This is a genomic window from Pseudoclavibacter sp. RFBG4 (genome assembly GCF_002931515.1).
GTDB lineage: Bacteria > Actinomycetota > Actinomycetes > Actinomycetales > Microbacteriaceae > Pseudoclavibacter.
Genome location: NZ_PSYC01000022.1, coordinates 57,672 through 113,679 on the forward strand (window position 1 = coordinate 57,672; position 56,008 = coordinate 113,679).

At 69.3% G+C, this 56,008-nt stretch carries 52 protein-coding genes, 3 tRNA genes and 1 riboswitch (2 of these 56 only partly in view); of the genes, 33 read left to right on the forward strand and 22 right to left on the reverse strand.

Annotated elements, in window-relative coordinates:
• Positions 1-85, reverse strand: the 5' portion of a protein-coding gene (locus C5E10_RS06600; RefSeq protein ID WP_104330957.1) for a long-chain-fatty-acid--CoA ligase. Its footprint begins 1,694 nt before the window's first position; 85 of the gene's 1,779 nt are visible here — the first part of the coding sequence; its start codon is at positions 83-85; the stop codon falls past the left edge of the window.
• A gap of 62 nt (positions 86-147) precedes the next feature.
• Here C5E10_RS06600 and C5E10_RS06605 point away from each other — a divergent pair, with 62 nt between their 5' ends.
• On the forward strand, positions 148-1,443 hold the full coding sequence (locus C5E10_RS06605; RefSeq protein WP_104330958.1) for a DNA polymerase IV: 1,296 nt from the start codon (positions 148-150) through the stop codon (positions 1,441-1,443).
• A 28-nt stretch (positions 1,444-1,471) separates the two neighbouring features.
• On the opposite strand, the gene C5E10_RS06610 is transcribed toward C5E10_RS06605, so the two are convergent.
• The 4 genes from C5E10_RS06610 to glgX form a co-directional block, all read right to left on the reverse strand.
• Positions 1,472-1,780, reverse strand: coding sequence for a DUF2277 domain-containing protein (locus C5E10_RS06610; RefSeq protein WP_104330959.1), 309 nt, complete (start codon positions 1,778-1,780; stop codon positions 1,472-1,474).
• Between the two features lie 462 nt (positions 1,781-2,242).
• The gene (gene treZ / locus C5E10_RS06615) at positions 2,243-4,033 is read right to left on the reverse strand and encodes a malto-oligosyltrehalose trehalohydrolase (RefSeq protein WP_104330960.1); all 1,791 of its coding nucleotides are present in this window, start codon (positions 4,031-4,033) and stop codon (positions 2,243-2,245) included.
• A 49-nt stretch (positions 4,034-4,082) separates the two neighbouring features.
• A complete protein-coding gene (gene treY, locus C5E10_RS06620) occupies positions 4,083-6,410 on the reverse strand; it encodes a malto-oligosyltrehalose synthase (protein WP_308471707.1) in 2,328 nt (775 codons plus the stop codon).
• Positions 6,411-6,453: 43 nt separating this feature from the next.
• Positions 6,454-8,649, reverse strand: coding sequence for a glycogen debranching protein GlgX (gene glgX / locus C5E10_RS06625; protein ID WP_104330961.1), 2,196 nt, complete (start codon positions 8,647-8,649; stop codon positions 6,454-6,456).
• 139 nt (positions 8,650-8,788) lie between these two features.
• Between glgX and C5E10_RS06630 the strand changes: the two genes are divergently transcribed.
• The 5 genes from C5E10_RS06630 to C5E10_RS06650 all read left to right on the forward strand — a co-directional run bounded on the left by C5E10_RS06630 (position 8,789) and on the right by C5E10_RS06650 (position 12,933).
• Positions 8,789-9,121, forward strand: a complete 333-nt coding sequence (locus C5E10_RS06630) for a hypothetical protein (RefSeq protein WP_104331015.1) — start codon at positions 8,789-8,791, stop codon at positions 9,119-9,121.
• A gap of 24 nt (positions 9,122-9,145) precedes the next feature.
• Positions 9,146-9,255, forward strand: a riboswitch (TPP riboswitch).
• 51 nt (positions 9,256-9,306) lie between these two features.
• Positions 9,307-9,960 (forward strand): ECF transporter S component, encoded by a 654-nt coding sequence (locus tag C5E10_RS06635; RefSeq protein ID WP_104330962.1) that lies wholly within the window; start codon positions 9,307-9,309, stop codon positions 9,958-9,960.
• Between the two features lie 5 nt (positions 9,961-9,965).
• Positions 9,966-11,492 (forward strand): ABC transporter ATP-binding protein, encoded by a 1,527-nt coding sequence (locus C5E10_RS06640; RefSeq protein WP_104330963.1) that lies wholly within the window; start codon positions 9,966-9,968, stop codon positions 11,490-11,492.
• On the forward strand, positions 11,489-12,364 hold the full coding sequence (locus C5E10_RS06645; protein ID WP_104330964.1) for an energy-coupling factor transporter transmembrane protein EcfT: 876 nt from the start codon (positions 11,489-11,491) through the stop codon (positions 12,362-12,364). Before C5E10_RS06640 ends, C5E10_RS06645 begins: the two co-directional genes overlap by 4 nt.
• A complete protein-coding gene (locus C5E10_RS06650; protein ID WP_104330965.1) occupies positions 12,361-12,933 on the forward strand; it encodes a cobalt ABC transporter in 573 nt (190 codons plus the stop codon). The genes C5E10_RS06645 and C5E10_RS06650 overlap by 4 nt, the downstream gene beginning before the upstream one ends.
• A 28-nt stretch (positions 12,934-12,961) precedes the next feature.
• Here C5E10_RS06650 and C5E10_RS06655 read toward each other — a convergent pair whose 3' ends face one another.
• From C5E10_RS06655 to C5E10_RS06665, 3 genes are read right to left on the reverse strand one after another with little or no spacing between them, the layout of a single operon-like run.
• Entirely contained in the window at positions 12,962-13,573 is a 612-nt protein-coding gene (locus C5E10_RS06655) for a hypothetical protein (protein ID WP_104330966.1), read from the reverse strand.
• Positions 13,574-13,610: 37 nt separating this feature from the next.
• A complete protein-coding gene (locus C5E10_RS06660; RefSeq protein WP_104330967.1) occupies positions 13,611-13,958 on the reverse strand; it encodes a metallopeptidase family protein in 348 nt (115 codons plus the stop codon).
• A gap of 44 nt (positions 13,959-14,002) precedes the next feature.
• A complete protein-coding gene (locus C5E10_RS06665; RefSeq protein ID WP_104330968.1) occupies positions 14,003-14,443 on the reverse strand; it encodes a cytidine deaminase in 441 nt (146 codons plus the stop codon).
• 72 nt (positions 14,444-14,515) lie between these two features.
• Here C5E10_RS06665 and C5E10_RS06670 point away from each other — a divergent pair, with 72 nt between their 5' ends.
• The 3 genes from C5E10_RS06670 to C5E10_RS06680 all read left to right on the forward strand — a co-directional run bounded on the left by C5E10_RS06670 (position 14,516) and on the right by C5E10_RS06680 (position 16,374).
• Entirely contained in the window at positions 14,516-15,283 is a 768-nt protein-coding gene (locus C5E10_RS06670) for a class I SAM-dependent methyltransferase (RefSeq protein ID WP_258071023.1), read from the forward strand.
• 67 nt (positions 15,284-15,350) lie between these two features.
• The gene (locus C5E10_RS06675) at positions 15,351-15,713 is read left to right on the forward strand and encodes a hypothetical protein (protein WP_104330969.1); all 363 of its coding nucleotides are present in this window, start codon (positions 15,351-15,353) and stop codon (positions 15,711-15,713) included.
• 55 nt (positions 15,714-15,768) lie between these two features.
• The gene (locus C5E10_RS06680; protein WP_104330970.1) at positions 15,769-16,374 is read left to right on the forward strand and encodes a phosphoribosylanthranilate isomerase; all 606 of its coding nucleotides are present in this window, start codon (positions 15,769-15,771) and stop codon (positions 16,372-16,374) included.
• Between the two features lie 96 nt (positions 16,375-16,470).
• Here C5E10_RS06680 and C5E10_RS06685 read toward each other — a convergent pair whose 3' ends face one another.
• The gene (locus C5E10_RS06685; protein ID WP_104330971.1) at positions 16,471-17,397 is read right to left on the reverse strand and encodes a LysR family transcriptional regulator; all 927 of its coding nucleotides are present in this window, start codon (positions 17,395-17,397) and stop codon (positions 16,471-16,473) included.
• A 72-nt stretch (positions 17,398-17,469) separates the two neighbouring features.
• On the opposite strand from C5E10_RS06685, the gene C5E10_RS06690 reads away from it, so the two are divergent.
• Entirely contained in the window at positions 17,470-18,450 is a 981-nt protein-coding gene (locus tag C5E10_RS06690; RefSeq protein WP_104330972.1) for an EamA family transporter, read from the forward strand.
• A gap of 151 nt (positions 18,451-18,601) precedes the next feature.
• On the opposite strand, the gene C5E10_RS06695 is transcribed toward C5E10_RS06690, so the two are convergent.
• Both C5E10_RS06695 and orn read right to left on the reverse strand, forming a co-directional pair.
• Positions 18,602-18,677 (reverse strand) — tRNA-His (locus tag C5E10_RS06695).
• A 49-nt stretch (positions 18,678-18,726) separates the two neighbouring features.
• Positions 18,727-19,347, reverse strand: a complete 621-nt coding sequence (gene orn / locus C5E10_RS06700) for an oligoribonuclease (protein ID WP_104240789.1) — start codon at positions 19,345-19,347, stop codon at positions 18,727-18,729.
• A gap of 79 nt (positions 19,348-19,426) precedes the next feature.
• Here orn and C5E10_RS06705 point away from each other — a divergent pair.
• Positions 19,427-19,499, forward strand: a tRNA-Arg gene (locus tag C5E10_RS06705).
• Between the two features lie 189 nt (positions 19,500-19,688).
• On the opposite strand, the gene C5E10_RS06710 is transcribed toward C5E10_RS06705, so the two are convergent.
• Positions 19,689-19,922, reverse strand: coding sequence for a hypothetical protein (locus tag C5E10_RS06710; RefSeq protein WP_104330973.1), 234 nt, complete (start codon positions 19,920-19,922; stop codon positions 19,689-19,691).
• A 489-nt stretch (positions 19,923-20,411) separates the two neighbouring features.
• Between C5E10_RS06710 and C5E10_RS06715 the strand changes: the two genes are divergently transcribed.
• On the forward strand, positions 20,412-21,569 hold the full coding sequence (locus C5E10_RS06715) for a GDSL-type esterase/lipase family protein (protein WP_104330974.1): 1,158 nt from the start codon (positions 20,412-20,414) through the stop codon (positions 21,567-21,569).
• A gap of 43 nt (positions 21,570-21,612) precedes the next feature.
• Positions 21,613-22,779, forward strand: a complete 1,167-nt coding sequence (locus tag C5E10_RS06720; RefSeq protein WP_146080183.1) for a hypothetical protein — start codon at positions 21,613-21,615, stop codon at positions 22,777-22,779.
• Between the two features lie 24 nt (positions 22,780-22,803).
• Here C5E10_RS06720 and C5E10_RS06725 read toward each other — a convergent pair whose 3' ends face one another.
• Positions 22,804-23,526 carry a CPBP family intramembrane glutamic endopeptidase gene (locus C5E10_RS06725; RefSeq protein WP_104330976.1) on the reverse strand — a complete coding sequence of 241 codons (723 nt, stop codon included), beginning with the start codon at positions 23,524-23,526 and terminating at the stop codon, positions 22,804-22,806.
• A 67-nt stretch (positions 23,527-23,593) separates the two neighbouring features.
• Here C5E10_RS06725 and C5E10_RS06730 point away from each other — a divergent pair, with 67 nt between their 5' ends.
• The 7 genes from C5E10_RS06730 to nadE all read left to right on the forward strand — a co-directional run bounded on the left by C5E10_RS06730 (position 23,594) and on the right by nadE (position 31,035).
• Positions 23,594-24,178, forward strand: coding sequence for a TetR/AcrR family transcriptional regulator (locus C5E10_RS06730; RefSeq protein ID WP_104330977.1), 585 nt, complete (start codon positions 23,594-23,596; stop codon positions 24,176-24,178).
• A gap of 164 nt (positions 24,179-24,342) precedes the next feature.
• A complete protein-coding gene (locus C5E10_RS06735; RefSeq protein ID WP_258071025.1) occupies positions 24,343-27,003 on the forward strand; it encodes an aminotransferase class I/II-fold pyridoxal phosphate-dependent enzyme in 2,661 nt (886 codons plus the stop codon).
• Between the two features lie 136 nt (positions 27,004-27,139).
• On the forward strand, positions 27,140-27,349 hold the full coding sequence (locus C5E10_RS06740) for a heavy-metal-associated domain-containing protein (protein WP_104330979.1): 210 nt from the start codon (positions 27,140-27,142) through the stop codon (positions 27,347-27,349).
• Between the two features lies 1 nt (position 27,350).
• Positions 27,351-27,530: a hypothetical protein gene (locus C5E10_RS06745; protein ID WP_104330980.1), complete on the forward strand. Its 180-nt coding sequence runs from the start codon at positions 27,351-27,353 to the stop codon at positions 27,528-27,530.
• Positions 27,527-29,806, forward strand: coding sequence for a cation-translocating P-type ATPase (locus C5E10_RS06750; protein WP_104330981.1), 2,280 nt, complete (start codon positions 27,527-27,529; stop codon positions 29,804-29,806). The genes C5E10_RS06745 and C5E10_RS06750 overlap by 4 nt, the downstream gene beginning before the upstream one ends.
• Entirely contained in the window at positions 29,803-30,117 is a 315-nt protein-coding gene (locus C5E10_RS06755; RefSeq protein ID WP_104330982.1) for a metal-sensitive transcriptional regulator, read from the forward strand. Before C5E10_RS06750 ends, C5E10_RS06755 begins: the two co-directional genes overlap by 4 nt.
• A gap of 96 nt (positions 30,118-30,213) precedes the next feature.
• Complete coding sequence (gene nadE, locus C5E10_RS06760; RefSeq protein WP_104330983.1) at positions 30,214-31,035, forward strand: ammonia-dependent NAD(+) synthetase; 822 nt, start codon at positions 30,214-30,216, stop codon at positions 31,033-31,035.
• Positions 31,036-31,079: 44 nt separating this feature from the next.
• On the opposite strand, the gene C5E10_RS06765 is transcribed toward nadE, so the two are convergent.
• Positions 31,080-31,364, reverse strand: a complete 285-nt coding sequence (locus C5E10_RS06765) for a hypothetical protein (RefSeq protein WP_104330984.1) — start codon at positions 31,362-31,364, stop codon at positions 31,080-31,082.
• Positions 31,365-31,460: 96 nt separating this feature from the next.
• On the opposite strand from C5E10_RS06765, the gene msrA reads away from it, so the two are divergent.
• The 5 genes from msrA to C5E10_RS06790 all read left to right on the forward strand — a co-directional run bounded on the left by msrA (position 31,461) and on the right by C5E10_RS06790 (position 35,554).
• Positions 31,461-31,982, forward strand: coding sequence for a peptide-methionine (S)-S-oxide reductase MsrA (gene msrA / locus C5E10_RS06770; protein WP_104330985.1), 522 nt, complete (start codon positions 31,461-31,463; stop codon positions 31,980-31,982).
• Positions 31,983-32,155: 173 nt separating this feature from the next.
• Positions 32,156-32,707, forward strand: a complete 552-nt coding sequence (locus tag C5E10_RS06775; protein ID WP_104330986.1) for a single-stranded DNA-binding protein — start codon at positions 32,156-32,158, stop codon at positions 32,705-32,707.
• 49 nt (positions 32,708-32,756) lie between these two features.
• Positions 32,757-33,212 (forward strand): DUF6993 domain-containing protein, encoded by a 456-nt coding sequence (locus C5E10_RS06780; RefSeq protein ID WP_146080184.1) that lies wholly within the window; start codon positions 32,757-32,759, stop codon positions 33,210-33,212.
• Positions 33,213-33,258: 46 nt separating this feature from the next.
• Positions 33,259-34,941, forward strand: a complete 1,683-nt coding sequence (ettA, locus tag C5E10_RS06785) for an energy-dependent translational throttle protein EttA (RefSeq protein ID WP_104330988.1) — start codon at positions 33,259-33,261, stop codon at positions 34,939-34,941.
• 115 nt (positions 34,942-35,056) lie between these two features.
• On the forward strand, positions 35,057-35,554 hold the full coding sequence (locus C5E10_RS06790) for a thioesterase family protein (protein ID WP_104240743.1): 498 nt from the start codon (positions 35,057-35,059) through the stop codon (positions 35,552-35,554).
• A 52-nt stretch (positions 35,555-35,606) separates the two neighbouring features.
• Here C5E10_RS06790 and C5E10_RS06795 read toward each other — a convergent pair whose 3' ends face one another.
• Positions 35,607-36,581, reverse strand: a complete 975-nt coding sequence (locus C5E10_RS06795) for an acyl-CoA thioesterase II (RefSeq protein WP_104298875.1) — start codon at positions 36,579-36,581, stop codon at positions 35,607-35,609.
• A 53-nt stretch (positions 36,582-36,634) separates the two neighbouring features.
• Here C5E10_RS06795 and C5E10_RS06800 point away from each other — a divergent pair, with 53 nt between their 5' ends.
• Together C5E10_RS06800 and gdhA are read left to right on the forward strand one after the other, a co-directional pair.
• Positions 36,635-37,351: a hypothetical protein gene (locus C5E10_RS06800; protein WP_104330989.1), complete on the forward strand. Its 717-nt coding sequence runs from the start codon at positions 36,635-36,637 to the stop codon at positions 37,349-37,351.
• Between the two features lie 77 nt (positions 37,352-37,428).
• The gene (gdhA, locus tag C5E10_RS06805; RefSeq protein WP_104330990.1) at positions 37,429-38,775 is read left to right on the forward strand and encodes an NADP-specific glutamate dehydrogenase; all 1,347 of its coding nucleotides are present in this window, start codon (positions 37,429-37,431) and stop codon (positions 38,773-38,775) included.
• Between the two features lie 40 nt (positions 38,776-38,815).
• On the opposite strand, the gene C5E10_RS06810 is transcribed toward gdhA, so the two are convergent.
• Positions 38,816-39,268, reverse strand: a complete 453-nt coding sequence (locus C5E10_RS06810) for a globin (protein ID WP_104330991.1) — start codon at positions 39,266-39,268, stop codon at positions 38,816-38,818.
• Entirely contained in the window at positions 39,268-40,194 is a 927-nt protein-coding gene (locus tag C5E10_RS06815; protein ID WP_104330992.1) for a mechanosensitive ion channel family protein, read from the reverse strand. Before C5E10_RS06815 ends, C5E10_RS06810 begins: the two co-directional genes overlap by 1 nt.
• Before the next feature lie 102 nt (positions 40,195-40,296).
• On the opposite strand from C5E10_RS06815, the gene C5E10_RS06820 reads away from it, so the two are divergent.
• On the forward strand, positions 40,297-40,782 hold the full coding sequence (locus C5E10_RS06820) for a glutathione peroxidase (RefSeq protein WP_104330993.1): 486 nt from the start codon (positions 40,297-40,299) through the stop codon (positions 40,780-40,782).
• A gap of 81 nt (positions 40,783-40,863) precedes the next feature.
• Here the strand turns inward: C5E10_RS06820 and pepN are convergent, their stop codons facing one another.
• Positions 40,864-43,419 carry an aminopeptidase N gene (gene pepN, locus C5E10_RS06825; RefSeq protein WP_104330994.1) on the reverse strand — a complete coding sequence of 852 codons (2,556 nt, stop codon included), beginning with the start codon at positions 43,417-43,419 and terminating at the stop codon, positions 40,864-40,866.
• Between the two features lie 83 nt (positions 43,420-43,502).
• On the opposite strand from pepN, the gene C5E10_RS06830 reads away from it, so the two are divergent.
• Genes C5E10_RS06830 through C5E10_RS06840 form a run of 3 tightly spaced genes read left to right on the forward strand, consistent with a single transcriptional unit; the run spans position 43,503 to position 45,611 of the window.
• A complete protein-coding gene (locus tag C5E10_RS06830) occupies positions 43,503-44,111 on the forward strand; it encodes a DsbA family protein (protein WP_146080185.1) in 609 nt (202 codons plus the stop codon).
• Complete coding sequence (locus C5E10_RS06835) at positions 44,111-44,656, forward strand: ribose-5-phosphate isomerase (protein ID WP_104240752.1); 546 nt, start codon at positions 44,111-44,113, stop codon at positions 44,654-44,656. The genes C5E10_RS06830 and C5E10_RS06835 overlap by 1 nt, the downstream gene beginning before the upstream one ends.
• Entirely contained in the window at positions 44,649-45,611 is a 963-nt protein-coding gene (locus tag C5E10_RS06840; RefSeq protein WP_104330996.1) for an Fpg/Nei family DNA glycosylase, read from the forward strand. Before C5E10_RS06835 ends, C5E10_RS06840 begins: the two co-directional genes overlap by 8 nt.
• Before the next feature lie 29 nt (positions 45,612-45,640).
• On the opposite strand, the gene C5E10_RS06845 is transcribed toward C5E10_RS06840, so the two are convergent.
• Both C5E10_RS06845 and C5E10_RS06850 read right to left on the reverse strand, forming a co-directional pair.
• Positions 45,641-51,166 (reverse strand): SCO7613 C-terminal domain-containing membrane protein, encoded by a 5,526-nt coding sequence (locus C5E10_RS06845; RefSeq protein WP_104330997.1) that lies wholly within the window; start codon positions 51,164-51,166, stop codon positions 45,641-45,643.
• A 148-nt stretch (positions 51,167-51,314) separates the two neighbouring features.
• Entirely contained in the window at positions 51,315-51,977 is a 663-nt protein-coding gene (locus tag C5E10_RS06850; RefSeq protein WP_104330998.1) for a DUF6891 domain-containing protein, read from the reverse strand.
• 111 nt (positions 51,978-52,088) lie between these two features.
• Between C5E10_RS06850 and C5E10_RS06855 the strand changes: the two genes are divergently transcribed.
• Together C5E10_RS06855 and C5E10_RS06860 are read left to right on the forward strand one after the other, a co-directional pair.
• Complete coding sequence (locus tag C5E10_RS06855; protein WP_104330999.1) at positions 52,089-52,538, forward strand: GNAT family N-acetyltransferase; 450 nt, start codon at positions 52,089-52,091, stop codon at positions 52,536-52,538.
• A gap of 104 nt (positions 52,539-52,642) precedes the next feature.
• Positions 52,643-54,067: a DUF2252 domain-containing protein gene (locus C5E10_RS06860; protein ID WP_104331000.1), complete on the forward strand. Its 1,425-nt coding sequence runs from the start codon at positions 52,643-52,645 to the stop codon at positions 54,065-54,067.
• Positions 54,068-54,115: 48 nt separating this feature from the next.
• On the opposite strand, the gene C5E10_RS06865 is transcribed toward C5E10_RS06860, so the two are convergent.
• Both C5E10_RS06865 and C5E10_RS06870 read right to left on the reverse strand, forming a co-directional pair.
• The gene (locus C5E10_RS06865) at positions 54,116-55,747 is read right to left on the reverse strand and encodes a Mur ligase family protein (RefSeq protein WP_104331001.1); all 1,632 of its coding nucleotides are present in this window, start codon (positions 55,745-55,747) and stop codon (positions 54,116-54,118) included.
• A gap of 235 nt (positions 55,748-55,982) precedes the next feature.
• Positions 55,983-56,008 (reverse strand) — tRNA-Pro (locus C5E10_RS06870); it runs 51 nt beyond the window's last position.

A 56,008-nucleotide genomic window follows, 5' to 3' on the forward strand; every position in this document is an offset into this window, starting at 1 on the left:
GGAGTGATCCTGTGGGGACTTCGATGTCCTTCGGGGTTCCGGGTGCGTAGAAGGCGGTCCAGGCGCGAGACTCGTTCAGCTGCATGCGCAGAGTCTATTCGCGCAGAGCGTCCAGCAGATGTCGGTGGGGCGACGCACAATGGATGCATGACCAGGAAAGACATGGGGGCGCGGCAGACGGGTGCGGCGTCCGACCGCGACGCGTCCGCGAGCATCCTCCATGTCGACATGGACGCGTTCTTCGTGGCCGTCGAGCTGCTCGAGCGGCCCGATCTTGTCGGCAAGCCGGTGATCGTCGGCGGCACCCGGGAGCGAGGCGTGGTGTCGAGCGCCAGCTACGAGGCGAGGGCCAGGGGCGTACGGAGCGCCATGCCGATGCATCAGGCGATCGCCCGCTGCCCGGAGGCGGTGGTGCTGCAGGGCAACATGGGGAAGTACCGTGACGCCTCGCAGCAGGTCATGGAGATCTTCCGCGAGTTCACGCCGCTCGTCGAGCCGCTCTCGATCGACGAGGCTTTCCTCGACGTGTCCGGCGCGAGCCTGCTGTTCGGCTCGCCGGGTGAGATCGCGGCGAGCCTTCGCGCGCGGGTCAAGGCGCAGACGGGGCTGACCTGCTCCGTGGGCGCCGCATCCACCAAGTTCGTGGCGAAGCTCGCCTCCGGCAAGTGCAAACCGGACGGCATGCTCGTGATCCCGCACGAGGAGACGATCCCGTTCCTGCACCATCTGCCGGTCGGCGCGCTCTGGGGTGTGGGCGAGAAGAGCGAGGCGAAGCTGCGCGGAATCGGCATCCACACGGTCTTCGATCTCGCGCACACGCCGGCGCCCGTGCTGGAGCGGGCAGTCGGCAAGGCTGGGGCGGGCAAGCTGCACGCGCTCGCGTGGGGGAGGGACGAGCGGGGAGTGGAGGAGGCGAGCCGTGAGAAGTCGATCAGCCACGAGCAGACGTTCCTGGAGGACGTGACCGACTTCGTCTTCCTGGAGCGCGAGGTGCGGGCTCAGGCGGATGCGGTGGCGACGCGCCTGCGTCGCGCGGGGTTGCAGGCGCGCCAGGTCGGCATCAAGCTGCGCTGGTCCGATTTCTCGACGATCACGCGCTCGCACACGCTCGCCGAGCCCAGCGATGTTGGCCACTCGCTCTACCTCGCCGCGCGGGAGATGCTGCGCGCGGCTCTCGTGCCGCCCAGGCCGGTGCGCCTCATCGGCGTGCGTGCTGAGCGGCTCGTGGAGGCGGGGAGCTCGGGGCAGCTGTCGCTCTTCGGGGCGGAGGAGGACGACGACTGGGAGGCGGCGGAGCGCGCCGTCGACCAGGCGGTCGCCCGCTTCGGGAAGTTCGCGCTTCGACCGGCCTCGCTGCTCGGCCGCGGGGAACGCAGCGACGGCACGGTCGGCATCAGCGAACGTGCGAACCGCAAGCAGGACGAGGCCCCGAACCAGCACTGAGACAGCGGGCTCTGCCGGGTGTGCGTGCCTAGGACGCCGCCTTTGCGCCGCTTGTCGTGGTGGCGCCCGCCTCTCGTGCAGCGATGCGGGCCTGCACCTCGGGGCGACGCAACGGGGGCACGGTCTTCGGCGGCTGGCGCCGTTCCGGGAGGTCTTCAAGGAGGTGCTCGGTGATGTGCGCGATCTCGCGGACCGCCTTCTCGAAGGCCTCGCGAGTGCGCGCGGTCCGGTGCGTGATGCCGGAGACCTTGCGCACGTACTGGCGGGCGGCGGCTTCGATCTCGTTGTCGTTCGCGGCTGGTTCGAGCCCGCGCAGCTCTGTGATGTTTCTGCACATGCGCGTCAGGGTACGCCGAGGCGCTGCGATCACCAGGCGAACAGCGCCCCGCTCCGGTCTTCCCCGCCCCGGTTCGGGCTCGGTTCGCGGTGCGCGTGTCCAACTTCAGTGCAAATTCCGGCGGTTGTGCCGGTTTCTGGTCGGCTGCGTCCGAATCCGCACTGATGTTGGTCAGCGCGGGCCGCCGCCGACTCTGCGGCGCCCCGGGCTCGCGGAGCGGCGTCCCGGTCCCGGTCTCGGCGGTGCGCCGGTCCGCCCCGCCCGGCCGCGCGCTCCGATTTCGGGCTCGGTTCGCGGTGACCGTGTCCAACTTCAGTGCAAATTCCGGCGGTTGTGCCGGTTTCTGGTCGGCTGCGTCCGAATCCGCACTGATGTTGGTCAGCGCGGGCCGCCGCCGACTCTGCGGCGCCCCGGGCGGGCTATCGGAGTTCCCGCCGGCACCTCCGGGTAGCCGGTCAGAAGCTAGCTGACGCGAAGAACGGCGGCGCTCTCACCTGGAAGGCGGAGCGGGACGGCGGACGCGCCCACCGGTGCGCCCGTGACGGTGCCGGTGGTCTGGCCGAGCGTGGCCCGTGCATCCGTGGAGAAGAGCACCTCGGTGGCTCGGTCGACTCGCAGCTCCCGCTCGTCTGCCGAGAAGTTCACGGCGATGACGAGACCGCCTCGCGTGATGACCAGCGTGCCGTCTTCCTGCGACGCCTCGACGCTGCTCGCATCGATCCAGGGCGTCGTGATGTCCGCCTCCCGCCTGCGGAGTGCGATGAGCTCGCGGTAGGTCTCGAGGAGCTGGGCGTGCTCCGGCTTCTCGAGCTCGCTCCAGTCGAGCTTCGACCGCTCGAACGTCGCGACGTCCTGCGGGTTCGGAACGACGGCGGCGTCCCAGCCCATGCGCGCGAACTCGCCGATGCGGCCCTCGGTGGTCGCCTTTGCCAGCTCCGGCTCCGGGTGGGAGGAGAAGAACTGGAAGGGGGTCGTGGCGCCCCACTCCTCGCCCATGAAGAGCATGGGGGTGAAGGGCGAGGTCAGCTCGAGCGTGGCCGCGATGGCCAGCTGGCCGGGGGAGAGCGTCGCCGTCAGGCGGTCGCCGATGGCCCGGTTCCCGATCTGGTCGTGATTCTGCGACGAGACGACGAGCCGCCAGGCGCGCGTGTGAGCCGGCATGGGGCGACCGTGATGGCGACCTCGGAAGGTCGACAGCGTGCCGTCGTGGAAGAACCCCTTCTCGAGCACCTTCGCGAGGGCATCGAGACCCTCGAAGTCGGCGTAGTAGCCGCTGGTCTCCCCGGTCAGGTTGACGTGCACGGCGTGGTGGAAGTCGTCCGACCACTGGGCGTCGAGCCCGTAGCCGCCCGCTTCGTCCGACGTGATGAGGCGTGGGTTGTTGAGGTCGGACTCGGCGATGAGGGTCAGCGGGCGACCGACGTGCGCTTCGAGCTCGTCGACGTCCCGGGCCAGCTCCTCGAGGATGTGCACGGCTCGGTCGTCGATGAGGGCGTGGACGGCGTCGAGCCGGAGCCCGTCGACGTGGAAGTCACGCAGCCACATGGCCACGTTGGCGCGGATGAACGCGCGAACCTCGTCGGAGTTCTCCCCGTCGAGGTTGACGGTGTCGCCCCACGCCGTGGCGTGGTGATCGGAGAGGTAGGGCCCGAACTTGCCCAGGTAGTTGCCGGAGGGGCCGAGGTGGTTGTAGACGACGTCCTGGATGACGCCGATGCCACGCTCGTGGCAGGCCTCGACGAAGCGCTGGTAGGCGGCCGGTCCGCCGTAGCCCTCATGGACGGCGAACCAGTCGACGCCGTCGTAGCCCCAGCCGTGGGTGCCGCTGAACGCGTTGACGGGCATGACCTCGACGAAGTCGACCCCGAGCTCCTGCAGGTGGTCCAGGCGGTCGATCGCCGAGTCGAGCGTGCCCTCGGGGGTGAAGGTGCCGATGTGCACCTCGATGATGACGGACCCCGCGAGCGGGCGGCCGGTCCAGTCGCCGTCCACCCACGGGTGCCGGTCGGGGTCGAAGGTGCGCGAGAGGCCGTGCACGCCGTCCGGCTGCCACCGCGAGCGGGGGTCCGGGATGGGGGTCGTGTCGCCGTCGACGAGGTAGCCGTAGTCGTGGGTGTCCTCGTCGAGCTCGAGCGCCGTGTCCGGTACCCACCAGTCGCCGTCGGTGCGCCGCATCGGCAGCTCGGTGCCGTCGAGGTGCAGGGTCAGCGTCTCGGCATGTGGTGCCCAGACGTCGAAGCGGGAATCGCGCACGGGAAAAACTCCTTGGTGGGAAGCGAGGTGGTGTGGCTGCGGGTGTCGGCTAGGACCTGGCGAGCAGCGCCACGGGGTACTGCTGCAGGAGGGCGGCGAGCGGGACATCCTTGCCACCCGTGAAGACGGCGGCGGTGAGCTGGTCGATCCATTCGCCCTCGGGGAGGGGGATGGTCGTGCCGATCCATCCGCCGCCCTGCTCGAGGCCGATGGGGAGGCGCGTGCCGATCGTGATGGCACCGCCCCGCGAGAACGCGAGTGCGTGCTCTGCCGCCGGCCCGTCGGCGGTGATGCCCTCGTACTCGGTGAAGAGCTCCGGTCGGCTGCGGCGCAGGCGCAGGCAGGCCGCGGTCACGAGCAGCTTCGCGGCACCGGAGTCGTCGATCGCGGGGACCGCTCCGTGCAGGATCGCGTCGAGCGCCGCAGTGCGCGACGAGTAGTCGACGCTCTGCCGGTTGTCGGGGTCGACCAGCGTGCGCGTCCACAGTTCCGTGCCCTGGTAGACGTCGGGGATGCCCGGCATCGTGAGCTGCACGATCTTCGCGGTCAGCGAGTTCGACCAGCCCGCCTCCTGCGTCTCGGCGACGACGTTCTGGACGACGTTCGACGCGACGGGGTTGTCGAAGACGGCGTCGACGGCCGCGTGCAGCTGCCCCTCGAACGTCTCATCCGGGTTGGTCCAGCTCGTGTGCAGGTCGGCCTCGCGCGCGGCCTTCTCGAGGTAGTCGGTGAGGCGCTCGCGGGATGCTGGCCACGCGCCGACGATCGCCTGCCAGGTGAGCTGCGCGAACGCGTTGTCGTCGATGGGGGCCACGTTCTGGAGCTCGGCGACGCTCTCCGCCCAGAACTCGGGGACCTCGCTGAGGGCGGTGATGCGGGCGCGAGTGTCCTCGCCGCGCTTCGTGTCGTGGGTCGACAGCGTGGTCATGGCGTCTGGCCAGTCGCGGGCGCGTGCCGTCTGGAGCTCGTGGAACCGCTCTGGGGTGATGGAAAAGACGTTCGGGTCGCCGCCGACCTCGTTGAGGGAGGTGAGGCGTGCGTAGCGGTAGAACGAGCGGTCTTCGACGGCCTTCGCCATGATCATGCCGGTGGTCTGCTGCAGGCGCAGCGCGGCCTCGGCCTCTGGCGCCTCGAGGAACGGCAGGACGCGGGCGATCGACGCCGCGAGATCCGGTCGCTGCTCGGTGGCGGCCTCGGCCGCATCGGTGAGGTGGTTCGCGCCCGTCGGAAGGTAGCTGCGGTACACGCTGAAGTGGGCGGCGATCTCGGCGACGGAGTCCTCGATGAGGTCGTCTTCGAGACCCGTCGCGCGCAGTTCTCTCGCGATGCGGCGGATCTCGGCGTTCAGTGACACGTCGGCCACGGCGCGCTTCGCCTCGTGGATGAGCTGCTCCCAGTCGACGGGGTCGCCGTCTGCTCCCGCCGCGAGCTCGTCGAGCGGCTCCTCGGCGTCGGCGTCGACGAGCACCCGGTCGATCTGGCCGAGCGCGTCGTAGCCGGTCGTCCCTGCCGTGCGCCAGTCGGCGGGCAGCGCCTCGTCGCCCTCGAGGATCTTCTCGACGAGCACATACGCTCCGCGCGTTCGGTCGGCGAGGTGGCGCAGGTACCCGCCCGGGTCGCGGAGTCCGTCCGGGTGGTCGATCCGGAGCCCGTCGACGAGGCGGTGACGCATCCAGTCGAGGATCTCCGCGTGAGCTTCCTCGAACACCTGCTCGTCTTCGACGCGGATGCCCGCGAGCGAGGTGATGGTGAAGAAGCGGCGGTAGTTGAGGCGGCTGTCGCCTTGGCGCCAGTGGATGAGCTGGTAGTGCTGGTTGTCGAGCACTTCCCGCACCGATGCGCCTTCGGGGGCCGAGCCTTCCGCGAGCGGGTACTCGGTGGAGTGATAGCGCAGCACGCCGGCCTCGGTGTCGACGGTCACGTTGCCGATCGCGTCGCCCCGCTCCCTGGGCATGTCGTCGTCGCCCACCGTGGGGATGAGGAGCTTGCCGCCGCCCGCCTCCCAGTCGATGTCGAAGGACTCGGCGTGCGCGGCCTGCTGGCCGTGCGCGAGCACATCCCACCACCACGGGTTGTCGCGCGGTGTGCCGACTCCCATGTGGTTCGGGACGATGTCGACGAGCACGCCGAGGCCCAGCTCGCGGGCCTTCGCGGAGAACCGCTCGAGCCCCTCGCGCCCGCCACGTTCGTCGTCGACCTTCGAGGGGTCGACGACGTCGTAGCCGTGCGTGCTGCCTGGGGTCGCCTGGAGGATGGGCGAGAGGTACACCCATCCCACGCCGAGCCGCTCCAGGTAGGGCAGCTGCTCGGTCGCGGCGTCGAGGTCGAACTCCGACGTCAGTTGGAATCGGTACGTGCTGGATGGGATGCGCATCATGGTCTCCGTGGCGCGAGGTGCTTCTGAGATGGCTCTGGCGGGGTCAGCTGCCGAGGGGCGGCCGCGTGATGATGGGGATGGGGGTGGTCATCGCGGCGACGGAGGCGGCGACCGAGTGGTCTGGCTTCTCGTTGAGCTCCGCTTCGCGCAGCACGACGAGCGAGCGCGGCTCGAGCGGGATGGTTGCTCCCGGCTCGACGGCCTCGAGGTCGGTGTGCATGCCGGAGGTGTCGATGACGATGTCCCAGTGGGAGGTGATCTCGACGCTCGGGATGGTCGCCTCGACGACTGTCTCGCTGGCGTTGAAGTAGACCATGAAGCTCACATCGGTGATCTCCTCGCCCCGCTCGTCGCGCCCGGCGATGGCGTTGCCGTTGAGGAACATGCCCATCGACTTCACGAACTCGGCGTTCCAGTCTTCGGATGCCATCTGCGTGCCGTCGGTCGAGAGCCACACGATGTCGGGCAGCGCGGATCCTTCGGCGCGCTCCTCGACGCGGCCGTTGAAGAAGCGGCGTCGGCGGAACGTCGGGTGGTCGGCGCGCAGCTGCGCGACGGCACGCGTGAACTCGACGAGTGGCTCGTCGGCGTTCTCCCAGTGCACCCAGCTGATCTCGCTGTCCTGCGCGTACGTGTTGTTGTTGCCGTTCTGGGTGCGCCCCAGCTCGTCGCCGTGGAGGAGCATGGGCACTCCCTGGCTGAGCAGCATCGTCGCGATGATGTTGCGCTGCTGCCGGGCGCGCATGGCGTTGATCTCGGGGTCGTCGGTGGGGCCTTCGACGCCGAGGTTGTAGGAGCGGTTGTGGCTCTCGCCGTCGTTCCCGTTCTCGCCGTTGGCGTCGTTGTGCTTCTCGTTGTAGGAGACGAGGTCTCTCAGCGTGAAGCCGTCGTGGGCCGTGACGAAGTTGATGGAGGCGAAGGGGCGGCGTCCGGAGTGCTCGTAGAGGTCGGCGGATCCGGTGATGCGGCTCGCGAACTCGCCGAGCGTCGACGGCTCGCCTCGCCAGAAGTCGCGCACGGTGTCGCGGTACTTGCCGTTCCACTCCGTCCACTGCGGTGGGAAGTTGCCGACCTGGTAGCCGCCGGGCCCGACGTCCCACGGCTCTGCGATGAGCTTCACCTGCGAGACCACCGGGTCCTGCTGCACGAGGTCGAAGAAGGTGGACAGCTTGTCGACGTCGTGGAGCTCGCGGGCGAGGGTGGAGGCGAGGTCGAAGCGGAAGCCGTCGACGTGCATCTCGGTGACCCAGTAGCGCAGCGAGTCCATGATGAGCTGCAGCGAGTGCGGGTGGCGCATGTTGAGCGAGTTGCCCGTGCCCGTGTAGTCGGTGTAGTACCGCTTGTCGTCTTCCTCGAGCCGGTAGTAGGCGGCGTTGTCGATGCCGCGGAAGCTGAGGGTCGGGCCGAGGTGGTTGCCTTCTGCCGTGTGGTTGTAGACGACGTCGAGGATGACCTCGATGTTGTTGGCGTGCAGTGTGCGCACCATCGACTTGAACTCCTGCACCTGCTGGCCTGCCGTGCCCTGGGAGGCGTAGTCGGCGTGCGGGGCGAGGAACGAGATGGTGTTGTACCCCCAGTAGTTGCGGAGGCCCTTCTCGATGAGGGTGCTGTCCTGCACGAACTGGTGCACGGGCATGAGCTCGATGGCGGTGACGCCGAGGCGCTTGAGGTGCTCGACGATCGCGGGGTGCGCGATGCCGGCGTACGTGCCGCGGATCTCCTCTGGCACATCCGGGTGCAGCTCGGTGAGCCCCTTGACGTGCGCCTCGTAGATGAGGGACTCGTTGTAGGGGATGCCGGGCTTCCGGTCGCCAGCCCAGTCGAAGTAGGGGTTGATGACAACGCCCTTCATCATGTGGGGCGCTGAGTCGAGGTCGTTGAACGAGTCGGGGTCGCCGAAGTTGTAGCTGAAGAGCGACTGGTCCCAGTCGATGTCGCCCGTCGTCGCCTTCGCGTACGGGTCGAGGAGGAGCTTCGCCGGGTTGCAGCGGCTTCCGTTGATCGGGTCGTAGTCGCCGTGCATCCGGTAGCCGTACTGCTGGCCGGGCTGCACGTGAGGGAGGTAGGCATGCCAGACGTGCGCGTCCTGCTCGTAGAGCCTCACCCGCTCCTCGTTGCCGTCGTCATCGAAGAGGCACAGCTCGACCTTGTGGGCGGCCTCGCTGAAGATCGCGAAGTTGGTGCCACTTCCATCGAACGTCGCTCCGAGGGGGTAGGCATTTCCGGGCCACGTTTTCATGCACGCTCCTATTGCTTCATCGAAGAACATCGCGTGTGGATGCAGGCACTAAAGCTACCAAAGGGTGGGAGCGCTCTCGCCCGCGAGCACACAGGACTTCTCCTGGTTGGCAGGCATGTCGACGACCTACGCTGGCCGCATGACGAACCTCACACAGAACCTCACGGACTCGGTCAAGAAGCTCGGCGTCACACTCGCCTACGGCGAGAAGGTGGAACTCGGCAAGTCCACGATCCTTCCGGTCGCTCTCGTCTCGTACGGCTACGGCGGTGGTGAGAGCGCTGAGGAGGGTCAGGAGAACTCGTCGGGCGGCGGTGGCGGCGGCATGGCCGTGCCGGTCGGCGCGTACGTCGATGACGAGTTCGGCACGAGCTTCCGTCCGAACATCATCACGCTGCTCGTCGTGTCGATTCCGCTGGTGTGGACGGTCGGGCACGCCCTCCCACGCCTCATCAAGGCGCTCAAGAAGTAGCTCTGGCGGCGGTACGGCCTATACTTGGGGTGTTCACGGGAGTCCGGTAGTCCGGGCTGAGAGGAAGGCTCAAGCCTTCGACCGTCAAACCTGATCTGGGTAATGCCAGCGCAGGGAGGCACATCTCCGAGCAGGGTCGCCCACGGCTCTGCGCCCGTGCACTTTCACTCGAAAGGGCACACAGCATGACAACTTCCTCGACTCCATCTCCGACTGCGGCAGCGCAGGTTCCGGCTCAGGCGAAGGCGCCGAAGAGCCGCTTCCGCTGGCGGGTCATCGACATCGTCACGGCCGCCGTTCTCGGTGTCGCGACGGGCCTCATCTTCATCTTCTGGAACAGCGTCGGCTACCTGTGGTTCACGACGATGGACGCGTTGACGCCGGGCTTCGGCGGCATCGCGGTCGGCATCTGGCTGCTCGGCGGCGTGCTGGGCGGGCTCATCATCCGCAAGCCGGGGGCTGCGCTCTTCGTCGAGGTGCTCGCGGCGTGCGTCTCCATGCTGCTCGGCAGTCAGTGGTCGATCGAGACCGTGTACTCGGGTATCGCGCAGGGCCTCGGTGCCGAGCTCGTCTTCGCGCTCTTCCTCTACAAGCGCTTCGGTCTGAGCGTCGCGATGCTCGCAGGCGCGGGTGCCGCCGTCGCCGCGTGGGTGCTCGAGCTGTTCCTCAGCGCGAACATCGAGAAGGGCCCTGAATTCCTGACGATCTACCTCGTCGCCGTCGTGGTCTCCGGTGCGGTGCTGGCCGGAGTCGTCGGCTGGCTGCTCACGCGAGCGCTCGCCGCGACCGGCGCGCTGAACCGCTTCGCGGCGGGCAGAAGCGCGAAGCGAATCGGCTAGCGTTCGTGGGCGCGAGAGTCGAGGCGAGGGGGTGGGGCTGGCGCCACGCCGACCGGGCGAAGCTGGCGGTCAGCCAGCTCGACCTGACGATCGAGCCCGGAGAGGCCGTGCTGCTGCTCGGGCCGTCGGGGGCGGGCAAGTCGACGCTCCTGGCGGCTCTTGCCGGGGTGCTCGGCGACCACGAGGACGAAGGTCAGGAGCTCGGCTCGCTGCTGGTCGACGGCAGGCATCCGACGGATGCGCGCGGCGCGGTGGGGCTGGTCCTGCAGGATCCGCAGGCGAACACGGTGCTCGCCCGAATCGGCGACGACGTCGCGTTCGGCTGCGAGAACCTCGGTGTGCCGCGCGCCGAGACCTGGGTTCGGGTGCGCGAGGCGCTCGACGCCGTCGGGCTGCGGATGCCCCTCGACCGCTCCACCGCGCAGCTGTCCGGTGGTGAGCGCCAGCGCCTCGCGATCGCGGGCGTGCTCGCGATGCGGCCGAACCTCATCCTGCTCGACGAGCCGACCGCGAACCTCGACCCGGCCGGTGTCGAGGAGGTTCGCGAGGCGGTTGTGCGTGCCGCCGAGGTCACCGGTGCGACGCTCATCGTCATCGAGCATCGGGTGGATGTGTGGCGTTCGAGCGTCGACCGGGTCGTCGTACTCGGCACTGAGCAGCACCTGCTCGCCGACGGTGACCCCGACGTGATCCTGGAGGAGCAGCGGGAGTCGCTCCTCGCGGCGGGTGTGTGGATAGGCGGCCACGAACCCTCGGTTCCGCGGGGCGAGCGCGCCCCGGGGGAGGATCTGCTCGTCGCCGACGGCCTCGGGTTCGGGCGTGCCGACCATCCGCTGCACACGCAGTTCGGGGCAACGCTGCGGGCGGGGGAGTCGACGGTGGTGCTCGGGCCCAACGGCGCGGGCAAGACGACGCTGGCGCTGACGCTCGCTGGCCTGCTCAAGCCGGTCGCGGGCGACGTGCGTGCGAGCAGCGCCCTGCGGGAAGCTGGCGAAGACGCCGACCGTCGACGGAGTGGCTGGGCGCTCGGCAGGTTCCGCGCGGCGGGCCCGGTCGGCCCGCATCCGTCTGCCTGGCGATCCCGTCAGCTGCTGACGAGGATCGGCACGGTCTTCCAGCAGCCCGAGCACCAGTTCGTCGCGGGCACGGTGCGGCGCGAGCTCGAGGTGGGACCGGATGCGGTGGGGCGCGGCAGACGCGAGACGAGCGAACGCGTCGACGAGCTGCTCGCGGCGCTGCGCCTCTCGCACCTCGCGGAGGCGCACCCCTTCACGCTCTCCGGCGGTGAGCAGCGTCGGCTGTCCGTCGCGACGGTGCTCGCGACGGCCCCTCGGGTGCTCATCTTCGACGAGCCGACCTTCGGGCAGGACCGCAGGACGTGGACGGAGCTCGTCACGATCATGTCGCGCCTCGTCTCCGAGGGGCACTCGCTGGTCTCCGTGACCCACGACGAGCAGCTCGTGCGCGTGCTCGGCGACCAGCGCATCCGCATCGAAGCCCACGACCGCAAGAACGAGAAGGTGCCAGCATGAGCGGCAGCGGCGCGGGCGTCGCCTCGGCGGGTTCCCGCCCGGCATGGTGGTCGGCCACATCGCCCCAGGTCGACGCCGACGGCGTGCCGCTTGAGGTGCTCCCCGTCGGCGGACGGTTCCTCGACCGCGTGAACCCGGTCACGCCGTTCCTGGCGGCGGTGCTGTACTCGATTCCCCTGCTGACGACGCTCGATGTCGTCTCGGCGGCCGTCGCGCTGACGCTCTCGCTCCTCGCCTTCGGCGTCGCCGGCGTGCGCCCCATGGAGGTCCTGCGATCGAGCTGGATCCTCCTCATCGCCGCCCCCGTCTCCGCCACGAGCATGCTGCTGTACGCCAAGCCCGGCGGGGCGAGCTACGGGCAGTTCCTCTACGCGAACATCACCGACAACTCCATCCAGCTCGCGATCGCCGTCGGCGTGCGCGTGCTCGCGATCGGCGTGCCGACGCTCGTCGCGTTGAGCAGCATCGACCCGACGCGCCTCGCCGACGGACTGGCGCAGGTTGCGCACCTCCCGGCGAGGTTCGTGGTGTCGGCGCTCGCGGGCATCCGCCTCTTCGCCGTGTTCCGCGACGACTGGACGGCGATGAGCCAGGCGCGCCGCGCTCGCGGTCTCGGCGACTCGGGTGCCATCCGACGGTTCATGACGATGGCGTTCGCGCTGCTCGCTCTCGCGCTGCGACGGGCTGGGACACTCGCGACCGTCATGGAGGCTCGCGGCTTCGGCGCCGAAGACGTCACGCGCACGTGGGCTCGCCCCTCACGTCTCGGCTGGCGGGACCTCGTTCTCGTGCTTGCGGCAGTCGTCATCGCCGGCGCGGCCATCGGTGTGGCTGTCGCGGCGGGGTCGTACCGGCTCGTGGGCAGCGCGTGAGCGGGGTCGCGGTGCTGCTGGACCGCGTGCTGGCGGATGCCGGCGGCTCGCGCCCGGTCGTGCTCATCGACGGCGGGTCGGGCTCGGGCAAGACGACGCTCGCGGGGGAGCTGCTGGCGGAGTTCCGGGCGCGCGGCTTCGAGAGCGCGCAACTGGTGTCCCTCGACGACGCCTACCCGGGCTGGGGTGGCCTCGCTGCCGCCTCGCAGGCGGTGCACCGCGACATGCTCCGTCCCGAGCGGACGGGGCCTCCGCACCGCCCCGGCTATGAGAGCTGGGATTGGGCGGCGGATGCGCCCGGTCCGTGGCGCGAGCTCGACGGCTCCGCGCCGCTCATCGTCGAGGGCTGCGGTTCGCTGTCGCACGAGAGCGCGCCCCTCGCGACGACGAGCGTGTGGATAGAGCTCGACGAGGCCCACCGGAAGCCGCGGGCGCTCTCGCGTCCCGCAGACGTCGGCGTCTTCGAGGAGTTCTGGGAGATGTGGGCGGCTCAAGAGCGCGAGCACTGGCGACGCAATGCGCCGTTCCTGCTCGCCGACGTCATCATCGAGGCCGCGCCCGCTGCGTGACGGGGTTTCGCGGCGTCGCGAGGCGCTGTCAGCGCGGGCCGGCGCCCGTCTGGTCTGAGCTCTGCCGGGGGCGAGCACGCACGTAGCGCACGGTGAAGATCACGGCGAAGACCAGCCCCACCAGCGCCGCGAGCAGCCAGGTGCCACCGACGATGAGGCCGTAGACGGCGTCGTCGTAGTCGATGCTGGTGCCGGGACCAGCGTCGAGGGAGAGACCGGTGCCGATGCTGTCGGCGACCGGCCGCAGCAGGAGACCGGCGAGCGCGCCGACTCCCGTCGCGAGGGGGATCGCGAATGCCCACCCCCAGAGCACGGAGCCGAACGTCGGACCGGCCGCGCCCGGTGTGCGACGAGCGGCCTGGATGCTCCGCACCCCGAGCAGGATCAACACGACGAGGCCGGCACCTGCCGAGACGAACATGGCCCAGAACGCGAACGCCGACAGGAGCGCCTGCCCAGCCTCGACGAGCGGTGGGATGGGCCCGACGGCGTCGACCGTGATGCTCGCGGCAGCAAGGGCCGAGAGCAGACCGGTCACTGCCATCCAGAGCGCGAAGGCTGGTGCCGCCAGGACGAGGACGATCCCCCAGAGGAGGCGTCCTGGCCTGAGGGGACCGCGGGCTGGTGGCGTCTGCTGCATCCGGGAAGCGTATCGGGGTCGCGCGAGTCGGGAGGCTCTACGCCCAGCCGAGCTCGTGGAGCTGCGCGTCGTCGATGCCGTAGAAGTGCGCGATCTCGTGCACGAGCGTCGTATGCACCTCGTCGCGGAGCGTCTCCTCGTCGTCGCAGATCGACAGGAGCGGTTCGCGGAACAGCACGATGCGGTCGGGGAGCTCGCCGAAGCCGTACTGGCCGCGATCCGTGAGCGCGAATCCCTCGTAGACACCGAGCAGGTCGAGCGAACCGTCCTCTGGCCGGTCCTCGACGACGAAGATCACGTTGTCGAGGCCGTCGACCATCTCGTCCGGCAGCTCATCGAGCTCGTCGACGACCAGGACCTCGAAGTTCTCCCGCGACATCTCCATCCGCTCATTGTGTCGCAGGGCGGCTGGACGGGGACCGGCGGCGGCTAGACCTGCGCCGAGGCGTGGTCGTAGGCGAGGGGGAGGAGCTCGCGTGCGACCACGCTGATCAGGCCGTCAGGCCCGGGAAGGATCACCCGAATGTCGGGGTAGTGGTCGGCGAGCACCTGGCGGTCACGCCCGCAGGGGCTCATCACCCCGCGGCCGTGGTTCGCGACGGCGACGATGTGCGTCAGCTCGAGGGCACCAGCGGCGCGGGCCGAGCCGAGCGCCACCAGCTCGGCGCAGGGTCCGCCCGTGAAATGGTGCAGGTTCACGCCGACGTGCACCCGGCCGTCCACCGCGCGCACGGCAGCCCCTACCGTGTGGATGCCGTCCTCATCCGGCCCAGCATCCGTCGTCGCATCGATCGTCGACCGGGCGGCTTCGACGAGCTCGATCTCGCCTTCCGAGACGGGCCGGGCGGATGCGAGTTCGAAAGCGGTCATGACGCGAGCCTACGAGGTGTCGTCGTGAGGGTCTCCTGGCTCGATACGCGCGCTCCTCGCTAGGGTGCCCCTGTGACCGATGCCGAATTCGCCCGCCCGCAGGAGTGGCGAGCTGCGCACGCCGCCGCCATGGTCGGCTGGGACTTCTCCGCCCTGGACGGGCGCATGACCGCCGACGAACCCCGCTGGGACTTCACCGCCGAGTGTCGTGCCGCGATGGCGTCTGCGACCCGCATCGCCGACCTCGGCACGGGAGGCGGCGAGCGACTCATCGAACTCATCGGCGACCTCGGTGCCGCCGCCGAGTCCCTGGCCATCGCGGCAACCGAGGGATGGGAGCCGAATATCGAGATCGCGAGGCGGAACCTGGCGCCGTTCGGTGTGGGCGTGCACCGCTACGACTCCGAGGCGGGTGACTCCCTGCCGTTCGAAGACGCGTCGCTGGACCTCGTCGTGTGCCGCCACGAGTCCTTCGACGCCGGGGAAGTCGCCCGTGTGCTCGCGCCGGGCGGGCGGTTCCTGACCCAGCAGGTCGACGGACGGGAAGCGCACGAGCTCCGGGAGTGGTTCGGCGGCGACCCGCTGCACGACGACGTGACGCTGGCGAACGCGAGCAGCGAGGTGGCAGCCGCCGGGCTCCGCATCGAGCTCGCCGACGAGTGGACCGGGCGGATGACGTTCGCGGATGCACGTGCGCTGGTCGAGTACATGGCCCTGGTGCCGTGGGATGTCCCAGGCTTCGAGGTCGACGCCAACATCAGCACGCTGCGTCGCCTCGACGCAGCGCGGCCCATCGTCGTCACGCAGCGGCGGTTCCGGCTGGCCGCAGTGCGCGACTGAGCTGCTCGACGCGCCGGCGCGTCCGCGCTCGCTGGCGTGGTGCGACCCGGCCCGCGAGAATGGGGCCATGATCGACGTCTTCGGGGAGACCCTGACCCATGAGACGGTCGCGCAGTTCGCCTTCTGGGGCATGGTCCTCGGCGTCGGAATCGTGCTGCGCATCGTCCGATCGGTGCGGCCGCGCCTGCTCAACCGCACGCGCTGGGGAGTGCTGGCCGCCGCCATCCTCCTGCTCCTCGTCGCTCTGAGCATCGTGAGCCTGTCTGCCTCCGTCGTCCTCTCAGTGGAGTCGAGCTTCCTCCTCGTCGCGCTGGGGGCATCCGGCGCCGGTGCCCTCGTCGCGCTCGCGGCCTTCTCCCTGCTCGAGTTCATCGCGCCCAAGCGGCGGCGCGACCTGGTTGCGGCTCCCGCGGGCGCTCCGCAGCGCTGACACCTCACGGGGGAGCGAGGCGACCTCTTCTGCATCCACGTCCTAGGATGCTCGCGTGTACGTCAAAGTGTGTGGCCTGGATTCTGTCGAGTCGGCGGCGGTTGCCGTCGAGAGCGGAGCCGACGCGGTCGGCATCGTGATGAGCCGCACGAGCCCGCGCAGGCGTTCTGCGGAGGAGGCCGCGAAGATCTTCGGTTCCGTTGCCGCGGGCGTCGATCGGGTGCTGGTCGTGCACGACATGCCGGCCACGGATGCCGCCGAGATCGCGGGAACGATCGGCGCGAACGTGCTGCAGTTGCACGGCTCCTACTCGGGCGATGAGGTTCGAGCTGCCGGCACGATCTTCCCGCGGATCTGGCGAGCCACCTCGCTCGCCGACGACCCTGAGCTGCGCGTCGGGGCGTTCGGTGAGGAACTCCTGCTGCTGGATGCGCCGAAGCCGGGGTCTGGCGAGCGCTGGGACCTCTCGGAGCTGGTGCGTCGTCGCCCCGAGGGGCGCTGGCTGCTGGCAGGCGGCCTGCACCCGGGGAATGTGGCAGAGGCGATCGGCGAGGCGGGGCCCTGGGGCGTCGACGTGTCGAGCGGCGTCGAGTCGAGCCCGGGCGTCAAGGACCACGCCCGGATCCGCGCCTTCGTGGAGTCAGCGAAGCACGCCGGCTGACCGCTCGTGGCCCGCGAGCAGCTGTGCAAAATGTGCGACGAACGGGAACCCATCGCCGAATCCGGCGTGCCTGCGTCGTCTGAGCTCTGAAGCTGGTCAGGGGTGCGGTGGGTCGACCTCCGCGAACTCCGCCTCCAGGTCGGCGCCCGCGGCGGCGAGGTGGTCGAGGACGGTTCGCACGGCGAAGCGTGCCTGACGGTCTGGACGGGCGATGGCGACGATGCTGCGCACGGATCGCACGCCGTCAAGTGGGCGCAGCACCACCCCTGGGCGCGGGCGAGTCGTGAAGCGCGGCAGCAGTGCGAGCCCCGTGCCGGTTGCGACCAGTGCTTCCACGAGCCGGTTGTCGCGGAGCCGCTGGACTCGGTCGAGGTTGGTGCTCGTGGCGTTCTCGACGGCGATCAGGATGCTGTCGAACGGGTAGCCGACGGGCACACCCACCCAGGTGGTGCCGAGCAGATCGCCAGGGACGAGGTGGCCGAGGTGCGCCAGCGAATGCTCCGACGGCAGGGCGACGTCGATCGGCTCCCGGGCGAGGACTCGCGTGTGCAGGTGCTCTGCCCCGCGCGGGACGTCTCCCGTGAGGCTGTGCCCGATGACGATGTCGGCGTCGAGGGTTCGCGCTGCGTACTCGGACTCGGCGAGGTCGAAGTCGTCGAGGTCGAGCTGGATCGCCGACCCGGCCGTGCGTCGGAGGAGGCCGGGGACAAGCGCTTCGCTGGCGCTCGGGAGCGCGCCGATCGAGACGGTGCCGCTCGGCTCGCCGAGGCTCGCCTCGAGCTTCGCCTGCACCTCGGCGAGCGCCCGGCCCACGTCGTCGGCGCCGTCGGCGAGGATCCTCCCGGCGGCGGTGAGGCGCAGCCCTCGGGAGAACGGCTCGACGAGGCTGGCGCCGAGCTCCCGCTCTGCGGTCCTCAGCTGCTGCGAGAGGGCGGAGGGGGTGCGGTGCGTGGCCTCGGCCACCGCCGCGAGTGTGCCCCGCAGCGACAGCTCACGCAGCAGCTCGAGGTGGCGGAATTCCATGTAGGGAGCCTACAGTTACCGGTCATGGATCATCACTGGTGCTTCAGGGTGGGGGCGCCGCACACTGATCCCGTGCCTCCTCGCCATGTCGCCCTCGCCTGCCTCGTCGCAGTTCTCTGGGGCGTGAACTTCCTCGCCATCCACGCCTCGCTCGAGCAGTTCCCGCCGTTCTTCCTCATCGCCCTGCGCTTCGGGCTGCTCGCGATCCCGACGATCCTGTTCATCCCGCGCCCGAACGTGAAGCTGCGGTGGCTCGTCGGGTACGGACTCGGCTTCGGCACCCTGCAGTTCGTCGGGCTCTACCTCGGTATGGCGGCGGGCTTCCCCACGGGGCTCGCGTCGCTCGTGCTGCAGATGTCGGCGCCGTTCACCGTCCTGCTCGGCGCGATCTTCCTCAGAGAGAAGCTCACGACGCGTCGTGTCATCGGCATCGCGGTCGCGGTTGCCGGCCTGCTGCTGGTCGGCGTCGCCCGTGGCGGCGCCGGAAGCTGGTGGCCGTTTGTGCTCGTGGTGATCGGCGCGTTCGGCTGGGCCATCGGCAACATCTCGAGTCGACTCGCCGAACCGCCGAAGCCCCTGCACCTCACGATGTGGATGGCCGTGGTGCCTCCCATCCCCATGCTCGCCGTCTCTCTGCTCGTGGAGGGTCCTGAGCAGATCTGGGCGTCGCTCGCGACGGCGTGGACCTCCGCGGCGGTTCCCGCGTGGGTTGGGCTCGTCTACACGATCGTGCTCGGCACGGTCCTCGGCTCCGGCATCTGGGTGTGGCTCATGAAGCGCCACCCGGCGGGTGTGGTCGCACCGTTCTCGATGCTCGTCCCCGTGGTCGGCATATCGACAGCGTGGCTCGTGCTGGGGGAGCGGCCCGGCCCGCTCGAGCTCGTCGGCGGTGCGATCGTGCTCTTCGGGGTTCTCTGGGCGAGCCGCATGCCGGCCACAGCGCTCGTGCCGGCCCCCGAGCCGAGTGTTCTGGAGCCACCCGTCGCCGAATCGCCGCTGACTGAACCGCCTCTCCCCGACTCGCCGAAACTCGAGGCCCCCGCGCCTCGCTAGAAGCACGTGGGAGGCGCAGGTTCCCGGCACTGGGCATCTGCATCTCCCGCGTGGATGCGGCCGGACTGTCTCCGCACAGACCCGGCCCAACGGCGAAGGCCCCGAGTTCCCCAGCACTTGCAAGTGCAGGGGAACTTGGGGCCTTCCAACATGGGGTGAGTAACGGGGCTTGAACCCGCGGCCTCCTAGACCACAACCAGGCGCTCTACCAGCTGAGCTATACCCACCATGTCTGTCGCACGCGTGCTCTCGCTCGCCTGCGACTACGAGAGTCTATTACAGATTTTGGGCGAAGTCGTTCACCACTTCTGCTGCGACCTCTCGAAGCTCCTCGCTGGTCGGTCCGGGCTCGGGCACGAGCACCGCCTTGCGGTAGTACTTGAGCTCGCGGATCGACTCGAGAATGTCGGCCTTCGCGCGGTGGCCGCCGTCCTTGTCGGGGGAGTGGAAGTATACGCGGGGGAACCAACGGCGCGACAGCTCCTTCAGCGTGGAGACGTCGACGTTGCGGTAATGGAGGTGCTGGTCGACCTCCGGCATGTACTTCGCGAGGAACATGCGATCGGTGCCGATGGTGTTGCCCGCGAGCGGCGCCGTGTTGGGCACGGGGACGTGCTTCTTCAGGTACGCGAGCAGCTGCGCCGTCGCGGTCTCGAGGCTCGCGCCGTTGGGGATCTCCTCGATGAGCCCGGACGTGGTGTGCATCTGCGTCACGAACTCGCCCATGTTGGCCATGGCTGCGTCACTCGCCGAGATCACGATCTCGAAGCCCTCGTCGAGGATGTTCAGGTCGCTGTCGGTGACAAAAGCGGCGACCTCGACCAGCTCGTCGATGGACGGGTCGAGGCCTGTCATCTCGCAGTCGATCCAGACGAGACGTTCCTGAGCAATAGGCATGAGGGACATCGTAGTGATTCCCCGCGTTTCGCGGCGGCCAGTGCACCCTTTCGTGGCCCGCTATGCTGGCTGGGATCGCGCCCCAGTAGCTCAGTGGATAGAGCAACGGCCTTCTAATCCGTCGGTCGCAGGTTCGAATCCTGCCTGGGGCACTCATTGTTGCCTGTCTCACCGGTCTCGAGGAGATCGCGTTCGGTGCGCTCGTAGCCGGGGCCGTGGGCTTCCTCCTCAGGCGCATACGCCCCGAGGAGCTCGTGGCGGCGATCCTCGCCGTTGACCCCGGGGACGCCGTGGTGTCTCCGCGCACGTGGTGGCGGGCCGAGCGGTGGTCGCTCGGACTCTCAGAAGAGGGAGTTGACGAGCACCCCGCCCACACCACCGGCGAGCATGGGGAGGAGCGCTGCGATACCGAGTGCCGCCGCCGTTGCCGCCGCCAGTCGGGGCTGTCCAGGCCGGAGGCAACCAATGACTCCGAGGACAGTTGCAACTATGGCGAGCACGATGACAGGCACCCGCAGCAGCGTGAAGATCTCTGCGACGTTGAGGGGCAGCTGGTACGCAGCATCGGGGACCAAGGGTGTGAGACCGGCAGCGATCGTTTGAGCGACCACAAGTGCCACTGCAACGACGAGGGCCGCGCGTCCGATCGGATTCCGGGCAGGCGCGCGAGAGTCCGCGCGGCGAGTGGAACTGGGACCTGGCATCGAAACCGCTTCTTCGGTCATTTCGCAAGTATGGCAGGGCAGCGTTGTCGAAGGCGTCCAGTACAGGCTTCATCCGCCGCTGGACGCCGATGGCGTTTCTTTGGACTCTCGACGCTGAGGAGGCCCTCGCTCGTGTGTGTTTCCCTGCGCGATCAAGCCGAGTCTGGCAAAAACTCGGCGTTCGCATGATGCCTGGGGCGATCAGCAGAAGCGGTGCAAGTGTGAGAATGGGCGCGTCTCTTCGGGCCAGCAGCTGCCTGGAAGGGCATCCGACATAACCTGTCGGTCGCAGGTTCGAATCCCAGGCACCCTTCTCCGCAGCTCCTCGGCCCGGCCGACCTCGATTCCGGAGGCACTCTCGTGAACGTCACCCCACTCTCTCCCCAGTTCGTGCGCGGCGCCGCGGAACTCGAGCAGACCGACCGGGGCGTTCGGCCCCACCGGCTGCCCGAGGTCGTCCGGTCGCAGTTCCCGGATCCGCAGCTGCTCCTGGTGGAGGCTCAGCCCTCGGGTGTTCGCGTGGTCTTCGATACGGCAGCCGCGAGCGTCGCGCTCGAGCTGCACCCCACGAGATCCGCCTACGCCGGCATCGAACGTCCTCGCGGGCGCGTCGATGTCTTCGTCGACGGCACGCGGCTCGTCAGCGACGAGCTGACGGGTGGCGACGCCGTCGAGGTCGACCTGCAGACCGGCGCGACGTCGTTCCACGCGGGCGCGACGCACACGACGACGATCTCGGGGCTCGCGGCGGGCGAGGTGAAGCGAGTCGAGTTCTGGCTTCCGCACAACGAGTCGGTCGAGCTGGTCGAGCTGCGCTCGGACGCACCGCTTGAGCCGGTCACGTCGGCGGGCCCGGTGTGGCTGCACCACGGCAGCTCCATCAGCCACGGTTCGAATGCGTCCGCGCCGAGCGACATCTGGCCGGCCGTCGCGGCCCGCCGCGCTGGCGTCGAGCTCCTGAGCCTCGGGCTCGGCGGCAGCGCGATGGTCGACCCGTTCCTCGCCCGCGTCCTGCGGGACACGCCCGCGGACTTCATCAGTGTGAAACTCGGCATCAACGTCGTGAACGTCGACGCGATGCGCATTCGGGCGTTCGTGCCCGCCGTCCACGGCTTCCTCGACACGATCCGTGACGGGCATCCAGACACCCCGATCGTGCTCATCTCGCCGGTCTTCTGCGGCATCCACGAGCACACACCAGGCCCTGGCGCGCTCGACCCGGAATCGCTCAGGGTCGGACGCGTGAAGTTCCTGGCCACGGGCACCCCGGGGGACGAGTCGCAGGGGCGTCTCACCCTCAGCGTGATCCGGCGCGAGCTCGCCTCGCTCGCCGAACGCCGTGCTGCCGACCCGAAGCTGCACTTCCTCGAGGGCACCGAGCTCTACGGCGAAGCGGATGCGGAGCTGCTGCCGCTTCCCGACGACCTGCACCCTGGTCCCGAAGCCCACCAGCTCATGGGCGAGCGCTTCGCGGCATACGCGTTCTCACCCTCCGGTCCGTTCCGGCCGTCGGCCTGAGCGCAGCAGGCGCGTCTCCGAGGTGCGCCTGGCACGATGGAGCATGCCCTCTCGACTGCGGATGATCTTGGACGCGCTCACGCTCTCCGAACGCGATGCGCCGGTCAGGTCGCTGGTCGAGGCGTTCGGGGCCGCCCCTGCCTGGGTGTCCGAGGTGCTGGTGGGGGAGCCGGCCGTGCGGTCACGGCGGCTGCGGTTTGCCTCTGGTGGGGAGCTGATCCTGCAGGACGACGCGCTCGTCGCCGTGATCCTGCACACGGTGCCCACCGCCCACTCGCCATCGGCGATCGACCTGTCCGAGTGGCTCGAGGGCGCCCACAACGCGGCGACGCTCGACGACCTCAAGAAGGTCATCGCCGGACGCCGCCGCTTCGCCGGGCTCGGTACCCCCTACTTCGAGCTCGACGACGGATACGCGCGGGCGGAATTCCGCGACCGCCGCGGCTGGAATGACCCAGGCAACCTCGTTGCGCTCGTCTTCACACTCGAGCAGCCGGGCCTCGTCGTCCGCCCTGAAGACGATCTCTGCCCCAGCTGCAGCGGCCTCATCGTGCGCGACCGGGCTGGCGCCTGTGACCTCGAGCGCACCATCGACGCAATCGCGGAGGCGCTCGCGGCCGGCCTCCTCCAGGAGAGCGCCAGCTGGGTGCGCCTGTCGGATCTTCGCCCCCTCCACACCTCCGGCCTCATGAAGCGGGTCGAGAGTCAGCTGACCTGCCTGACGTGCCGCCGCATCCTGTGCGTCACGCTCGTTCGTGGCGGCACCCCGGTCGTGAGCCACCTCGCGCTCGACCAGGCGCGGCGGCACCGGCTCGGCGCGATCCCGCCGGTCGAGCAGTGGGGCGACGCGGCACGCATCGCGGAAGAACGAGACGCCATGCGCTACGTCGACCACGAGCCCGGGCGCTGGTTCCTCGTAGCGCAAGGCGAGCGCCTGTACCTCGACGCGAGGTACGTGGTGACGAACATGGTCGACGACTCCGCCCTGATCTGCCTCGACGAGGACGAGCTCGAGCAGTACCGCCTCGCGGGTCATGCGTACCTCACCGAGCTCGCGGAGCGCATCCACAACGGGTCGCCCCACCGTGAGACCTCGCCCTACTTCTCCCGTGATCTCCGGCGAGGTCCGGAGGGTGCCGCCTATCGCGAGGCGGTGAGTAGGGCCATCGTCAATCACACGTGGCTGGCGGGGCGCCGCCAGCACGGCTAGCTCGCCGCGCCGTCGGCCGCGGTCTCAGAGCTTCGCCAGCACGGTCGGGATGAGGATCGGCGCGTTGATCAGGAAGTGGAGGAGCATCGTCGCGACGAGGTTGCGACGGATGAGGGTGAACGCGACGAGCGCCAGGGTGCCGACGAGCTGATGGAACAGCCAGCTCGGCCCGAAGAACACCACGTGGGGCGCGATGAAGATCACGAGGCTCACCGCCGCGCCGATCCACCGCGAGTGCAGGAGCGATCCGAGGCGCTCCTGCAGGTAGCCGCGGAAGGCCACCTCCTCCGTGACGGCGGCGGTGACGATGAGCAGCAGGACCCCGGCGATGCTCATGCTCGTGATCGTGGCGACACCGCTGTTCTCCTCCTGCGGGGCCACGAGGCTGGCGATCCAGGACCACGCCATGACGCCCCCGAAGGCGTAGAAGGCCCACTCGATGTCCTTGCTGGTGGGCTTCGTGATGAGCAGCGAGGCAAGCCCCCGACGCTCGCCCCAGAGCACGAGTGCGATCAGGAGAAGCGCCCCGAGCCATTTCCAGGCGTTGCTCGACGCGGGACCCACCATTCCCAGTCGCAGGTCGATGCCTGCCAGTTCCGGAACCGGAGGGCCGTTGTAGACGACCCAGAACAGCAGGAGGCCCCCGAGGAAGATCCAGCCGTCACGCGCCCGCGGCTCGAACGTCGGCGTGCCGATGCCGCCGCGCGCTGCGGGCCGGTCGACTCGCTCCTCCGTCGTTTCGCTCATGCTCTAGAGTAAACACTCTAGAGTGAACGCTCTACATCGGTTTCGAGAAGGTGGCGCAAGGCAGCTGATGGCGGCACGCACCGGGGGAACGCGCACGGCGATCATCGAGGCCGGCTCCCAGCTCATCGCCGAGCTCGGCTACGCGGGGGCGACGACGGCACGGATCTGCGCACGGTCCGGTGTCTCGTCCGGGACCTTCTTCCACCACTTCCCGACGAAGCTGCACCTCCTGGTCGGCATCCTCGAGGTGGATGCAGCGCAGTCGCGCACCCGGTTCGCAGCGCTCGCGGAACGCGCCCCGGACGACCCGCGAGGTGCGCTGCTCGCCTGGCTCGACCTGCTGCTCGAAGAGGCGAGTGATCCGCACCTCGCCGGCTTTGTCGCCGGCCTGAGTGCAGCACCGAGCGACGAGCGCGTCGAGCAGCTGCTCGAGGAAGTCGCGTCGGGGCAGCAGGGCGCGCTCGAGGCGATCATCACGGCCGGGCAACGTGAGCGGCTGTGGCGCTCGGATATCACGGGTGACCGGCTCGCCCTGTGGGTCGGGGTGATCGCCGACGGAGTCCTGACGCGCAGCGTCGAGGATGCGACCTTCGACGCATCGGGCGCAGCTGACGAGCTGCGTGATCTGATCCGCCGCTACCTGGCGCCCTAGGCACGGTTCGGTCGCAATTCGTCGCGTGGCCGAGAAGCGTCCGGTGCTCTGGAAGAATGGCGAACGTGACGAGCTTCGATGCCGCAGGTCTCCACGATTCCGCCAACACCGCGATCGACGCTGATCGTCGCGCCTCCGGTCACAGCCTGGAGCGAGATCCGGGCATGCCGACCAGCACCTGGCGCCTGCGCAGCGACGCGTGGGAGTACCTGCGCTTCGCGATCAAACGGCTCGAGTCGGGGCACGAGACATCGAGCATCCTGGATGCAGACGGCGAGATCTCGCGAAACCTCCGCGCCCTCGAGACGCTCGAGCTGTACTGGGCGGGCTTCGGGCAGCGCTACGTCGCCGAGATCCGCGAGTCGCTCGACAAGGGCGAGTACTCGACGGCCCTCGAGCGCATCGGCCGGGTCGTGAGTCGGCTGCGGGGCACGAGCATCCCTGCCGACCATCGCGAGGACCGCCTCGATGAGGCGGAGCGTGCAGAGCTGCAGGACGACGCCGACCCGCGTCCTCGCTTCGAGGTGCTGCTCGTCGACGAGACGACCACCGCCGACCGGGACGCGCTGCGCGCCGACATCCTCAAGCTCCGCAGCGCCGCGGATGCGTTCGTGTACGACTACGTGATCGTGCCGTCCGCGGACGACGCCGTCGCGGCCGTGCTCACGAACCCGAACATCCTCGCCGTCATCATCCGCCCCGGCTTCAGCGACCGCAGCCAGCAGCGCCTCAGCCGCGACATGCGCGAGACCATCGACCTGGCGCACGTCGACTCGGCGGGGACCACGGCGACGTCGCGCTCGAGCCTCGCCTCGGTGCAGCGCGTGCTCGGGCTCGCCGACACGCTCAACACCCTCCGTCCTGAGCTCGACCTCTACCTCGTCGCGGGCGCGCACATCGAAGACCTCGCCGGCGTGCTCACGCGACGCTTCCGCCGCGTGTTCCTGCGCGAGGATCAGCTCGAGCTGCACCTGTCGCTGCTACGCCGCGTCTCCCACCTCTACGACACCCCGTTCTTCACGGCGATCCAGGAGCACGCCAGGCGCCCAGCCGGTGTGTTCCACGCCCTGCCGATCTCGCGCGGCGGGTCGGTCGTGACGTCGAAGTGGATCACGGACCTCGTCGACTTCTACGGCCTCAACCTCCTGCTCGCCGAGACGAGCGCCACCTCGGGCGGCCTCGACTCGCTGCTCGCCCCGGTCGGAGCGATCAAGAAGTCGCAGGAGCTCGCGGCCCGGGCCTTCGGGGCGAAGCACACGTTCTTCGTCACGAACGGCACCTCCACGGCCAACAAGATCGTGCACCAGGCGCTCGTCTCTCCCGGCGACATCGTGCTCGTCGACCGCAACTGCCACAAGTCGCACCACCACGCGCTCATGCTCACCGGCGCCCGCACGGCCTACCTCGAGGCCTACCCGCTCAACGAGTTCGCCTTCTACGGGGCGGTGCCGCTCGACCGCATCAAGCAGCTCCTGCTCGACTACCGCGCGGCGGGGCGCCTCGACGAGGTGCGCCTCGTGACGCTCACGAACTGCACCTTCGACGGCATCGTCTACGACCCGGAGCGGGTCATGGCGGAGTGCCTCGCCATCAAGCCTGACCTCGTGTTCCTCTGGGACGAAGCCTGGTTCGCGTTCGCCGCGTTCCACCCCATCACCCGCCGCCGCACGGCCATGGCGGCCGCGAAGCACCTCGAGGATCGCCTGGCCACCACCGCGCACGCGACCGCCTACCAGGAGCAGCGCGCTCGCCTGTTCGACCCTGAGACGGGCGAGCCCGCTGCCGACGAGGTGTGGCTCGCCGAGCGGCTCCTGCCTTCCCCGGATGCACGGATCCGGGTCTACGCGACGCAGTCGACCCACAAGACCCTCACCGCGCTGCGTCAGGGCTCGATGATCCACGTCTACGACAAGGACTGGTACCGAGAGGCGGAGGAGCCGTTCCACGAGGCGTACATGACGCACACCTCGACGTCGCCGAACTATCAGATCCTTGCCTCGCTCGATCTCGGGCGACGCCAGGTGGAGCTGGAGGGGTTCGAGCTCGTCCAGCGTCAGCTGGATCTGGCGACGAGCATCGCGCAGGCCATCGCGCGTCACCCGCTGCTGCGCCGCACCTTCCGTGTGCTGTCCGGCCACGATCTGATCCCGGCCGAGAATCGCGCCAGCACGAGACCCATGCCCCACCGAGACGGGTTCTCGACGATGTGGCAAGCGTGGGAGGAAGACGAGTTCGTCGTCGACCCGAGCCGGATCACGGTGGAGATCTCGCGCACGGGTGTCGATGGTGACACGTTCAAGCACGAGCACCTCATGGATCGCTACGGCATCCAGGTCAACAAGACGAGCCGCAACACCGTGCTGTTCATGACGAACATCGGCACCTCCCGCAGTTCCGTCGGCTACCTCATCGAGGTGCTCGTGAAGCTCGCGGAGCGCTTCGAGGAGGAGTCGCAGGCCCGGGAGATCGACGGCGAGCGCCCCGCGCCCGCGCCGATGCCGCCGCTGCCCGACTTCAGCGCATTCGCGCCGGAGTACGCCTCAGCCGACGGGCTCCCGGACGGCGACCTGCGGACCGCGTTCTTCCGGGGTCAGCGCCGGGCGAACATCGAGCACCTCAGCCACGCCCAGCTCGCCGAACGGGTCAAGGGCGGCTCCGCGCCGATCTCCGCGGGCTTCGTCACGCCCTACCCGCCAGGGTTCCCCGTGCTCGTGCCAGGGCAGCTCGTCACCGACGAGGTGCTCGACTTCATGGCCGTCCTCGATACGCGCGAGATCCACGGCTACGACCCGCTGCGTGGCTACCGGATCCTGCGCGAAGACTGATCTGCGCGCACCTCGGTCGGCGACTCTCGATCGTCGCCGGGTTCTGAATCTGAGCCTGGGAATACCTGCCAGGGGTATACGGTTACACACACCGTACATACCCCCAGGGGGCACTGCCCCGGCAAGGAGATCCAGGATGACCACCACCACTTACCAGGTCACGGGCATGAGCTGCGCCCACTGCGAGCGCGCCGTCACCCAGGAGGTCAGCGACCTCGCGGGCGTCGCGAGCGTCGACGTCTCGGCCGAGACCGGGCGCCTCGTCGTCGAGAGCGCAGAACCCCTCGACGATGCGGCCGTGATCGCCGCCGTCGATGAGGCCGGCTACGCAGCGACCAGGGCCTGACGTGAACGTGCCGGTCAAGCTCGGCCTCTACGCCGCGCTCCTCGCGGCGGTCTTCGGCGCGGCCTTCCTCACGGCTCAGTTCGCCGTCGACGCAGGCCTGGCTGACGACTGGCGCCCACAGATCCACCAGACCCCGGACGAGCACTCCGAAGCCCCTGAGCACGGAGAGGGAGAACGATGAACACGACGACCGACATCGAGCTCAAGATCGGCGGCATGACCTGCGCCTCCTGCGCCATGCGCATCGAGAAGAAGCTCAACAAGCTGGACGGCGTCACCGCGTCCGTCAACTACGCGACCGAGAAGGCCCGCGTCAGCGCACCGGATGGGCTCGACCCGCAAACCCTCATCGACGAAGTCGAGAAGACGGGCTATACCGCCGCGCTGCCGACTCCGGACGCGGCAGAACCGAGCCAGGGGTCTGCGGAGGCTGATCCCGAGCTCGCGAGCCTGCGCCAGCGACTCATCGGCAGCATCGTCCTCTCCGTCCCCGTGATCCTGCTCGCCATGGTCCCCGCCTTCCAGTTCACGTACTGGCAGTGGGCCTCGCTCGCGCTCGCGGCGCCGGTCATCGTCTGGGGAGCCTGGCCCTTCCACAGGGCGGCCTGGATGAACCTCCGCCACGGCAGCGCGACGATGGATACGCTCATCTCGGTCGGCACGCTCGCCGCCTTCGCGTGGTCGCTCTACGCGCTCTTCCTCGGCACGGCGGGCGAGGCGGGCATGACGCACCCGTTCGAGTTCACCATCGCCCCCTCCGACGGCGCGGCCAACATCTACCTCGAGGTCGCAGCCGGCGTCACGATGTTCGTGCTCGCCGGTCGATACTTCGAGAAGCGATCCAAGCGACAGGCCAGTGCGGCCCTCCGTGCTCTCCTCGAGCTCGGCGCGAAGGACGTCGCCGTCCTGCGTGGGGGAGCGGAGACCCGCATCGCGATCAGCGAGCTGCGCGTCGGCGACGAGTTCGTCGTGCGCCCCGGCGAGAAGATCGCCACAGACGGGGTCGTCACGGGTGGCCGCTCCGCCGTCGACGCCTCGATGCTCACCGGAGAGTCCGTCCCCGTCGAGGTCATCGAAGGCGACCGGGTCGTCGGTGCGACGATCAATGCGGGTGGGCGCCTCGTGGTTCGCGCGACGAAGGTCGGCGGCGATACCCAGCTCGCGCAGATGGCGAAGCTCGTCGAAGACGCCCAGACCGGCAAGGCCGAGGTCCAGCGACTCGCTGACCGCATCTCCGGCGTCTTCGTCCCCATCGTCATCGTCATCTCCGTCGCGACGCTCGGCGCCTGGCTCGGCGCCGGCTTCCCCGCCGCGGCTGCCTTCACCGCGGCCGTCGCCGTGCTCATCATCGCCTGCCCGTGCGCGCTCGGCCTCGCGACCCCCACGGCGCTGCTCGTCGGCACCGGACGCGGCGCGCAGCTCGGCATCCTCATCAAGGGTCCAGAGGTCCTCGAGTCCACGCGCCGAGTCGACACGATCGTGCTCGACAAGACCGGCACGGTCACGAGCGGCAAGATGGCCCTCGTCGGGGCGTGGAGCGCCAATGGCGTCTCGAGAGGCGACCTCCTCAGGCTCGCGGGGGCGCTCGAATCCGCGTCGGAGCATCCCATCGCTCGCGCGCTCGCGGTCGGGGCCGCAGCAGAGGTCGGCCCGCTGCCCGCCGTCGACGCCTTCCAGAACCACGAGGGCACCGGAGTGCAGGGCATCGTCGATGGCCACCTCGTCGTCATCGGACGCGAGCAGCTGCTTGCCGACTGGGCTATAGAGCTGGGCGAGGAGCTGGCGACTCGCAAGCGCGAGGCCGAGGCCCTCGGGCAGACGACCGTCATCGTCGCCTGGGACGGTGAGGCGCGTGGCGTGCTCTCCGTGGCCGACACCATCAAGCCGACGAGCGAGCGTGCCATCGCCGAGCTCCGCCGCCTCGGGCTCGCCCCAGTGCTGCTGACCGGCGACAACTCCACCGTCGCGAAGCAGGTCGCCGCCGCAGTCGGCATCGATGAGGTCATCGCCGAGGTGCTGCCGCAGGAGAAGGTCGATGTGATCCGCCGCCTGCAGGGAGAGGGGCGCGTCGTCGCGATGGTCGGAGACGGCGTCAACGACGCAGCGGCACTCGCCCAAGCCGACCTCGGTCTCGCGATGGGAACGGGATCGGACATCGCCATCGAGGCGGCCGACGTCACGCTCGTGCGCGACGACCTCCTCGCCGCGGTGGATGCGATCCGCCTCTCCCGTCGCACGCTCGGCACCATCAAGGGCAACCTCTTCTGGGCGTTCGCCTACAACGTCGCGGCAATCCCGCTCGCGGCGCTCGGCATGCTCAACCCCATGCTCGCAGGCGCTGCCATGGCATTCTCGAGTGTGTTCGTCGTCGGCAACAGCCTTCGGCTTCGCGCCTTCCGAGGCCTCGAAGCTCCGAGCGCCACCCCCGAGTCCACACCACGAAAGGCAGCATCATGAGCGAGACCACCGAAGCGGGCGGCCACGCCCATCACGGCTACATCGAGGACAAGAGCAGGTACCTCACTCGACTCAAGCGCATCGAGGGGCAGGCGAGGGGCATCCACCGGATGGTCGACGAGGAGCAGTACTGCATCGACATCCTCACCCAGATCTCCGCGATCACCTCCGCTCTCGAGAACGTCGCGCTCGGTCTCATGGACGACCACCTGAAGCACTGCGTCGCCGACGCCGTGCGGCTCGGGGGGGCCGAAGGCGAGCAGAAGCTCAAGGAAGCCTCCGATGCCATCGCCCGTCTCGTGCGCAGCTGAGCGGCCTCGCTCCGGGTCTCGGCGTCGACACTCTGGGCGCTTGCCCCTGAAACTGACTCCCCACCGAAACAGGCGCTCGCTAGGATCGTTCGCACCATGAGCGCACAACAGGAAATCATCACGGCCCTCGGCGTCAAGCCGGTCATCGATCCAGCGGCGGAGATCCGGGATCGAATCGCCTTCATGCGCGACTACCTGCTCGCAAGCGGCTCCAAGGGGCTTGTGCTCGGCATCAGCGGCGGCCAGGACTCGTCACTGCTCGGCAAGCTCGCCCAGCTCGCCGTCGAGCAGGTCCGCGCGGAGGGCGGCGAGGCGACGTTCGTCGCGGTCCGCTTGCCGCACGGCATCCAGGCCGACGAAGACGATGCGCAGCTCGCGCTGGACTTCATCGAGCCTGACGAGCGCATCAGCTTCGACATCAAGCCAGCGACCGACGGTCTCCAGCATGCCTTCCTGCAGGCCATGGGCCGTGCCATCACCGATTTCAACAAGGGCAACTCCAAGGCCCGCCAGCGCATGGTCGCGCAGTACGCCATCGCGGGTGAGCGCGGCTTCCTCGTGCTGGGCACCGACCACGCGGCCGAAGCCGTCACGGGGTTCTTCACGAAGTACGGCGACGGCGGCACCGACCTCAATCCGCTCGCGGGGCTCACGAAGGGCCAGGGCCGCCAGCTGCTCGAAGAGCTCGGTGCTCCGGAGCGGCTGTACGTGAAGGCGCCCACCGCCGACCTGCTCGATGACACCCCCGGGCAGACCGACGAGGCGAACCTCGGTCTCAGCTACACCCAGATCGACACCTACCTCACGGGTGGGGAGGTCGATGCTGAGACGGCAGCCCGCATCGAGGCCCTCTACCGGAAGACCGAGCACAAGCGGCAGCTGCCGGTGCTGCCCACCGATACCTGGTGGCGAGCCTGAGGATTCCCGGCCACGACGCCTCCTCGGGGTGAGGGCGGTGCTGCTCAGAGGTAGCGGAACGCCTTCACCGCCTCGGGGAAGTCGGAGAACTCGTCGAGCGTGAGGAACGTGGTGGTCGTGCGGCTCATGCGGCTCGCCGCATACACCACACCCGAGCCGCGCGGGTGCTCCTCGACGTAGCCGCGCACTGCTCCGTTGGACCCCGTGATGCGCCACCGCGCGGCGTGGACCTGAGTGGCGGTCAGCTCGCCGAAACGCTGGGTGAATGGTCCGGTGCGGGGCGCCAGAACGGGAGCTTGCGTGGGCTGGGTCAGCTGCGTCGTGAACATGGGGTCAGGCTAGGAGCGACCACCGACATTCTTCGTCCGGTGCCGTGTTCGCGCAGGGCTCAGCCAAGTTCTCGCGCACCGGCGTAGCCTTGCCGCATGACCGAATTCGTGCTTGCAGGTGGCTGCTTCTGGTGTCTCGATGCCGTGTACAGGAACGTCAAAGGCGTCAGCGATGTGATCTCCGGCTACACGGGTGGTGAGCACCCGAAGCCCGACTACGAGCTCGTGTGCACCGGCACGACCGGGCACGCCGAGGCGGTGCGCGTCGTCTTCGACGAGGACGTGGTGCCTGCTGACGTCATCCTCGACATCTTCTTCACGCTCCACGACCCCCGTCAGCTCAACCGACAGGGGAACGACGTCGGCACCCAGTACCGCTCCGCGATGTACTACGCCGACGACGCCCAGCGGGAGCTCTTCGAAGCCGCGCGCGACCGTGCCGACGAGCTCTGGGGTGGTGGCATCGTCACCGAGATCTCGCCACTCGGCCAGTACTTCGATGCCGAGGACTACCACCAGGACTTCTTCGCGAAGAACCCGGGCCAGGGCTACTGCAACTTCGTCGCCGTGCCCAAGGTGAACAAGGTGCGGGCGAAGTTCACGCAGTACATGCTCTGATCTCCCCGGCACTCTGCCGACAAGGCGCCTGTGCACGCGATGCCGTGCACAGGCGCCTTTCCCATGGGCACGATCGTTTCCTCCCAGCTCGACACTGGTGCCACGATCCGGCGCGGAGCTCCCGGCACGAGCGCCGCGCCGGATCGCATCGCATCCAGATCCAAGGGGGAGACATGCACGACCACATCACGCTCATCGGAAACCTGGGCAGCAAGCCGGAGCTCACGACGACGCCGAGCGGGCAGCTCGTCGTGAACTTCCGCATCGCCACCAACTCTCGTCGCCTGAACCGGGCGACGAACAGCTGGGAGGATGTCGACCCCAACTGGTACGACGTGGCCGCGTGGGGAGACCTCGCGACGCACGCGGAGAAGTCGCTCGAGAAGGGGCAGCGGGTGATCGTCGTCGGCAAGCTCCGGATGCGCAGGTTCGACTCGCAGAACGGGCCTCGCACGAAGCACGAGGTGGTGGCGGATGCGCTCGGTCACGACCTCACGGCAGGCTCCTCGACGTTCGCGAAGCGTCTGCGCGTGCGCCAGGATGAGGGCGGCGCTGACCAGCGGCAGCGAATCGGCGGGGCGCAGGGGCAGGGAGGAATGCAGGGGCACGGCGGAATGCAGGGTGAGGCCCCGCCGGAAGCAGAGGAACCGGCGCCAGCACCCGACGAGGTGGAGTGGCACAAACCGCCCGTCTCCGACGAGAGCGAGTACCAGCCGCCCTTCTGAGCGCCTGGCCACCTACACTGGTGACCGCCCCGTCCGAGAAAGGTCACGAATGCGCCGTTTCGCTCTCATCGCCCCAGTGGCTCTGGTGGCGGCGCTGGTGCTGGCGGGATGCTCGTCGCAGGAGGCGCAGCCCCCGGCCGAGACGACCGCGGCCGCCGAGGCGACGCAAGCGCCACCGGCGGCCTTCGTTCCCGGCGGAACGGCGAGCGACAACAAACCGATCTTCGACGAGACGAACCTGCAGACGATAGCGACCAATGGCTCAGCGAGCTCCGTCGAGCTCGTCGACGGGCTCACCGCGACGGGCTTCGACAAGGCCGCCATGGAGGTCACGTTCGACCGCACGAACGTGGATCTCGAAGCCGACTACATCATCGTCTCCGTGAAGATCGGCGAGGAGTGCCTCGTCGGCCAGCGCGGCCCACGCGGCTACACCTCGGACATCGTCGCCCCCGTCAGCACGGGCAAATGCCTCATCGGACTCACACAGCCCATCACCTGGTAGCGAAGCGCCGCGCGCCGAGTGCCAACCAACTCCTAGACTGGAACCCATGGCCGAGTACATTTATCAGATGATCCGCGCCCGCAAGGCGGTCGGAGACAAGCTCATTCTCGACGACGTGACGATGTCGTTCCTCCCAGGTGCCAAGATCGGCATGGTCGGCCCCAATGGGGCCGGTAAGTCCACGATCCTCAAGATCATGGCTGGCCTCGACACCCCGTCGAACGGCGACGCGACCCTCAGCCCGGGCTTCACGGTCGGCATCCTCATGCAGGAGCCGGAGCTCGACGAGACGAAGACGGTTCGCGAGAACGTCGAACTCGGCGTCGCCGAGACGAAGGCGAAGCTCGACCGCTTCAACGAGATCTCCGCGCTCATGGCGGAACCCGACGCCGACTTCGATGCGCTCATGGAAGAGATGGGCACCCTCCAGGAGTACATCGACCACGTCGATGCCTGGGACCTCGACTCGCAGCTCGAGCAGGCGATGGACGCCCTCCGCCTCCCACCGGGAGACGCCGACGTCAGCGTCCTGTCGGGTGGTGAGAAGCGCCGCGTCGCGCTCTGCAAGCTCCTGCTCGAGAAGCCCGACCTGCTGCTCCTCGACGAGCCCACGAACCACCTCGACGCCGAGAGCGTGCTCTGGCTCGAGCAGCACCTCCAGAAGTACCCAGGCGCAGTCATCGCCATCACGCACGACCGGTACTTCCTCGACCACGTCGCCCAGTGGATCGCCGAGATCGACCGCGGCCGCCTCCACGGCTACGAGGGCAACTACTCGAGCTACCTCGAGAAGAAGCAGGAGCGTCTCAAGGTCCAGGGCAAGAAGGACCAGAAGCTCGCGAAGCGCCTCGAAGAGGAGCTCGCCTGGGTGCGCACCAACGCCAAGGGCCGCCAGGCCAAGTCGAAGGCGCGCCTCGCCCGCTACGAGGAGATGGCTTCCGAGGCCGAGCGCACCAGGAAGCTCGACTTCGAGGAGATCCAGATCCCCGCTGGTCCCCGCCTCGGCAGCATCGTCCTCGAGGCGAACAAGCTGAAGAAGGGCTTCGGCGAGCGAGTTCTCATCGACGGGCTCAGCTTCTCGCTGCCCCGCAACGGCATCGTCGGCATCATCGGTCCGAACGGCGTCGGCAAGACGACGCTCTTCAAGTCGATCGTCGGCTTCGAAGAGCTCGACGGTGGCGAGCTCAAGATCGGCGAGACCGTCAAGCTCTCCTACGTCGACCAGTCCCGCGGCGGCATCGACCCCGAGAAGAACGTGTGGGAGGTCGTCTCCGACGGCTTCGACTACATGCAGGTCGGGAACGTCGAGATCCCGTCACGGGCCTACGTCTCCACCTTCGGGTTCAAGGGACCAGACCAGCAGAAGAAGGCAGGCGTGCTCTCCGGTGGTGAGCGCAACCGCCTCAACCTGGCGCTCACCCTCAAGCAGGGCGGCAACCTGCTGCTGCTCGACGAGCCCACGAACGACCTCGACGTCGAAACGCTCTCGAGCCTCGAGAACGCGCTGCTCGAGTACCCCGGCTGCGCCGTGGTCATCACGCACGACCGGTGGTTCCTCGACCGCATCGCCACGCACATCCTCGCCTACGAGGGCACCGAGGAAGACCCGAGCCACTGGCACTGGTTCGAGGGCAACTTCGAGGGCTACGAGGAGAACAAGATCGAGCGCCTCGGCCCAGACGCGGCGAAGCCGTCGCGGATGACCTACCGCAAGCTCACGAGGGACTAGTCCCACCAGGAACCCCGGGGTCGCACAGTGCGACCCCGGGGTTTCCTCGTCCCACCCCGCCAGACGACGTCGGCTCGCGCCGACGCCAAGCAGACCCGAAGGACCACCGACTCCGATGCGCTTCCACGTTCCCACGCTCCTCCGCTGGAGCGACCTCGACGCCTACAACCACGTCAACAACTCGCGCGTGCTCACCCTCCTCGAGGAGGCCCGCGTCCGCGCGTTCTGGAACATCGGCGCATCCAACGACGACGAGCGCCCCCTCGCGATCATCGACGCGGCCGCGGAGGGTGGCGACACGCTCACCCTCATCGCCCGCAACGAGATCGAGTACCTCGCCCCGATCCCGTACTCCACGAAGCCCCTCGACGTGCAGCTGTGGATCTCCAAGATGGGCGCCGCCAGCGCGGAGGTCGACTACGAGATCTGGAGCCCCGAAGACGCGCAGCCAGAGGGCGGCGAACGCACGAAGTACGTCATCGCGTCCTCGACGCTCGTGTTCATCGACGCGGCGACCCAGCGGCCGCGGCGCATCAACGACCGCGAACGCGACGCCTGGACCGCCTACCTCGACGAGCCCCTCACGTTCCGCGGCGGCCGCAGCAACGCCTGACCGGGCGCGGGGCGCTACTGACCCTCCTGGCCCCCGGCCCCGGCGCTGCGGTTCAGCGGCGCTTGCGGCGAACCATGCCCTCCTGGGCCACCGTCGCGACGAGCGCGCCGTCACGCGAGAACAGCTGGCCTCGCGAGAGGCCACGCCCGCCGCGCGCGACCGGGGAGTCCTGCACATAGAGCAGCCACTCGTCAGCCCGCGCATCCCGATGCCACCACACGCCGTGGTCGAGACTCGCAGCTCGCAGCCCCGGCGTCGACCAGGTCAGGCCGTGCCCACGCATGATGGGCTCGAGGATCGAGTAGTCGCTCGCGTACGCGATCGCCGCGCGGTGCAGCAGCGGGTCGTCCGGCATGCGCTCCACCGCCTTGATCCACACCGCCTGCGCCGGCGTCTGATCGGCGGCGGGCTCGAGGTACACGGGCCCGTTGACGTGCCGCATCGTGAACGGCCGCTTCATCAGCCAGTACGCGGCGAGGGACTCCGGCGCCTCAGCGCCGAGCGTCGCCTTCACCGTCTCCAGGAGATCAGCCTCACTCGGGAGGTCATCCGGGTCGGGGATGCCCTCCGGCATCGACACCTCGTGCTCGAACCCATCGTCCACGTCCTGGAACGACGCGATCATCGACCAGATCGGCTGCCCGCTCTGGAACGCGCTCACGGCGCGCGTCGTGAACGAGTTGCCGTCGTGGATGCGGTCGACGGCGAACGTGATCGGCAGCTTCACGTCGCCGGGGCGCAGGAAGTAGCCGTGCATGGAATGCACGGGGCGCTCGCCCGACACGGTCCTGGCTGCCGCCACCAGTGACTGGGCCGCCACCTGGCCGCCGAACACGCGGCCGTGGGGCATCCACTGGCTCGGCCCCGTGAAGATGTCGTCACGAGTGCGGGCACCCGTGTCGGTGAGGTCCAGCGTGTGCAGGAACGCTTCGAGCGGCGACAGCGCCTCCAGGGCGTCGAACGAGAGCGGCGCCGGCTGCTGCGGCGCGGGCGAGTGCGAGGGCGACTCGGGAACCAGATCTGCCATCTCAGCAGTCTAGGGACCCGCTGCCCCGGGAGAACTGAGTAGGTTAGAGGGCAATGTCTCCCGTTCTCCGCATCCCCGATCTGCACGCCGCACGCGACCTCGAATCGTTCCTCGGTCGAGCCGGTCGCATCGAGGACGGGGCCGTGCGCATCGTGCAGGCCGGCACGGTCGCGGCGTTCTGGGTTCCCGTGCTGCGACCGCAGGGGCTCCTCGACACCTCGCCGCTTGTACTCGGCGTCCGCGCGCTGCGAGCCGAGCTCGAGGGGGCGGCTGACGACGACGTCCACGCGGGAGCGTTCGATGTGACCGTCCCCCTCCGGGGCCTCCTCGATCGCCTTGCTCGCCGTCGGCCGGCTGGCGGTGACGCCCCGTCAGGGGAAGCGGGTGCGGCCGCCGGTTTCGACCTCGCCGTCCCGCCGGAGCGCCTGCGCGAATCGTGGGCGGGCATCGCGGCACCGACCGGAGGGTGGACGCAAGCCGGGGCGATGTCGGCGGCCACGCTCATCGCCGCCGCAGACCAGGGCATCGCCGAAGTCGCCGATGCCGTGCCGGGCAACCTGGGCACCGCGCTGGTCGAGCGCGTGCGCACGGAGGTCTGGACGCGCGTGATCGACGAGCAGAGCGGCCTCACGAGCGGAGCCGCCTTCGCCGCCCTCAGCCTCGGCTTCCTGCGCTCGGGTGAAGAGCCCCGCATCCTCACCGCCGGAGCCTGGCTCCGACTCGAGACCACGCAGGGCAACGTGCTCCTGCGATCCAGCTCGGCACGCTGAACGCTGCCGTCGCCCACTGAGCGAGTCGATCGCTCAGCACCCGCGCACCCTGTGCGCCGCACCCCCGGAGGAAACCCATGGACCGCAGCATCGAACGGCTCAAGAAGGACATCTTCGCGAGCAACGCGGGGGAACCGGAGTTCCATCAGGCAGTGACCGAGGTGCTCGACACGCTCGGTCCAGTGCTCGAGCGCCACCCCGAGTACTTCGAGCTCGCGGTCATCCGCCGGCTGAGCGAGCCGGAGCGGCAGATCATCTTCCGCGTGCCGTGGGTCGACGACAACGGGCACGTGCAGGTCAACCGCGGCTATCGCGTCGAGTTCAGCTCGGCGCTCGGCCCCTACAAGGGCGGCCTGCGCTTCCACCCGTCGGTGAACCTCGGGATCATCAAGTTCCTCGGCTTCGAGCAGATCTTCAAGAACGCCCTCACGGGCATGCCGATCGGCGGCGGGAAGGGCGGCGCCGACTTCGATCCGCGCGGTCGCAGCGACCGCGAGATCATGGCGTTCTGCCAGTCGTTCATGTCCGAGCTGTACCGGCACATCGGCGAGCACACGGACGTGCCTGCCGGCGACATCGGCGTGGGCGGGCGCGAGATCGGCTACCTGTTCGGTCAGTACAAGCGCCTCACCAACCGCTTCGAGGCCGGCGTGCTGACGGGCAAGGGCATGACGTGGGGTGGGTCGCTGGTCCGACCCGAGGCAACCGGCTACGGGACGGTGCTGTTCGCGCAGGAGATGCTCAAGACCAAGGGCGACGACCTCGAAGGCAAGAAGGTCGCGGTCTCCGGTTCCGGCAACGTCGCGATCTTCGCGATGGAGAAGGCCGTGGCGCTCGGAGCGAAGGTGGTCTCAGCCAGCGACTCCTCCGGTGCGGTGTACGACCCTGACGGCATCGACGTCGAGGTGCTCAAGCAGCTGAAGCTCGTCGAGCGGAAGCGCGTCGGGGCGTACGTCGACCGGGTGGGCGGGCGAGCGGAGGCGCTGTCGAGCGCCGCCGCGATGTGGCACGTTCCCGTCGACATCGCGCTCCCGTGCGCGACGCAGAACGAGCTCGATGGTGATGCCGCCGCGGCGCTGGTCAAGAACGGCGTGCGGGTCGTCGCCGAGGGGGCGAACATGCCGTGCACGAAGGAGGCTGCTGACCGATTCCGGGTGGAGGAGGGTGTCCTCTTCGGCCCGGGCAAGGCCGCGAACGCCGGCGGTGTCGCGACGAGTGCGCTCGAGATGCAGCAGAACGCGCAGCGCGACTCGTGGACGTTCGAGTACACCGAGGCGCGTCTCGCGGAGATCATGCGCGACATCCACACGCGCTGCAGTGAGACGGCGGAGGAGTACGGGAAGCCGGGCGACTATGTGATCGGCGCGAACATCGCCGGCTTCTCGCGGGTCGTCGACGCGATGCTCGCGCAGGGCGTCGTCTAGGCGCGGCTGCGTCGGGCGACCACGGCCGTTCGGGCGGGGCTCAGGAGGCGGGCTCGGCTCCGGGGCTCGGCTCGAAGGTATTCACCATGGCGGTCGCCGCGCGGTCGAAGTAGTCGGCCATCTGCTGGCGGTGGATGGGGGAGAGGTCGAGCTGGTCCATGGCCGCGTGCATGTGCCGCAGCCAGTGCTCTCTTGCCTCCGGGTTGATGTGGAACGCGTTGTGGCGCATCCGGAGCCGCGGATGTCCGCGTTCTGCGCTGTATTCGCTCGGCCCGCCGAAGTACTGGGCGAGGAAGTGGCCGAGTCGCCAGGTCGCTCCCTCGAGGTCGTCCTGCGGGTACATGCGCCACATGAGCTCGTCGTCGCGCACCCCCTCGTAGAACGCGTGGGCGAGCTTGTCGAAGGCGGGCATGCCCCCGATCTCGTCGTAGAGCGTGGGCAGGGCCGAGCCCCCGCCCTCTGAGGCTCGGAGGTGGATGGGGTTGTTCGTCATCAGGCGGCTCCTCCGGCCGTCGGCTGGCCGTCAGCCCCATCGAGCACGATCGCCTTCAGGGACGGCAGGTTGATATCGGCCGACTTTAGCGCGTCCTGAGTGCGGGCCCGCAGCTCTCGCTCCACTTCCCAGCGCGTGCCGGGACGGACGCGGATGGTGAGGCGCAGGACAACAGCGTCTGAGGAGATGGACTCCATGCCCCACATCTCGGGAGTGCCGATGAAGTAGTCCATCCAGTCCGGGTCTTCGGTGAGCTCCTTCGCCGCATGGAGCATGACCCGCTCGACGTGCGCGCGGGACGTCTCGTAGGGAACCGCGAGGTCGAACACGATGCGGTTCCAGCCCTGCGAGAAGCTGCCGACGCGCTGGATCTCGCCGTTGCGGACGAACCACAGTGTGCCCTCGACGTCGCGGATCTGCGTGATGCGCACGCCGACCTTCTCGACGACACCCGTCGCCTCGCCCATGTCGATGACGTCGCCGACGCCGAGCTGATCCTCCATGACCATGAAGAGGCCGTTGAGGACATCGCCGACGATGCGCTGCGCGCCGAAACCGAGACCGGCACCGACGGCCGCGCTCAGCAGGGAGAGGGACGCGAGGATGCCCGGATCGATCTTCGCGATGATCATGACGATGAGGATGACCACGATGACGACGTTCACGATGTTCGTCAGCACCGACCCGATCGTGCGCGTGCGCTGCACCGTCCTGACAGCTGCCAGCGGCGAGCGGACCGAGATGGCCTGCGTGTCCGTCACCCCGCGCTTCTTCTTGACGCCGCTCACGATCTGCTTCACCGAGCGGTCGATGAGCCGCAACAGGATCCACCGGAACACGAACGCCCCGAGGATGTAGAAGACGATCGTGATGGGGATGTCGAAGGGGGCGAGCGCGGTCGTGAGGGAAGTCCAGAATTCTGCCATAGCGCCTCGAGTGTAGGCGGATGCGCCTATCCGTCTCGTGTGAGCCCCGTCCGAGCTGCGTCGATGCGGAATAGGCGGGCGCCTGCTCCGGTTGCCACACGTATGAGCCTGAACGTGAACGACATCGAAGTCACCACCATCGACGGCGAGGCCAAGAAGCTCGCCACCTACGAGCCGGTGAAGCTCGTGGTGAACGTCGCCTCGAAGTGCGGCCTCTCCGGGCAGTACGAGAAGCTCGAGGAGCTCCAGCGCCAGTACGGCGCGCAGGGCTTCACGGTGCTCGGATTCCCCAGCAACCAGTTCCTGCAGGAGTACTCCGACACCGACAAGATCAAGGAGTACTGCTCGCTCACGTGGGGCGTGAGCTTCCCGATGTTCGAGAAGGTCAAGGTCAACGGCCGGTCGCAGCACCCGCTGTATGCGGAGCTGACGAAGACTCCGGACGCGAACGGCAAGGCCGGCCGCGTGAGCTGGAACTTCGAGAAGTTCCTCATCGGACGCGACGGCAAGGTCACCCGCTTCCGCCCGACGACTGAGCCGGACGCTCCGGAGATCGTCGCGGCGATCGAGGCGGCACTCGCCGAGTAGCGTCTCGACCCGCAGCACAGCGCCGGCTGCACCGCGAAGAGGCCGCCTCCCAGGGGAGACGGCCTCTTCGCGTTGCTGTGCCTACTCTGGCTGCGCGTCGCGCTCCTGAGCCGCGAGGGCGCGCACCACTCCGGCGCGGCCTTCGATGATCATGCGGCGGAACGCGGGCGCCGCCCCCTCGTTGTTCGCGAGCCATTCGTCGGCGGCGTCTCGGACGCGGGCCGTCGCGAGGCCCGCGGGGAAGAAGCCCTCGATGAGGGTCTCCGCGATCTGGAAGCTCCGGTCGGCCCAGATCGTCGAGATGTGACCGAAGTAGCGGTCGACGAACGGCTCGAGGAGCGCCTCGTCGGCGACTCGGTCGAAGCCGGCCACGGTGGCGCGCACGATGGCGTTGGTCGCGTCCGAGCGATCCATGACGGACGCCCAGGCCGCTTCCTTGCCCTCGGCCGTCGGGATCGCTGCGCGGGCATGTGCCGCGCTGCGCTCGCCGTCCGCCGTGCGGTCGGATTCGAGCCTCGCCGCGATCTCGGACTCGCCGGCGCGGCCGCCCGCGACGAGCGCGTAGAGGAGCTCCCAGCCGAGGTCGGTGTCGATGTCGAGGCCCTCGAGCTTGAAGGTGCCGTCGAAGAGCGCGGCGACGGCGTCCAGCTGCGCGGGGCTCTCCGCGAGGGAGGCGAACGACTTGACGAAGCTGAACTGGGCGTCCGATCCCGCCTCGGCCTGCTTCGCCAGCTCGAAGAGCTCGTCGGTGACGACCTCGACGATCTCGGCCCGGTCTTCCGGCGCCGTGTAGAACTTGGCCGCGGAGATGAGCTGGCCGAGCACCGTGCGGCGAGTCGTCGACTCGGTCTCGGTTCCGATGACGCCGAGGACGGTGCGGATGAAGTCGCGTGCGCGCAGCTCCGCATCCCGGGTCGCGTCCCAGAGCGAGCTGACGACGAGGGAGCGGGACAGGGGAGCACGCAGCTTCGGCAGATGCTGCTGCACCGTGGCGACCGAGTGCTCGTCGAGACGGATCTTCGCGTAGGCGAGGTCGTCGTCGTTCACGATGATGAGGTCCGGGAGCGCACCGCCCACGAAGCTCGGCACCTCGGTCCGCGCGCCGTCGACGTCGAGCTCGAAGCGGTGGATGCGCACCAGCTCGTCACCCTGCACGTTGTAGAGGCCGATCGCGAGGCGGTGCGGACGGATGGTGGGGTGCTCGTCGGTCGCCGTCTGCTCGATGGCGAACGACGCGAAGTTCCCCTGCTCGTCCAGCTCGTAGACGGGGCGGAGCGTGTTGACTCCGGCCGTCTCGAGCCACTTGGCGCTCCACTCGGTGAGGTCGCGGCCGCTTGTGGTCTCGAGCTCCACGAGCAGGTCGCGCAGCTCCGTGTTGCCCCACGCGTGCTTCTGGAAGTACGCGTTGATGCCGGCGAAGAACGCGTCGCGGCCGACCCAGGCGAAGAGCTGCTTGAGGACCGACCCGCCCTTCGCGTAGGTGATGCCGTCGAAGTTGACCTGCACGTCGTCGAGGTCGCGGATCTCCGCGACGATCGGGTGCGTGGAGGGCAGCTGGTCCTGACGGTACGCCCACGACTTCTCGCTGGCGTTGAAGGTGACCCAGTTCTCGGTCCACTCGGTGGCCTCAGCGGTCGCGAGCGTCGAGATGAACTCCGCGAACGACTCGTTGAGCCAGAGGTCGTTCCACCACTTCATGGTGACGAGGTCGCCGAACCACATGTGGGCGAGCTCGTGGAGGATCGTGACGACGCGGCGCTCGCGCACCGCATCCGCGACCTTCGACCGGAACACGTAGGTCTCCGTGAACGTGACGCATCCGGCGTTCTCCATGGCGCCCGCGTTGAACTCGGGCACGAAGAGCTGGTCGTACTTCGTGAACGGGTATGGAACCCCGAAGGCCTTCTCGTAGTACTCGAAGCCCTGCTTCGTGGTGCGGAAGATGTTGTCGGCGTCGAGGTTCGGCGCGAGCGACGTGCGGCAGTACACGGCGAGCGGGATCGTGCGTCCGTCGATGGAGGTGAGCTCGTCGCGCACGACCGTGTACGGGCCGGCCACGAGCGCCGTGATGTAGCTCGAGATGCGCGGCGTCGTCGCGAAGTGCCAGACGGCTCGCTCGTTGTCGATGGGCTGAGGCGCCTGCGACGGCTCGTTGGAGATGACCTGCCACGCCGCGGGGGCCGTGACGTGGAACGTGAAGCTCGCCTTCAGGTCCGGCTGCTCGAACACCGTGAACATGCGGCGGGAGTCGGGCACCTCGAATTGCGAGTAGAGGTACACCTCGCCGTCAGCGGGGTCGACGAAGCGGTGCAGGCCTTCGCCCGTGTTCATGTAGATCGCGTCCGCGTCGACCGTGAGCGTGTTGTGCTCGGCGAGGTTCGGCAGCTGGATGCGCACCCCGTCGTTCACGGCAGCGACGTCGAGCGCCTCGCCGTTGAGCACGACGCTGTGCACCTGGCGCGTGATGGCGTCGATGAAGGTGGACGAGCCGGGAACCGCCGAGAACGTGACCGTCGTGATCGAGCGGAACGTCTCAGGACCCGTCGTGAGGTCGAGTGCGACGTCGTAGTGCTCGACGCCGAGCACTACTCCTCGACGCTCGACCGACTCAGCGCGAGTCAGGTTCTCTCCGGGCATTCCAGCTCCTTTGGTGTGAGGGAGCCCGGAGGTTCCGGGCTTGCGGCGCGGCCAGCCTAGTCCTGCCGAGTAGGCTTATGCGTATGCCCGCACCGATCAAAGTAGATTTCTGGTTCGACCCGATCTGCCCATTCGCCTGGATGACCTCGCGATGGATCGACGAGGTCGCTCGCCATCGTGACCTCGACATCACCTGGCACATCATGAGCCTCGAGCTCCTCAACGAGGAGAAGGACATCCCGCAGTCGTACCGCGACATGCTGCAGGGAACCTCCCGCCTCGGCCGCGTCGTCGCCGGCGTCGAGCAGGACCTCGGCAACGAGAAGGTCAAGGCGCTCTACGACGCGCTCGGCACGCGCATCCACCCGGGTGGCCGCAAGGACCGCGACGTGGTGCTGCAGGAGGCGATCACCGAGCTGGAGATCCCCGAGTCGATCGTCGAGCGGGCCGACGCCGGCGAGTTCGACGAGCGCTACCGCGCGAGCCACCTCTCCGGCATGGAGCGTGTCGGCGACGAGGTCGGAACGCCGATCATCGCCATCGACGGCGTCGCCTTCTTCGGCCCCGTCGTCTCTCCTGCGCCGAAGGGCGAGGAGGCGCTTCGCCTGTTCGACGGCGTCGTGATGGCCGCGTCGGTCGATGGCTTTTTCGAGCTCAAGCGCAGCCGCACCCGCGGACCGGTGTTCGACTGATGCGCATCCACGTGGCGACGGATCACGCTGGACTGGAGTTCTCGCAGCAGCTGCAGGAGCACCTGCGCGATCAGGGTCACGAGGTCGTCGACCACGGCCCGTCCGAGTACGACGCCCTCGACGACTACCCGTCGTTCTGCATCAACGCCGCGCAGGCTGTCGCCAACGACTGGGCCAACGGCTCGAAGTCGCTCGGCGTCGTCTTCGGCGGTTCCGGAAACGGCGAGCAGATCGCGGCCAACAAGGTCACGGGTGTGCGTGCGGCGCTGGCGTGGAGCGACGCCACGGCGCAGCTGGCGCGCGAGCACAACAATGCCAACGTGATCTCCATCGGCGCGAGGCAGCACGAGATCGTGGATGTGCTGCGGTTCATCGACATCTTCATCGCCGAGCCGTTCCCGGGAGAAGAGCGCCACCTGCGCCGCATCTCGCAGCTCGCCGAGTACGAGCAGACCGGCAAGATCGCCGGGAAGTCGGTGCTTGGCGCCGTCGGCACCGTCGTTCCGCCGATGGTGGAGTCTGAGACGCCGGCGGGGAATGCCTGAGGGTCACTCCGTCCACCGAATAGCCCGCCAGTTCACTGCGAACTATGCGGGGCGTGTCGTCTCGGCGTCCTCGCCGCAGGGGCGCTTCGTCGAGGGTGCTGCCGAGATCGACGGCCGCGAGATGGTCGAGACCTTCGCGGTCGGCAAGCACATGTTCTCGCGGTTCGAGGGCGGTGTCTGGTTGCGCGTGCACCTCGGCATCTATGGTGCCTGGGATTTCTCGGGTCAGGTCTCGACGACGCTCGGGCAGACCGGCGAGTACTCGCGCACCCGTCCCGGTGTGACGATCGAGGACTCGAGGGGCGAGACCTCGCTGTCGAGCATCGGGGCCCCGAGGCGCACGCGACTGAAGATGGCCGAGGCTGAGCGCGAGCAGGAGCTCTCGCAGTGGCCGCCGGAGCCCCTCGGGGCCGTGCGGCTGCGGCTCCTCACGGCAGAGACGTGCGCCGACCTCCGTGGTCCGACCGCGTGCGAGCTGATGACGGGCGACGAGGTCGCTGCGCGCATCGAGAAGCTGGGACCGGACCCGCTCGTCGACCGTGGTGCGAAGGCGGAGGCACGCTTCCTCGAGCGTGCGCGAGGCAAGCGCACGCCCATCGGCATCGTGCTCATGGATCAGCAGATCGTGAGCGGCATCGGCAACGTGTACCGGGCTGAGATGCTCTACCGGGCGGGCATCAACCCGCATACGCCAACCTCGCAGCTCACCGACGAGCAGCTCAGGGAGCTGTGGCGCGATTGGACGAAGCTCCTCAAGATCGGCGTCGAGGTGGGCCAGATGATGACGATCGACGGGCTTCGAGGGAAGGCCAAGGCAGCGGCTCTCGAGAACCGCGAGGACCGGCACTGGGTCTACGGCCGTGCTGGGAAGCCGTGTCGTGTCTGCGGAACCCCCATCGCCCTCGAGGAGATGCAGGCCCGCAAGCTCTACTGGTGCCCCGGCTGCCAGCTCTGACGTTCTTCGCGAGCTGACAGCCGGCGCGCTCACCTGAGCGAGCGGATGGACGCGGCGGCGCGCTTCGCGTCGCGCAGCCTCGCCTCGTAGGTGGTCGCGATGACGACGAGTACCGTGCCCGCGAGTGCGAGCCACGCCCACCAGGGGACGACGCCGGCGACGACGGCGAGCTGCTGGCGGAACGCGGTGACCGCGTGGAGCACGGTGATGATCGCGCCGAGGACGAGCGGGGCCTGGAGGCGACGCGTGGCTCCCCAGACGGTGACGCCGACCGCGCCGAGGCCGAGGGCGATGAGACGCCAGGGCGCCGGGTCGGCGAACTGCGCAAGGTAGCTGGGGACCAGCAGCAGGGCCAGGCCCGGGGTGAGCGCGGCCCAGCTGCGCAGCGCGGGGCGCTGGTCGAGGAAGTACAGGCCTCCTGCCAGCAGCGTGGCGCCGAGGGGTGCCGTCGCGAGCTCGAGCCATGGGGCCGGGGCCTCGGTGGCCACGATGCCGACGATGGCGACGATGGCTGCGGCGGAGAACGCGAGGACGGGGACGCGGAGCGAGGGCCGAGCGCCGGGGGCGGACTGCGCCGGCGCCAGGGTCGGGAGCAGCTCCGGGCGGACCAGGCTCGCCAGCGTGACGGCGCAGAGCACCAGCACCCAGGTGAGTGCGAGCTGCTGGCCGTTCTCGACCTCGCGTCGCAGGATGCTCGGGAGTGCGGAGAGCACCAGCGCCGTGATGGAGAGGGGCACGAGCACCGTCGAGGCGAGCGCGGCGAGGCGCGGGTTCTCGAGCTGGTGCTGGCGGCGCCACAGCGCGCTCGCGAAGAGCAGCACGAAGCAGGCAGGCAGGACGCCCCAGAGCGGCAGGGCGACCGGGGTCAGGGGTCCCTGCGCCGCGATGACCAGGGCGGGGCCGAGTACGGCGGCCGAGATCGACGAGCCGACGCCCAATGCGTTGGCCGAAGCGCGCATCCGCGCTGCAACGGGCGCGACGGTGCACACGACGACCAGCGCGAGCGTCAGGATGGCGAGTGCGAACTCCGGCACCGAGAGCGACAGGATGCGGGCGCCGGCTTCGTCGAGGGGCTGCGCGACCGCGGCGATCGCGCCTGCACTGAGCCAGATGCCGGGTGCCGCTGCCAGCCACAGGAGGCTCTCGACGCTTGACGGATGGGGCTCGTCGCCGAGACGGCCGGTCGCGGCAGTCGCGGTGCCAGCTGCCAAGAACACGAGGAACGCTCCGCCGAAGGCCACGAACAAGGAGGAGCCGTCCCAGTTCCCGAGCACCTCCCAGACCCACGCGAGTGCGAGGACCGGCACGCCGAGGTAGCGGAGGATCGCGTACGGCGAGCGCGCCCCGAGGTGGAGGCTCGCGACGATAGCAGCGGACGCAAGCAGGGCGACTGCGGTCGGAAGCGCGCTCCAGTCGGCGAACCCTTCGACTCGGGCGCGTGAGGCTCCCGCTGCCAGGGGAACGCCGGCCAGCGCCGTCAGGAGGCCGAGCGCGCGCAGCGCGATCCCGTCTCCTCGGCGCGTTCCCTCGGGAGCCAGGAGCACACCGGCCAGGGCGGTGAGCGCTCCGATGACTCCGGCTGCGGCGGCGATCTGCACGGGGGAGACGCTTTCGACACCGATGGCCTGCACGTGGTCCACGAGCAGCCAGGTCGCGAGGACCGTGGTGGCGTAGCTGGCGAGTCTCACGAGCAGGTTCGGGGCGGAGAGCACTCGGGCGATCACGACGATGGCTGCCGCGACGAGGCCGACGAGGAGCACGGTGATGCCCGTCTGCTGCTGGATCCAGGGGCTGCTCGACCCGCTGGGTATGCCGACCGTCACGGCGACACCGTGGGATGCGAGCGCCAGGAAGCCGACGAGGGCGAGTCCGGCGCGGCCGGCCGCGGAGACGAGGCGATCGGGCAGGACGGCTGCGAGGAGGCCCGCGAGCAGTGCCAGTCCGAGCAGGAGGATGGCGCTCTCGAACCGGGCGGTGAGCAGGAGCGCGATGACGACGGCTCCGCCGGTCGCTGCGAGGAGGGCGATGAGCAGCTTGCGGCGGGCGCTGACTTCATCCGAAGCCCAGACGGGACGCAGCAGCAACAACGACACGGTGCCGACGAGCAGGACGCAGGCCACGAGCCAGAGGAGCGCCTCGACGTTCGTGAGAAGCCCGGTGAGCAGGCCGCGTCGGTTGAGTTCGCTGGTCAGGTTCGCTTCGACGTGGGCGAGCGCCGTGAGCACGGCGACGCCGGCGGCCGAGGCGCTCAGCGAGATGAGCAGCGGACGCGCGTGGGCCGGGACGCTGAGGATGCTCGTTGCAAGGGCGACCCCCAGGGCGACCACGATGCCGACGAGGAAGTACAGCAGCGTGCTCGTGGTCGTCTCAGCTGACGTGATCGCGGGGACGACCGTCGAGAGCACGAGCCCGCCGGCGAGGACGAAGGCGGCCGCTCGTGCCGGCACGCCAGCGCTCCGTGCCCGGCCGAACCACCAGAGCAGGAGCGCGGAGACGACAAGCGGGACTCCGGCGGGGAGATGGAAGCCCTCGGAGCTCGTGATGCCGGGGGTGCCGGCGGCGAAGACGTACCAGGCGGCGGTGAGGAGGCCCACGCCGATCCAGGCGATCGAGGCTCGTCCTCGCGCGCGGAACAGCCCTGCGGGGGAGATCGCGAGCAGCACCGGCACTGCGGCCGAGGTTGCGATCGTCGCCGCGAGGTACTGGGCTCCCGCGGACGCCCCGAAGTCGCCGGTGAAGAACGGCGTGCTCACGAGGGAGACGAGCGCGACGGCGGTGGCTGCGAGCTCGGCGGAGAGGACCCTGCTTCCCTGAGCGCCGCGAAGTCGGGCTGCGAGGGTGCCACCGGCAGCCAGCGCGGCGGCGGCGACGCCGAGGGAGGCCACGACCGGCGGAAGGAACTGCGCCGTCACGAACGCCGTGACGAGCGCCCCGAGGGTTGCCCAGAGGGCTGGGGGCAGGACGGCGAGGAGCGGCACCACGGCGGGTGCATCCTCGTCCTGCCGGCGGCGCAGGGCGACGAGCACACACGCGGCGCACAGCAGCACGCCGAGCGCGGCGCAGCTCAGCCAGAGGGCTCCGAGCGGCCAGGTGGCGTTCGTCAGGAGGGCGCCGTCGTCGCTTCGCGCCGCGCTCGACCTGAGGAGCGCGAGCAGCACGAAGGAGGCGACGAAGGCGGGGAGGGCTGCCGCGGAGGCGAGCAGGATGCGCTCGGCGGCGGAGAGCCACGGTCGTGGGAGCAGGAGCGAGGCGGCGAGTAGGAGCGCGATGCCGAGGTAGGAGCACGTGATGGCGAGGTTCGTCCCCGATGGCTCCGGGGTCCTCCAGGCGTCCCGCACGAACGCGACGAGCAGGGGGACGGCGAGCAGCTGCGCGGCCGTGAGTGCGGTGAGGACGGGCCGGAGCGGCGAGGTGCGCCCGGCCGAGAACCGGAGCCCGAAGGTGAGCGCAGCGCCGACGACAACCGCGCCGATCTCAACGGGTCGCACCGCGAGCCCCGCCGCCAGCAGCGCGAGGATCGCGACGCCGGCGACGCACTGGAGCACGATTCTGAGGGCAGTGGTCGGGACTGCGGCGGCAGGTGCGGCCAGCCGCTCGCGGGAGAGGACGACCGCTCCCGCGACCGAGGACGCGGCGATGAGCAGATTCGCGATGGTGACGGTGAGCGCCCCAGGAGCGCTCGCGGCGGCGCACAGCGCGAGGAAAGATCCCGCCGCCGTGAAGGCGGGAGTCAGCTGCCGGATCCGGCCGGGCACGAGCTGCAGCAGCCCTGCTGCCACGGCGAGCCCGAGCGCACCGCCCGCGATGGCCCACCAGGTGCGCAGCTCGGCGCCCGAGAGCGCCTGTGCCATTCCGGCCTGGTCAGCGGCGGCGAAGGACAGCACGGAGTCGGCTGATACGACCGAGAGGCCAAGCGAGATCACCGGGACCGCAGCCGCTGCGAGCGTCGTGAAGCTCAGCGAGGTCACCGCGAGCTGCAACGCGGCGGACTGCGGGCGTGCTGTCGCGGCGAGTCGGGACCTGACCACCTGGGCAGCGGCCAGCAGGATCGGGATGAGCGCAAGCGAGAGCGCGAGGCGCACAGCCCCGGTGAAGCTCAGGGGAACGGCCCCGAGCGAGAGCGCCGTCAGGATGCCGAAGGCGATGAGGAGGCTGCGCGCGGCGAGTGCTCCGCGTTCCTGGCTGACGAGCCAGGCCAGCAGGGCCGCCGAAGCAGCCGCGATGAGGAAGAGGAAGGCGTACCCGAGCCAGGGGTCGTTGCCGGTTGCCGCCGCCGCGCCGCAGAGCACGCCGCCGGCGAGCGCGACGACGCCCGTGACGGCGAGGATCCAGCGCTCGAGCGAGCGCGGAGTTGCACCGCTGAACGAGTCGGCGGCGGGTGGGCCCTGCATCGCTGCCGAGACGGAAGGCCTGACGCGCAGCAGAACGTGCAGCGCGGAGGCGGCACCGGCCAGCACGAGGGCGAGGACCAGTCGCTGCACGGGGGACAGGAACGTGGCGGTGGCTCCGGCCGCGGTGAGGGCGAGGGCGGGCAGCACGGTGAGGCTCGCGGCTATGCCAGGGGCGCGCAGGCGCGAGAGGCGATGCCAGGCCTCGAAGGCCACCGTCGCGACGAGGAGGCCGATGCCCCAGTAGAGCGTCCCCGGCACGTCGCCGGCACCGAGGAGACCCGTGGCCTGGACGGCCCAGACGTCGAGGACGACCAGCACGACACCGAGCGCGCCGATCCCCTCCGCCGTGGCCGAGAGCCTCCGGCGCTTCAGGATGCTGGCGGTCGCGATGACCGCGAGTGTCACGCCGGCGGTGATGGCCGCCTTGACCTCGACGCCGAAGACGACCCAGGCGAAGGTGAGGAAGACGACCGCGGCGATGCTGAGGAGCCCGATGCCGAGCACGAGGAGCAGCAGCTGGACGCTCGAGCGTCGGGGCCTGGGCGGTCGAGCTGGCGGGGTGGGCGGCAGGTGCTGGGCCGGTGGTGCCTGATACCCGGAGGGGGCGCGCTGCGTGGCCCAGGTCTCCGTCGGCTGCGGCGCCGGGTGCTGCGTCGTCTGTTGCGCCGGCGCGGGCACGTGCTGGCCGCGCTGCTGCGTGTTCTGCCCCTGCCCCTGCGCCTGCCGCGGAGCCGGGACCGGAGCCGGAACCTGAGACGCATCCGCCCCGAGGTGACCTGCGGCTCCTCCGAGGAGCCTCGCGTGGTCGGCCGCGAGCAGCGCGTCGCTTGCCTGGCTCCTGCCCCGCTCCTCCTCCCGGAGCCGTGCCTGCTCGGCTCGAGCCAGCTGGTCCTGTCGCGCCGCGTGGGCCTTCGCCCTTGCCTGCTCGTTCGCCGCGACGATGAACTCACCGCGGGCCAGGAGGGGACCGCGCGCCTGCGCGCCGAGGTCGAGAAGATGGCTGATGACCGCTGAGTCGCGGGTGAAGCCGCAGGCGGGGCAGGACGGCCCTGGAGCGCCATAGGTCTCGAAGCACGAAGGGCATTTGCTCGGGTCGGTGAGATCGCCGAGCGTCTTCGGGAACCGTGGCCTCTGGGCTTGTCTGCCCACTCCTGCGTCAGTCACTCTGCGTCTACCCCCGGGGTTGTCTGGGCGTCAGCCTAGCGAGCGAGCCGCGAGGATGCCGGTCTCCGGACAAGAATGGGGAGGCGGAAGCGGGAGCGGGGGAGGACTGCCCGGCCAGATGAGCAGGGCAGTCAGGTCCGAGACGCGGTCAGGCGCTGACGAGCGGGAGGCGCTTGCGCCACTGGCTGATGGAGACGGCGATGCGAGACGACGTCTGCCCATCCCACTCGACCGCGAGGCCGTTGCTGCGCATGGTCGTGGCCACGAGACGTCCGAGCTGGTGCTCCGCCTCCGCGCGCTCTTCCGCCGTCTGCGAGGCGCTGGCCGCGAACGTGCCGAACGCGAGGAGCAGCTCCGCGTCGTCGCCGGCGAGGCGCTCAGCGTCCTGCTGGTGGAAGAAGACGTAGCCGACGTGCTTGCCGACAATCCTCTCGGCCTCGATCTCAGCGTGCCCGCAATTCTGGCAGCAGGCGAAGTTCATGCGCGCGACGACGCCGGCCTGCTCGAGGTCGGCGAACGCGGCTCGGAGCTTCTCGTAGTCGCCCTCGCTGGCCCAGTCACGCTGGCAGTCGGCGAGATCGTCCCAGGTGGCGGTGACGATCCGCTCGATCTCATCGGGCCTGACGGGCAGCGCCTCGTCCTCGGCGAACGAGCCAGCGGTCTCGAGGGCCTCGTCGAGGGAGACGAAGCCGGGTCGGATGAGTTCGACGGTCCGAGCGCGGAGGGTTTCCCGCGCGTTGTGAACGCCGTGCGGCTGGTGCTCGGCCTGGGGGGTGCTCGAGGCTGGGCGGAGGTACTTGAACAGATCCACGGCGGAGACTCTACGTCTCCACGGGGGGAACGTCCAACCGTGAGCTGTTCAGGGTGGCCTTCCCGCCGAGTCTGCTGGCGCTTTTCGGCGGGCTGGGGCGAGACTTGGCGCATGACTGAATGGAATGTGCGCCCCGTCACTGCGTCGGACGAGCCGGAATGGCGGGAGCTCTATCGCGGTTACCGAGCGTTCTACGGGGTTCCCGCCGACGAGGCCAAGATCGACACCGTCTGGTCGTGGCTGAGCGACGAGGCCCACGAGTCGCACGGCTTCGTCGCGGTCGACCCGGAGGGGCACCTGGGCGGCCTCGCGCATGTGCGGCGCTTCGCTCGACCGCTCTCGGCCACCACGGGCCTGTACCTCGACGACCTCTTCACCTCCCCGGTTGTCCGCGGCGGCGGCGCGGGCCGGGCCCTCCTGCTGCACCTCGGCGAGTACGCCACGGATGCTGGCCTCAGCGTCGTGCGCTGGATCACGGCGGAGGACAACGCGACGGCTCGGCGCCTCTACGACTCGGTCGCGAAGCAGACGGCGTGGGTGACCTACGACATCGTGTCGTGACCACGCGACGCTCGGTCGCGACGGCGTCTCTCGGCGTTCACCGAATCGCGAGAGACTGAGCCTCATCGAGCCGGAGCTCGACACTTCGACGAGGAAGGCCCCTCATGCCGACACACCTCAGCCGCCTGCAGCGCGATCGCGCGCCCCGGCCGACTCGCGACGAGCTCTACGCGGCGGGCAAGGCGCTCCGCAAGACGCAGCCGCACGTCGAGCACGCCATCTTCGTCCCTGGCGAGCGCGACCCCCGGGCGATCCTCGCCGCGCAGAATGAAGCGAGACTGCCAGAGCTCGTGGCGCTGCGCATGGGGCGGATGCTCGACAGCCCGTTCACGTTCTATCGCGGCACCGCCGCGATCATGGCGCACGACCTGTCTCAGGGGGCGAGCACCGGCATCCAGGTGCTCGCCTGCGGCGACGCGCACCTCAGCAACTTCGGGCTGTTCGCCTCACCGCAGCGCACGCTCGTGTTCGACCTCAACGACTTCGACGAAGCCGCGTCTGCGCCGTGGGAGTGGGATCTGAAGCGGCTCGTGGCGAGCGTGGTCGTCGGCGCCCGAGACCTCGGACTCACCGAGGAGCAGACGAGGAAGGCGGCGAGGAAGGCCGCGGCCGCCTACCGGGAGGGGATGCGCGAGATGGTGGGCCACTCGGCCCTCGACCGCTACTACCTGCGGCTCGACACCGACGTGGCGCATCCCTCGTTCAGGACGGAGGCACAGGACGTGCTCGCGAAGGCGACGAAGAGCGCCAGGAAGCGCACGTCGCAGAAGTTCGTCGACAAGCTCACGGAGCGGGCGGCCGACGGCACCAGGCTCATCGTCGAGAACCCGCCCGTGATGACGCACATCTCACCCGAGGCCGAGGCGCGCGTCGAGGAGCTCTTCGAGCGCTACCGTGCGACGGTCGGCACCGACGTGGCGTTCCTGCTCGGCAACTTCACGCTCACGGACGTCGCGCGGCGGGCTGTCGGGGTCGGGAGCGTGGGCACCCGGTGCTTCATCCTGATCCTGACGGGGCCAGGCGGGGAGGCGCTTGTGCTGCAGGTGAAGGAGGCGCCGCCGTCGGTGCTCGAGGCCTACGGCCACGTCGACCCGCGCAGGCTCCTCCAGGCGCGATCGCGCCGCGAGTACGACGAGCTCGGAGAGGGGTACCGGGTGGTGAGCTGTCAGCGCATCCTGCAGGCCGTCTCCGATCCGTTCCTCGGCTACCTGCGCTTCGAGGATGAGGACGGCGTCCCAAGGGACTTCTACGTGCGGCAGTTCAGGGACATGAAGGGCTCGGTCGACCTCGACCAGCTCACGCCGTCGGAGTTCTCGAAGTACGGGGAGGCGTGCGGCACGCTCCTCGCACGCGCTCACGCGCAGAGCCCCATCGCGCCGATGATCGCCGGGTACCTCGGCAAGAGCGGCTCGTTCGATGGCGCGATGGCCGAGTGGGCGATCGGCTACGCCGAGCAGTCCGCGCTCGACTACGCCGAGATCCTCGCGGCCAGAGACCGCGGGGAGTTCGAGGCGGTCTCCGACCGCTGAGGTCGTGCGTGCGGCAGCGCCTCGTCTCCCCGGACGCGCTCCAGGATCCTAGGAGGCGCGGCGCTGCTGTGCGTCGGTGACCGCATCCGCCGCCCCGAAGGCGCTGCTCGGCGGCTCCGGCGCGAGCCAGCCGTGCTCGCGCAGCGCCGCCACGGCGGCCTCTCGCGCCGAGTACGGCACGATGCGGCCGTCGACCTCGACGTCGGCCCGGTGCCCGTGCCCGCCGACGAAGATCAGGTCTCCGACCTCGGCCAGCGCGACCGCGTGGTCGATACCGGTGGCTGAGTCGGCGATCTCGTAGAGCTCACGCTCGGGGAACTCGGCGCGGATCGTCTCGACGAGGGTGCGGCGGATGCCGTCGGGGTCTTCCGTTCGCGGGTTGTAGTCGGTGACGATGACGACATCCGACTCCTCGCTCGCGGCGCGCGCCATCTCCGGTCGCTTCCCCTTGTCTCGGTCGCCGTCGGCGCCGAAGATCATGAAGAGCCGGCCGGGGGTGAAGGGACGGAGGGCGTGCAGCACCGCGCGGAAGGACGCTGCCGTGTGCCCGTAGTCGACGTAGACGCGCAGCTCCGACTCGCCGGAGACGAGATCGAGGCGACCCGGCACCACGGGGTGGAGCCCGTCCGTGGCGCTCAGCGCCTCCCGAATCTGCTCAAGCGACGCGAGTCCGGTGCCGATGACGGAGACGATCGCGAGCGCGAGGTCGAGCGCCGTGAAGGCGCCGGGGAGGCCGATGCTGGAGGTGAGCTCCTCGCCGTTCGGGCCCCGCAGGGTGAAGTCGGTGCGTTCGAGGCCCTCGGCGTCGATGTGCAGCACCCAGTCGGCGTCGTCTGCGCCCTCCGCGGTGTCTCGTGCGACCGTCACGACGGGGATCAGGGACTCGGCTGCCGCGCGGCGCCCCCACTCGTCTTCGATCGCGATGACGCCGCGCTTCGCGTGCCTCGGCGTGAAGAGCACCAGCTTCGACGCGAAGTAGTTCTCCAGCGTGCCGTAGACATCGAGATGGTCCTGCGAGAGGTTCGTGAAGATGGCGCTCTCGAAGGGCAGTCCGTCGACCCGCCCACCGTCGAGGCCGTGCGAGGAGACCTCGATCGCGGCCGCCTGCACGTCGTCCTCGGTCATGCGAGCGACGAGGCCGTGCAGGTAGTCGGACTCTGGCGTCGTGAGTCGACCGGAGAGGCGTGTCTCGAGACGCGCGTCCCCCACGATGCGCTCGACGGTCCCCGAGAGCCCGGCCTTGATGCCGAGCGAGAGGAAGAGCGCGTGCAGGAGGTAGCTCGTGGTCGTCTTGCCGTTGGTGCCGGTCACCGCGAAGAGCTGGGGCGTGGCGATCTCGGTGCCGAAGACGGTCGAGGCGGCGACGCTCATGACCTCGCGCGGGTTCTCGACGACGATGGCGGGCAGGTCGAACTCGGCGGCCTTGGCTGCGCCGGCCTCGTCGGAGAGCACGGCGACCGCACCGGCCCGAACGACCGCTGGCAGGAAGTCTGCGCCGTGCATCCGTGCCCCGGGAATCGCGACGTAGAGGTCACCCGGGCGGATGCGCCGGGAATCGCTCGAGACCCCGGTCACCGTGATGGCGTCGCTCGCGGGGGAGGCGATCCCGCCGGTCGCAGCCGCGATCGTGGCGAGGGGAACAGCGTGTGGGCTGTTGGGGCGTGCGAGATCTGACTGCAATGGTGTTCCTCTCGGAGGGCGCTGGGGCGCCGCGGGTGGCCTTCACTGCAACGCCTCGGCCGACGCCGGTGCGAAGGACCTCAGTCACGCCAACGTGCAGATAACAAGAAGATAACGACGCCGCATATGCGGGTCACATGACGAACATGTGAGTCGTCTATGCGTGGCGCATGAGCCAACGAAAAAGACCCCCTCGAAAGGGGGTCTTGCCTGGCTCGATGCCGCAGGAGGACGTTGGTCGGGGTGACAGGATTCGAACCT

Bases quoted from the DNA above. Each gene is read 5' to 3' on its own strand.
- C5E10_RS06830 (WP_146080185.1), top strand. From the start codon at position 43,503: ATGCCCGCACCGATCAAAGTAGATTTCTGGTTCGACCCGATCTGCCCA.
- C5E10_RS06855 (WP_104330999.1), top strand. From the start codon at position 52,089: ATGACTGAATGGAATGTGCGCCCCGTCACTGCGTCGGACGAGCCGGAA.
- C5E10_RS06755 (WP_104330982.1), top strand. From the start codon at position 29,803: ATGAGCGAGACCACCGAAGCGGGCGGCCACGCCCATCACGGCTACATC.
- C5E10_RS06645 (WP_104330964.1), top strand. From the start codon at position 11,489: ATGAGCGGCAGCGGCGCGGGCGTCGCCTCGGCGGGTTCCCGCCCGGCA.
- ettA (WP_104330988.1), top strand. From the start codon at position 33,259: ATGGCCGAGTACATTTATCAGATGATCCGCGCCCGCAAGGCGGTCGGA.
- C5E10_RS06775 (WP_104330986.1), top strand. From the start codon at position 32,156: ATGCACGACCACATCACGCTCATCGGAAACCTGGGCAGCAAGCCGGAG.
- C5E10_RS06860 (WP_104331000.1), top strand. From the start codon at position 52,643: ATGCCGACACACCTCAGCCGCCTGCAGCGCGATCGCGCGCCCCGGCCG.
- C5E10_RS06835 (WP_104240752.1), top strand. From the start codon at position 44,111: ATGCGCATCCACGTGGCGACGGATCACGCTGGACTGGAGTTCTCGCAG.
- C5E10_RS06750 (WP_104330981.1), top strand. From the start codon at position 27,527: ATGAACACGACGACCGACATCGAGCTCAAGATCGGCGGCATGACCTGC.
- C5E10_RS06840 (WP_104330996.1), top strand. From the start codon at position 44,649: ATGCCTGAGGGTCACTCCGTCCACCGAATAGCCCGCCAGTTCACTGCG.
- orn (WP_104240789.1), bottom strand. From the start codon at position 19,347: ATGCCTATTGCTCAGGAACGTCTCGTCTGGATCGACTGCGAGATGACA.
- C5E10_RS06660 (WP_104330967.1), bottom strand. From the start codon at position 13,958: ATGGAGATGTCGCGGGAGAACTTCGAGGTCCTGGTCGTCGACGAGCTC.
- C5E10_RS06635 (WP_104330962.1), top strand. From the start codon at position 9,307: ATGACAACTTCCTCGACTCCATCTCCGACTGCGGCAGCGCAGGTTCCG.
- C5E10_RS06665 (WP_104330968.1), bottom strand. From the start codon at position 14,443: ATGACCGCTTTCGAACTCGCATCCGCCCGGCCCGTCTCGGAAGGCGAG.
- C5E10_RS06730 (WP_104330977.1), top strand. From the start codon at position 23,594: ATGGCGGCACGCACCGGGGGAACGCGCACGGCGATCATCGAGGCCGGC.
- C5E10_RS06725 (WP_104330976.1), bottom strand. From the start codon at position 23,526: ATGAGCGAAACGACGGAGGAGCGAGTCGACCGGCCCGCAGCGCGCGGC.
- C5E10_RS06605 (WP_104330958.1), top strand. From the start codon at position 148: ATGACCAGGAAAGACATGGGGGCGCGGCAGACGGGTGCGGCGTCCGAC.
- C5E10_RS06720 (WP_146080183.1), top strand. From the start codon at position 21,613: ATGCCCTCTCGACTGCGGATGATCTTGGACGCGCTCACGCTCTCCGAA.
- C5E10_RS06800 (WP_104330989.1), top strand. From the start codon at position 36,635: ATGTCTCCCGTTCTCCGCATCCCCGATCTGCACGCCGCACGCGACCTC.
- C5E10_RS06790 (WP_104240743.1), top strand. From the start codon at position 35,057: ATGCGCTTCCACGTTCCCACGCTCCTCCGCTGGAGCGACCTCGACGCC.
- C5E10_RS06630 (WP_104331015.1), top strand. From the start codon at position 8,789: ATGACGAACCTCACACAGAACCTCACGGACTCGGTCAAGAAGCTCGGC.
- pepN (WP_104330994.1), bottom strand. From the start codon at position 43,419: ATGCCCGGAGAGAACCTGACTCGCGCTGAGTCGGTCGAGCGTCGAGGA.
- gdhA (WP_104330990.1), top strand. From the start codon at position 37,429: ATGGACCGCAGCATCGAACGGCTCAAGAAGGACATCTTCGCGAGCAAC.
- C5E10_RS06685 (WP_104330971.1), bottom strand. From the start codon at position 17,397: ATGGAATTCCGCCACCTCGAGCTGCTGCGTGAGCTGTCGCTGCGGGGC.
- C5E10_RS06655 (WP_104330966.1), bottom strand. From the start codon at position 13,573: ATGCAGCAGACGCCACCAGCCCGCGGTCCCCTCAGGCCAGGACGCCTC.
- msrA (WP_104330985.1), top strand. From the start codon at position 31,461: ATGACCGAATTCGTGCTTGCAGGTGGCTGCTTCTGGTGTCTCGATGCC.
- C5E10_RS06675 (WP_104330969.1), top strand. From the start codon at position 15,351: ATGATCGACGTCTTCGGGGAGACCCTGACCCATGAGACGGTCGCGCAG.
- treY (WP_308471707.1), bottom strand. From the start codon at position 6,410: ATGATGCGCATCCCATCCAGCACGTACCGATTCCAACTGACGTCGGAG.
- C5E10_RS06610 (WP_104330959.1), bottom strand. From the start codon at position 1,780: ATGTGCAGAAACATCACAGAGCTGCGCGGGCTCGAACCAGCCGCGAAC.
- C5E10_RS06795 (WP_104298875.1), bottom strand. From the start codon at position 36,581: ATGGCAGATCTGGTTCCCGAGTCGCCCTCGCACTCGCCCGCGCCGCAG.
- C5E10_RS06740 (WP_104330979.1), top strand. From the start codon at position 27,140: ATGACCACCACCACTTACCAGGTCACGGGCATGAGCTGCGCCCACTGC.
- nadE (WP_104330983.1), top strand. From the start codon at position 30,214: ATGAGCGCACAACAGGAAATCATCACGGCCCTCGGCGTCAAGCCGGTC.
- glgX (WP_104330961.1), bottom strand. From the start codon at position 8,649: ATGAAAACGTGGCCCGGAAATGCCTACCCCCTCGGAGCGACGTTCGAT.
- C5E10_RS06735 (WP_258071025.1), top strand. From the start codon at position 24,343: ATGCCGACCAGCACCTGGCGCCTGCGCAGCGACGCGTGGGAGTACCTG.
- C5E10_RS06810 (WP_104330991.1), bottom strand. From the start codon at position 39,268: ATGACGAACAACCCCATCCACCTCCGAGCCTCAGAGGGCGGGGGCTCG.
- C5E10_RS06820 (WP_104330993.1), top strand. From the start codon at position 40,297: ATGAGCCTGAACGTGAACGACATCGAAGTCACCACCATCGACGGCGAG.
- C5E10_RS06780 (WP_146080184.1), top strand. From the start codon at position 32,757: ATGCGCCGTTTCGCTCTCATCGCCCCAGTGGCTCTGGTGGCGGCGCTG.
- C5E10_RS06815 (WP_104330992.1), bottom strand. From the start codon at position 40,194: ATGGCAGAATTCTGGACTTCCCTCACGACCGCGCTCGCCCCCTTCGAC.
- C5E10_RS06765 (WP_104330984.1), bottom strand. From the start codon at position 31,364: ATGTTCACGACGCAGCTGACCCAGCCCACGCAAGCTCCCGTTCTGGCG.